This window comes from Methylobacterium durans (assembly GCF_003173715.1).
In the GTDB taxonomy this organism is placed as follows: Bacteria; Pseudomonadota; Alphaproteobacteria; order Rhizobiales; family Beijerinckiaceae; genus Methylobacterium; species Methylobacterium durans.
This window is the reverse complement of the sequence record NZ_CP029550.1, coordinates 3,767,501-3,825,171: the sequence shown is the minus strand read 5'-3', so window position 1 is coordinate 3,825,171 and position 57,671 is coordinate 3,767,501. Positions and strand designations below refer to the sequence as shown.

40 protein-coding genes and 7 pseudogenes (2 of these 47 running past the window's edge) are annotated in these 57,671 nt (G+C 70.1%); 29 read left to right on the top strand and 18 right to left on the bottom strand.

Going from position 1 to position 57,671, the window contains the following annotated elements:
• The 6 genes and pseudogenes from carB to DK389_RS17470 all read left to right on the top strand — a co-directional run.
• A protein-coding gene (gene carB, locus DK389_RS17495; protein ID WP_109891462.1) for a carbamoyl-phosphate synthase large subunit crosses the window boundary here: on the top strand, positions 1-769 show its 3' end. Its footprint begins 2,705 nt before the window's first position; 769 of the gene's 3,474 nt are visible here — the last part of the coding sequence; the start codon falls outside the window, past its left edge; it ends in the stop codon at positions 767-769.
• A 126-nt stretch (positions 770-895) separates the two neighbouring features.
• Positions 896-1,372: a transcription elongation factor GreA gene (greA, locus tag DK389_RS17490; protein WP_191970193.1), complete on the top strand. Its 477-nt coding sequence runs from the start codon at positions 896-898 to the stop codon at positions 1,370-1,372.
• A 46-nt stretch (positions 1,373-1,418) separates the two neighbouring features.
• Positions 1,419-1,919 (top strand): hypothetical protein, encoded by a 501-nt coding sequence (locus tag DK389_RS17485; RefSeq protein ID WP_418292065.1) that lies wholly within the window; start codon positions 1,419-1,421, stop codon positions 1,917-1,919.
• A 100-nt stretch (positions 1,920-2,019) separates the two neighbouring features.
• A complete protein-coding gene (locus DK389_RS17480; RefSeq protein WP_236960140.1) occupies positions 2,020-2,985 on the top strand; it encodes a mitochondrial fission ELM1 family protein in 966 nt (321 codons plus the stop codon).
• 22 nt (positions 2,986-3,007) lie between these two features.
• Positions 3,008-3,984 (top strand): annotated as a pseudogene (trxB, locus tag DK389_RS17475) (thioredoxin-disulfide reductase).
• 432 nt (positions 3,985-4,416) lie between these two features.
• A complete protein-coding gene (locus DK389_RS17470) occupies positions 4,417-5,307 on the top strand; it encodes a LysR family transcriptional regulator (protein ID WP_109891460.1) in 891 nt (296 codons plus the stop codon).
• Positions 5,308-5,317: 10 nt separating this feature from the next.
• On the opposite strand, the gene msrP is transcribed toward DK389_RS17470, so the two are convergent.
• The 4 genes from msrP to DK389_RS17450 all read right to left on the bottom strand — a co-directional run bounded on the left by msrP (position 5,318) and on the right by DK389_RS17450 (position 10,488).
• The gene (msrP, locus tag DK389_RS17465) at positions 5,318-6,262 is read right to left on the bottom strand and encodes a protein-methionine-sulfoxide reductase catalytic subunit MsrP (protein WP_109891458.1); all 945 of its coding nucleotides are present in this window, start codon (positions 6,260-6,262) and stop codon (positions 5,318-5,320) included.
• Positions 6,263-6,386: 124 nt separating this feature from the next.
• Entirely contained in the window at positions 6,387-8,081 is a 1,695-nt protein-coding gene (locus DK389_RS17460; protein WP_109891456.1) for an AMP-binding protein, read from the bottom strand.
• A 64-nt stretch (positions 8,082-8,145) separates the two neighbouring features.
• Entirely contained in the window at positions 8,146-8,865 is a 720-nt protein-coding gene (locus DK389_RS17455; RefSeq protein ID WP_194075087.1) for a hypothetical protein, read from the bottom strand.
• Between the two features lie 123 nt (positions 8,866-8,988).
• Entirely contained in the window at positions 8,989-10,488 is a 1,500-nt protein-coding gene (locus DK389_RS17450) for a leucyl aminopeptidase (protein WP_109891454.1), read from the bottom strand.
• Positions 10,489-10,756: 268 nt separating this feature from the next.
• Here DK389_RS17450 and lptF point away from each other — a divergent pair, with 268 nt between their 5' ends.
• The 5 genes from lptF to rsmA are packed head-to-tail and all read left to right on the top strand — an operon-like array spanning position 10,757 to position 17,702.
• Positions 10,757-11,911 (top strand): LPS export ABC transporter permease LptF, encoded by a 1,155-nt coding sequence (gene lptF / locus DK389_RS17445; RefSeq protein WP_109891452.1) that lies wholly within the window; start codon positions 10,757-10,759, stop codon positions 11,909-11,911.
• A gap of 8 nt (positions 11,912-11,919) precedes the next feature.
• A complete protein-coding gene (gene lptG / locus DK389_RS17440) occupies positions 11,920-13,008 on the top strand; it encodes an LPS export ABC transporter permease LptG (RefSeq protein ID WP_109891450.1) in 1,089 nt (362 codons plus the stop codon).
• Between the two features lie 56 nt (positions 13,009-13,064).
• A complete protein-coding gene (locus DK389_RS17435) occupies positions 13,065-15,665 on the top strand; it encodes an LPS-assembly protein LptD (RefSeq protein WP_109891448.1) in 2,601 nt (866 codons plus the stop codon).
• Positions 15,666-15,714: 49 nt separating this feature from the next.
• A complete protein-coding gene (gene pdxA, locus DK389_RS17430) occupies positions 15,715-16,842 on the top strand; it encodes a 4-hydroxythreonine-4-phosphate dehydrogenase PdxA (RefSeq protein WP_109891446.1) in 1,128 nt (375 codons plus the stop codon).
• Positions 16,839-17,702, top strand: a complete 864-nt coding sequence (gene rsmA, locus DK389_RS17425; protein WP_109891444.1) for a 16S rRNA (adenine(1518)-N(6)/adenine(1519)-N(6))-dimethyltransferase RsmA — start codon at positions 16,839-16,841, stop codon at positions 17,700-17,702. Before pdxA ends, rsmA begins: the two co-directional genes overlap by 4 nt.
• Positions 17,703-17,739: 37 nt before the next feature.
• On the opposite strand, the gene DK389_RS17420 is transcribed toward rsmA, so the two are convergent.
• From DK389_RS17420 to DK389_RS17410, 3 genes and pseudogenes are all read right to left on the bottom strand, one after another.
• On the bottom strand, positions 17,740-18,717 hold the full coding sequence (locus tag DK389_RS17420; RefSeq protein ID WP_109891442.1) for a Tim44 domain-containing protein: 978 nt from the start codon (positions 18,715-18,717) through the stop codon (positions 17,740-17,742).
• 141 nt (positions 18,718-18,858) lie between these two features.
• A pseudogene (locus tag DK389_RS17415) lies at positions 18,859-19,937 on the bottom strand (ATP-binding protein).
• 92 nt (positions 19,938-20,029) lie between these two features.
• Positions 20,030-20,662, bottom strand: coding sequence for a S24 family peptidase (locus tag DK389_RS17410; protein ID WP_109891440.1), 633 nt, complete (start codon positions 20,660-20,662; stop codon positions 20,030-20,032).
• 225 nt (positions 20,663-20,887) lie between these two features.
• Here DK389_RS17410 and DK389_RS17405 point away from each other — a divergent pair, with 225 nt between their 5' ends.
• On the top strand, positions 20,888-21,235 hold the full coding sequence (locus tag DK389_RS17405) for a DUF952 domain-containing protein (protein WP_109891438.1): 348 nt from the start codon (positions 20,888-20,890) through the stop codon (positions 21,233-21,235).
• Positions 21,232-22,308 (top strand): quinone-dependent dihydroorotate dehydrogenase, encoded by a 1,077-nt coding sequence (locus DK389_RS17400; protein WP_109891436.1) that lies wholly within the window; start codon positions 21,232-21,234, stop codon positions 22,306-22,308. The genes DK389_RS17405 and DK389_RS17400 overlap by 4 nt, the downstream gene beginning before the upstream one ends.
• 54 nt (positions 22,309-22,362) lie before the next feature.
• On the opposite strand, the gene DK389_RS17395 is transcribed toward DK389_RS17400, so the two are convergent.
• Positions 22,363-23,247: an HpcH/HpaI aldolase/citrate lyase family protein gene (locus DK389_RS17395; protein WP_109891434.1), complete on the bottom strand. Its 885-nt coding sequence runs from the start codon at positions 23,245-23,247 to the stop codon at positions 22,363-22,365.
• Positions 23,248-23,429: 182 nt separating this feature from the next.
• On the opposite strand from DK389_RS17395, the gene DK389_RS17390 reads away from it, so the two are divergent.
• A complete protein-coding gene (locus DK389_RS17390) occupies positions 23,430-23,819 on the top strand; it encodes a tautomerase family protein (protein ID WP_109891432.1) in 390 nt (129 codons plus the stop codon).
• Between the two features lie 514 nt (positions 23,820-24,333).
• Here the strand turns inward: DK389_RS17390 and DK389_RS17380 are convergent.
• Both DK389_RS17380 and DK389_RS17375 read right to left on the bottom strand, forming a co-directional pair.
• Positions 24,334-25,680 (bottom strand): annotated as a pseudogene (locus tag DK389_RS17380) (MATE family efflux transporter); the annotation flags it as partial.
• Between the two features lie 58 nt (positions 25,681-25,738).
• Positions 25,739-26,092 (bottom strand): DUF6460 domain-containing protein, encoded by a 354-nt coding sequence (locus DK389_RS17375; protein ID WP_109891430.1) that lies wholly within the window; start codon positions 26,090-26,092, stop codon positions 25,739-25,741.
• A 277-nt stretch (positions 26,093-26,369) separates the two neighbouring features.
• Here DK389_RS17375 and DK389_RS17370 point away from each other — a divergent pair, with 277 nt between their 5' ends.
• Genes DK389_RS17370 through pdeM form a run of 3 tightly spaced genes read left to right on the top strand, consistent with a single transcriptional unit; the run spans position 26,370 to position 30,608 of the window.
• Positions 26,370-27,332 (top strand): alpha/beta hydrolase, encoded by a 963-nt coding sequence (locus DK389_RS17370; protein ID WP_109891428.1) that lies wholly within the window; start codon positions 26,370-26,372, stop codon positions 27,330-27,332.
• A complete protein-coding gene (locus tag DK389_RS17365; protein ID WP_109891426.1) occupies positions 27,325-29,859 on the top strand; it encodes a ligase-associated DNA damage response DEXH box helicase in 2,535 nt (844 codons plus the stop codon). Before DK389_RS17370 ends, DK389_RS17365 begins: the two co-directional genes overlap by 8 nt.
• 35 nt (positions 29,860-29,894) lie before the next feature.
• Entirely contained in the window at positions 29,895-30,608 is a 714-nt protein-coding gene (pdeM, locus tag DK389_RS17360) for a ligase-associated DNA damage response endonuclease PdeM (RefSeq protein ID WP_109896500.1), read from the top strand.
• 9 nt (positions 30,609-30,617) lie between these two features.
• Here the strand turns inward: pdeM and DK389_RS17355 are convergent, their stop codons facing one another.
• Together DK389_RS17355 and DK389_RS17350 are read right to left on the bottom strand one after the other, a co-directional pair.
• Positions 30,618-31,055 carry a DUF3429 domain-containing protein gene (locus DK389_RS17355; protein WP_109891424.1) on the bottom strand — a complete coding sequence of 146 codons (438 nt, stop codon included), beginning with the start codon at positions 31,053-31,055 and terminating at the stop codon, positions 30,618-30,620.
• Positions 31,056-31,188: 133 nt separating this feature from the next.
• Positions 31,189-34,524, bottom strand: coding sequence for a hypothetical protein (locus DK389_RS17350; RefSeq protein WP_335645476.1), 3,336 nt, complete (start codon positions 34,522-34,524; stop codon positions 31,189-31,191).
• 281 nt (positions 34,525-34,805) lie between these two features.
• On the opposite strand from DK389_RS17350, the gene DK389_RS17345 reads away from it, so the two are divergent.
• The 4 genes and pseudogenes from DK389_RS17345 to DK389_RS17330 all read left to right on the top strand — a co-directional run bounded on the left by DK389_RS17345 (position 34,806) and on the right by DK389_RS17330 (position 40,944).
• A complete protein-coding gene (locus DK389_RS17345; RefSeq protein ID WP_109891422.1) occupies positions 34,806-36,599 on the top strand; it encodes an acyl-CoA dehydrogenase C-terminal domain-containing protein in 1,794 nt (597 codons plus the stop codon).
• A gap of 125 nt (positions 36,600-36,724) precedes the next feature.
• Positions 36,725-37,932 (top strand): annotated as a pseudogene (locus tag DK389_RS17340) (acetyl-CoA C-acetyltransferase).
• Positions 37,933-38,061: 129 nt separating this feature from the next.
• The gene (locus DK389_RS17335; protein ID WP_109891420.1) at positions 38,062-38,544 is read left to right on the top strand and encodes a DUF2059 domain-containing protein; all 483 of its coding nucleotides are present in this window, start codon (positions 38,062-38,064) and stop codon (positions 38,542-38,544) included.
• 193 nt (positions 38,545-38,737) lie between these two features.
• A pseudogene (locus tag DK389_RS17330) lies at positions 38,738-40,944 on the top strand (3-hydroxyacyl-CoA dehydrogenase NAD-binding domain-containing protein).
• Positions 40,945-41,101: 157 nt separating this feature from the next.
• On the opposite strand, the pseudogene DK389_RS35290 reads toward DK389_RS17330, so the two are convergent.
• A pseudogene (locus DK389_RS35290) lies at positions 41,102-42,018 on the bottom strand (3'-5' exonuclease).
• 83 nt (positions 42,019-42,101) lie between these two features.
• Positions 42,102-44,480, bottom strand: a complete 2,379-nt coding sequence (ligA, locus tag DK389_RS17320; RefSeq protein ID WP_418292064.1) for an NAD-dependent DNA ligase LigA — start codon at positions 44,478-44,480, stop codon at positions 42,102-42,104.
• A 321-nt stretch (positions 44,481-44,801) separates the two neighbouring features.
• Between ligA and DK389_RS17315 the strand changes: the two genes are divergently transcribed.
• From DK389_RS17315 to DK389_RS17300, 3 genes are all read left to right on the top strand, one after another.
• On the top strand, positions 44,802-45,731 hold the full coding sequence (locus tag DK389_RS17315) for a protein-methionine-sulfoxide reductase heme-binding subunit MsrQ (protein WP_109891416.1): 930 nt from the start codon (positions 44,802-44,804) through the stop codon (positions 45,729-45,731).
• Positions 45,732-45,819: 88 nt separating this feature from the next.
• On the top strand, positions 45,820-46,089 hold the full coding sequence (locus tag DK389_RS17310; protein WP_236960993.1) for a hypothetical protein: 270 nt from the start codon (positions 45,820-45,822) through the stop codon (positions 46,087-46,089).
• A gap of 350 nt (positions 46,090-46,439) precedes the next feature.
• On the top strand, positions 46,440-47,453 hold the full coding sequence (locus DK389_RS17300) for an adenosine kinase (protein ID WP_109891410.1): 1,014 nt from the start codon (positions 46,440-46,442) through the stop codon (positions 47,451-47,453).
• A gap of 13 nt (positions 47,454-47,466) precedes the next feature.
• Here the strand turns inward: DK389_RS17300 and DK389_RS17295 are convergent, their stop codons facing one another.
• The 3 genes from DK389_RS17295 to ubiG are packed head-to-tail and all read right to left on the bottom strand — an operon-like array spanning position 47,467 to position 49,869.
• Positions 47,467-48,441 carry an NADPH:quinone oxidoreductase family protein gene (locus DK389_RS17295; protein ID WP_109891408.1) on the bottom strand — a complete coding sequence of 325 codons (975 nt, stop codon included), beginning with the start codon at positions 48,439-48,441 and terminating at the stop codon, positions 47,467-47,469.
• A gap of 60 nt (positions 48,442-48,501) precedes the next feature.
• Entirely contained in the window at positions 48,502-49,074 is a 573-nt protein-coding gene (locus tag DK389_RS17290) for a YbhB/YbcL family Raf kinase inhibitor-like protein (protein WP_109891406.1), read from the bottom strand.
• Positions 49,075-49,122: 48 nt separating this feature from the next.
• Positions 49,123-49,869, bottom strand: a complete 747-nt coding sequence (gene ubiG / locus DK389_RS17285) for a bifunctional 2-polyprenyl-6-hydroxyphenol methylase/3-demethylubiquinol 3-O-methyltransferase UbiG (protein WP_109891404.1) — start codon at positions 49,867-49,869, stop codon at positions 49,123-49,125.
• 171 nt (positions 49,870-50,040) lie between these two features.
• On the opposite strand from ubiG, the gene DK389_RS17280 reads away from it, so the two are divergent.
• From DK389_RS17280 to DK389_RS17260, 5 genes and pseudogenes are all read left to right on the top strand, one after another.
• Complete coding sequence (locus tag DK389_RS17280; protein WP_109891402.1) at positions 50,041-51,276, top strand: aspartate kinase; 1,236 nt, start codon at positions 50,041-50,043, stop codon at positions 51,274-51,276.
• A 74-nt stretch (positions 51,277-51,350) separates the two neighbouring features.
• Positions 51,351-53,615, top strand: a complete 2,265-nt coding sequence (gene ptsP, locus DK389_RS17275) for a phosphoenolpyruvate--protein phosphotransferase (RefSeq protein WP_109891400.1) — start codon at positions 51,351-51,353, stop codon at positions 53,613-53,615.
• A 191-nt stretch (positions 53,616-53,806) separates the two neighbouring features.
• Complete coding sequence (gene prfA / locus DK389_RS17270; RefSeq protein WP_109891398.1) at positions 53,807-54,892, top strand: peptide chain release factor 1; 1,086 nt, start codon at positions 53,807-53,809, stop codon at positions 54,890-54,892.
• An 8-nt stretch (positions 54,893-54,900) separates the two neighbouring features.
• Positions 54,901-55,807: pseudogene (prmC, locus tag DK389_RS17265) on the top strand (peptide chain release factor N(5)-glutamine methyltransferase).
• A gap of 418 nt (positions 55,808-56,225) precedes the next feature.
• The gene (locus tag DK389_RS17260; RefSeq protein WP_109891396.1) at positions 56,226-57,248 is read left to right on the top strand and encodes a DUF4167 domain-containing protein; all 1,023 of its coding nucleotides are present in this window, start codon (positions 56,226-56,228) and stop codon (positions 57,246-57,248) included.
• Between the two features lie 114 nt (positions 57,249-57,362).
• Here DK389_RS17260 and DK389_RS17255 read toward each other — a convergent pair whose 3' ends face one another.
• Positions 57,363-57,671: the 3' portion of a hypothetical protein gene (locus DK389_RS17255; protein WP_335645475.1), read on the bottom strand. It continues 303 nt past the right edge of the window; the window shows 309 of its 612 coding nt (coding positions 304-612); its start codon lies beyond the right edge, outside the window — the gene reads right to left on this strand; its stop codon occupies positions 57,363-57,365.

Sequence of the window (57,671 nt, the reverse complement as noted above, 5' to 3'; positions counted from 1 at the left end):
GCTCGCCCTCAGGGTCGGCGGGCTGATGAACGTGCAGTACGCCATCAAGGACGGCGTCATCTACGTGCTGGAGGTGAACCCGCGCGCCTCCCGCACCGTGCCCTTCGTCGCGAAGGTGATCGGCGAGCCGATCGCCAAGATCGCCGCCCGGGTCATGGCCGGCGAGCGGCTGGCAAACTTCGATCTCCGGCCGAAGACGCTGGGGCACATCGCGGTCAAGGAGGCGGTGTTCCCCTTCGCCCGCTTCCCCGGCGTCGACGTGCTGCTCGGCCCCGAGATGCGCTCGACGGGCGAGGTGATCGGCCTCGACGGCGGCTTCGGCGTTGCCTTCGCCAAGAGCCAGCTCGGCGCGGGTGCCTCGATGCCGACGACCGGCACGGTCTTCGTCTCGGTCCGCGACGCCGACAAGGCGCGGATCCTGCCCGCCGTGCGCACCCTGAAGGATCTCGGCTTCGCGATCCTGGCGACCGGCGGCACCCAGAAGTACCTCGTGGAGAACGGGGTGCCGACGGAGCGCATCAACAAGGTGCTGGAGGGGCGCCCGCACGTGGTCGACGCCATCAAGAACGGCGACATCCACCTCGTCCTGAACACCACCGAGGGAGCAGGTGCGCTGTCCGACTCGCGGTCCCTGCGCCGGGCGGCCCTCTTGCATAAAGTGCCGTACTACACCACTCTAGCCGGCGCGATGGCGGCGGCCGAGGGGATCAAGGCCTACCTCGAAGGCGATCTTCAGGTCCGCGCCTTGCAGGAATACTTCGCGGCCTGAACAGTCGAAGTCGCGGGTGCGTTCGCACCGGCGGGTTCGTGCGGTTCGGGATTTGAGCTCATCTGGCCCGGAGGGAGCATATTGGCTCCCGGCCGGGCTTCTTCATTGTGGCGCGAGACGATGACGATGGACAAGGTTCCGATCACGGTGCGTGGCTTCGCGGCTCTCGAGGAGGAGCTGAAGCATCGCCAGCAGGTCGAGCGGCAGCGGATCATCCAGGCGATCGCGGAGGCGCGGGCGTTGGGCGACCTCTCGGAGAACGCCGAGTACCACGCCGCCAAGGAAGCCCAGTCCCACAACGAGGGCCGCGTGCTGGAGCTCGAGAGCATGATCTCGCGCGCCGAGATCATCGACGTCACGAAGCTCTCCGGCAACAAGATCAAGTTCGGCGCCACGGTGAAGCTCGTCGACGAGGACACCGAGGAGGAGAAGACCTACCAGATCGTCGGCGAGCCGGAGGCGGACGTCCGCTCAGGCCGCGTCTCGATCACCTCGCCGATCGCCCGCGCACTGATCGGCAAGGGCGTCGGCGACACCGTCGAAGTGACGACGCCGGGCGGCGGCAAGTCCTACGAGGTCGTCGGCGTCCAGTACGGCGCCTGAGACGGTGCCCCGTCCCCGCGCAATCCTCGGTGGCCGGCTGCTCCGGATCGCCTGGCCCGCTTTGCTGGCCGCCCTCGCGCTCGTCGCAGGGGCCGCCGCGGCCGACGATTTCCCCCGCCTCAACGGCGAGCGCTTCGCCGACATCCGCGTCGACGTGCGCCCCCTGATCGCGCAAGGGAACGGCCCTCAGGCGGAGGCTCTGCGCGCCGACCTGACGCTGGCCCTCCGGCGCGCCTTCGCGGGGCGCCTCGGCGGGCGCGGTCCGATCCTCGTCGTGCTGGTCCGGGGGCTCTCCCTGCCGCCCTACGCGGGCGCCCAGGGCGGCGGGCGCGGCGGCCTCGGCGGCGGCAACCAGACCGATTACCTCGACGGCGAGGCGCTCCTCGTCGGGCGCGGCGGCGAGGTTCTGGGCCGCCATCCGCAACTCACGGCGACGCCGTCGAGCTACGGCGGCGCGTGGTACGATCCCCTGTCGGAGCGGCGCCGGGTGACCGCGGTCGCCAACATCTACGCCGAATGGCTGCGCCGCCAACTTCCCGCCGACTGACGTGACCGACGTGATCGATCGGAACCCTCCGCCACGCGGCGGGACGCCCACGCCCGCCCCGTCCGCCGCATCGTCGCAATCCTCGCCGAGGCTCCCGAACGTGCGGGCCTGGATCGTCACGGACGGGAAGGCCGGCGACGAGAACCAGTGCATCGGCATCGCCGAGACGCTCGGGCTCGATTACGAGATCCGGCGCGTGCCGTCCCGCGGCCCGTTCGGCTGGACGGCCCCCTGGGGGCCGATCGACCCCCGCCAGGGCCCGGGGCGTGCCCGCGGCGCGCTTGCCGGCCCCTTCCCCGACCTGCTGATCGCCTCCGGCCGCCGCTCGGTGCCGTATCTGCGCGCGGTGCGCCGGGCCACGCAGGGGCGAACCTTCACCGCCTTCCTCAAGGACCCCCGCACCGGCCACGACAGCGCCGATTTCATCTGGGTGCCGGATTACGACGATCTGAGGGGGCCGAACGTCTTCACGACGCTCACCGCCCCGCACCTCGTCACCGCAGCGCGCCTCGCCGCCGCCCAGGCGCGGCCAGACCCGCGCCTCGCCGCCCTCGACGGGCCGCGGATCGCGGTGCTGATCGGCGGCGACAGCCGTCATCTCAGCTACCGGCAGGCGGACATGAAGCGGCTTCTGACCGACCTCCGCAAGCTCGCGGATGGCGGCCGGCGCCTCATGGTCACCGTCTCCCGGCGCACGCCGCCGGCTTTGCGCGATGCGCTGCGCGTTCTCGTCGGCGAGACGGGCGGCTTCTTCTGGGACGGGACCGGCGAGAACCCCTATGTCAGCCTGCTGGCGCTCGCCGAGGCCGTCGTCGTCACTTCCGACTCGGCCAACATGGTCAGCGAGGCGGTGAGCACCGGCGTTCCGGTCCTGCTGTTCGACCTGCCGCGTACCTATATCCGGCACCGGCGGATGTTCGCCGGGCTCGCCATGGCCGGGGCGCTCAAGCCCTTCATCGGTCATTTGGAGCCGCTGTCGTACAAGCCGATCGACGCGACGCCGGTGATCGCGCAGGCGCTGGCCGGCGCCTACGCCGCGCACCGGGACAGGCTCGCCAGCGGCTGACGGCCTCAGGAGACGAAGACTTATGGCTCACACCCACGCCAAGCTCGTGATCATCGGCTCGGGTCCGGCCGGCTACACGGCCGCGATCTACGCCGCCCGCGCCATGGTCGAGCCGCTGCTCATCTCCGGCTTCCAGCCCGGCGGGCAGCTGATGATCACCACCGACGTCGAGAACTACCCGGGCTTCGCCGAGGCGATCCAGGGCCCCTGGCTGATGGAGCAGATGCGCCTCCAGGCCGAGCACGTCGGCACCAAGATCGTCTCGGAATACATCACGCAGGTCGATCTGAAGACGCGGCCGTTCCGGCTGGAGGCCGATTCCGGCGAGACCTATTCCTGCGACGCGCTCATCATCGCCACCGGCGCCCAGGCGAAGTGGCTCGGCATCCCCTCCGAGGCGAAGTTCCAGGGCGGCGGCGTCTCGGCCTGCGCCACCTGCGACGGATTCTTCTTCCGCGGCAAGGAGGTGGTGGTCGTCGGCGGCGGCAACACCGCGGTCGAGGAGGCGCTCTACCTCGCGAACCTCGCCAAGAAGGTCACGGTCGTGCACCGGCGGGACGGATTCCGCGCCGAGCGCATCCTGCAGGAGCGCCTGTTCAAGCACCCGAACGTCGAGGTGGCCTGGAACAGCGAGATCGAGGAGATCTGCGGCACGCTGAGCCCCGCCCCGAACGTCACGCATGTGCGCCTCAGGGACACCCGCACCGGCGCCATCACCGAGCGGCCGACCGACGGCGTCTTCGTCGCCATCGGCCACACGCCGGCGACCGCGATCTTCGAGGGGCAGCTCCCCATGCGTCACGGGGGTATCTCACGGTGAAGCCGGGGACCGCCGAGACCGAGATCCCGGGCGTCTTCGCGGCGGGCGACGTGACGGACGACGTCTACCGGCAGGCGATCACCGCGGCCGGGATGGGCTGCATGGCCGCGCTCGAGGCCGAGAAGTTCCTGGCGAATCTTGAGGTGGGCGAGAGCCCGCAGCAGGCTGCCGCCGAGTAGCCCGACGCGTCGCGCGCAGGATCGTGCCGTTCTCGGCGGGAGATGGCGGCCGAGAGGTTCGCGGGTCCACGGGGCTGAGCCTCGCGCGGGCGAGACCAACCCGACCGTCCCGACCCGGGGTGAGACTGCGTGGCCTTGCCGCCGAGGAACGATTTCGCGCCAGGCGACACCGTTTCCTCGAGCCGTCAACAAAATCTTCGCAAATGGACTTGCGTTATGGTGCAACCAAATCGCAAGAGGGAAGTCCTATCCTGACGATGTCGGCGTCCGCCGCCATCGTCTCGTCCCGCATCGACGGCCGGCGCATCATCGATGGACCGCCGCGACTGCTTGGGCAGAAGGGGCGGCGCGCAACGGTGTAGCCCGCGCCAGCGGACGGACTCACGGGACGGCAGCGTCCCGGGTGCCCGACCGCCTTCGGGGAGTTCGACGGTGGACTGGGACAAGATCCGGATCTTCCTCAACGTGGCGGAAGCCGGCAGCTTCACGCGGGCGGGCGACGACATCGGCCTCAGCCAATCCGCGGTGAGCCGCCAGATCAGCGCGCTGGAGCGCGAGCTGCGCGCGCCCCTGTTCCACCGCCATGCCCGCGGCCTGATCCTGACCGAGCAGGGCGACCTGCTGTTTCGCGCCGCGCGGGACATGAAGCTGCGCCTGGAGAACACCAAGGCCCGCCTCGTCGAGACGAGCGAGCGGCCGACCGGCGACCTCAAGGTCACGACGACGGTCGGCCTCGGCACGTCCTGGCTCGCGCAGCGCGTCTCCGAGTTCCTCGACCTCTACCCGGATGTCCGCGTCGAGCTGATCCTCACCAACGAGGAGCTCGACCTCGCCATGCGCGAGGCCGACGTGGCGATCCGGATGCGGCGTCCCGCCCAGCCCGACCTGATCCAGCGCCGGCTCTTCACGGTCCACTACCACGCCTTCGCGAGCCAGGATTACATCAAGCGCTTCGGCGAGCCGAAGACGATCGACGATCTCGACGAGCACCGCCTCGTCTCGTTCGGCGGCAACGAGCCGTCCTACCTCCTGGCAGCCCACTGGCTCGCCAGCATCGGCCGCGAGGGGCGCGAGCGCCGGCCGGTCCATTTCACGGTCAACAATATCGCCGCCCTGCAGGTGGCGATGGAGACCGGCGTCGGGATCGGCATCCTGCCGGATTACGCGGTCGACGGCACCACGAACCTCGTTCAGGTGCTGGGCGAAAGCGACATGCCGAGCCTGGAGAGCTACCTCGTCTACGCCGAGGAGATGCGCTCGGTCGCCCGCGTCCAGGCCTTCCGCGACTTCCTAGTCACGAAGGCTCAGCGCTGGACCTATTGAGGGCGCGTCTTCAGACGAACAGCCGCTCCTTCTCAAGCCCCTTATAGAGGTCGGCGACCTGCTCGCCGTAGCCGTTGTAGATCAAGGTCGGCACGCGCTGGTCGGTGCCGAGCACGCGCTCGCTCGCCTGGCTCCAGCGGGGATGCGGCACGGCCGGGTTCACGTTCGCCCAGAAGCCGTACTCGGAGGCCTGCAGCCCCTCCCAGAAGGTCTTCGGACGCTCGGCCACGAACGACACCTTCACGAGGGACTTGGCCGACTTGAAGCCGTACTTCCACGGCACCGCGAGCCGGATCGGAGCTCCGAACTGGTTCGGCAACGGCTTGCCGTAGATGCCGGTGACCATGAAGGCGAGGTCGTTGTTCGCCTCGGCCATGGTCAGCCCCTCGACGTAGGGCCACGGGTAGAAGAACTGCCGCTGGCCGGGCGCCATGGCCTTGTCGAGGAACGTCTGGAACTGGACGTACTTCGCGCCCGAAGCAGGCTTGGCAAGCGCCACGAGCTTCGCGAGCGGGAAGCCGGTCCACGGCACAGCCATCGACCACGCCTCGACGCAGCGGTGCCGGTAGAGCCGCTCCTCCAGCCCGACCTTGCGGATCAGGTCATCCACGCCGATCTCGAAGGGCTTCTCGACGAGGCCGTCGATCTTGATCGTCCACGGCTTCGTCTTCAGGGCATTCGCGGCCGGCAGCACGGTCTTCGAGGTGCCGAACTCGTAGAAGTTGTTGTAGTCGCCGCTGTAGCGCTCGGGGGTCACGGCCCGGTCGAGGGTGAAGCCCTCGTTGCGGCGGGCCGGATAGAGCGCGTCCTCGGCCGACGCGGCATCCCAGCCGATGGCCGAGCCGGCCACGAGCCCGGCCGCGCCGCCGAGGAGCGCGCGGCGGCTGAGGAACACGCCCTCCGGTGTTGCCATGTGCTCCGGCATCTCCCAGCCGCGACGACGCTTGATGTGCATGGCGTTTCCCTGAAATTCGACGCCCCGTCCGGGACGCACTGCCGCTGCGTCCCGGTACTTCGTCAACGGCGGCCGAAAGGTTTCAGGCCCGCGACAGAATGGCCCCTGCGTCCGCGCGGCAGGCTCAGGCCGCGCCGGGAGGCACGTCCCGCAGCGCGCGGCGCAGCACCTTGCCGACATTCGTCTTCGGCAGAGCCTCGTGGAACACGACGCTGCGCGGCACCTTGTAGGGTGTCAGCTGGGTGCGCGCATGGGCGCGGATCACGTCCTGGGTGGCGCTCTTGTCGCGCAGCACCACGTGGGCGACGACCATCTCACCCGATTCCGCCGACGGCGCGCCGACGACCGCGCATTCAAGCACGGCGGGATGACTCGCCAGCACGTCCTCGACCTCGTTCGGGTAGACGTTGAACCCCGAGACGATGATCATGTCCTTCATCCGGTCGACGATCCGGATCTGGCCGTCCGCCAGCATCACGCCCACGTCGCCGGTCCGGAAGAACCCGTCGGCGGTGGTGGCCTTGGCGGTCTCGTCCGGCCGCTTCCAGTAGCCCTTCATCACCTGGGGGCCGCGCACGCAGATCTCGCCCGGCTCGCCGAGCGGCGCGGGCATCCCGTCCTCGCCGCGGATCGACACCTCCGTCGAGGGCAGCGGAAAGCCGATCGTACCGGACCACTCGGAGAGGCGGTGCGGATTCACGCAGACGACCGGCGACGTCTCGGAGAGGCCGTATCCCTCCACGATCGCCTGCCCCGTCGCCTGTTTCCAGCGGCTCGCGACGGCCTTCTGCACGGCCATGCCGCCCGCCACCACGTAATCGACGTGGGAGAAGTCGACCGTACCGATCTTCGGATGGTTGTTGAGCAGGTTGAACAGCGTGTTCACGCCTGAGAAATGCGTGAAATGGCTCTTGGCCAGCGTCTTGATGAAGCCGTCGGCGTCGCGCGGGTTCGGGATCAGCAGGCAGTTTCCGCCGAGCCGCATGAAGAAGAAGAAGCAGCAGGTCAGCGCGAAGATGTGGTAGAGCGGCAGTGCCGTCACCATGGTGCGCCGCTCGGCCGTGTCGCAGGCGCCGAACCAGAGCTGGCACTGCTCCACATTGGCCATGATGTTGCGGTGGGTCAGCATCGCGGCCTTGGCGAGGCCGGTGGTGCCGCCCGTGTATTGGAGGAAGGCGATGTCCTCCGGCGCGATCTCGACCCGCTGCCGCCGCAGGCTCCGGCCCGCCTTCACGGCGGCCTCGAAGCGGGTCGTCGTCGCGGGCGGGAGCACGTAGGGCTTCACCGCCTTCTTGACGTGGCGCGAGGCGAGGTCGAGGACCTTGCCCTTGAGGCCGAGCCCGTCGCCGGGACCGGCCACGACGATCCGCTCCAGGCTGAGGTCCGGCAGGGCCTCGGCGACGGTGTGGCCGAAATTCTCCAGGACGATCAGCACCCGCGCGCCGGAATCGTTGAGCTGCGCGATCAGCTCGCGGGGCGTGTAGAGCGGGTTGACGTTCACGGCCGTGCAGCCGGAGATGAGAACGGCGAACAGGGCCACCGGATAGGCGGCGACGTTCGGCATCATGATCGCGACGCGGTCGCCCCTGCCAAGCCCCTGACCCTGCAACCATGCCGCGAGTGCCTCGGACCGGGCTCCGAGCTCGGCATAGGTGATCGATGTGCCGAAACTGATGATCGCCGCCCTGTCGCCGTACTGCCGGACGCTGTTCTCGAACAGGTCGGCGAGTGTGCCGAGCCGGTCGAGATCGATCTCGGCCGGCACGCCGGGCGGATAGGCGGCCAGCCAGGGCCGCTCGGCACGGATGTCTTGGATCACGGCGATCCTCCCTCTTGTCTCGGCGGCTCGTGGCTGCCGTGGGTTTGCCCCATTGCCCACCGGATTAGCGGGATCGTGCCGGGTTGATCAAGAGATTTCGGGAATAAGTATGTGACCGAAGCGCCGTGATCACGCTGTGTGGAAAGAGGCCGGTGACCAGCAATCCGGCCAGAATTCCGAACTGCGGTATGCTGAGCGGCCGCCGTGGCCAGAAGCCGACTCCGGCCTCGCGGGCAAGGCCAAGCACGGCAAATCCGACCCACAGGGCGAGGAAGCGCAGGAGCACGCTGGCGACGTTCGAGCGGATGGCCCGCCACCAGCCCTCGCGGGGGCGTTGGCCGCGGTTCGTGACGAGGACCGCGAGGCCGAGCGCCGTGCCGAACATGGCGGCGGCGGCGGCACTGCCGAGGGCGTAGGCGAGCCAGAACGGCAGCTGATTGAGGAAGCCGATGCCGCCGGTCGCGAAGCCCGCACGCAGCACGAGCCCTCCGAACGTCGGGTGCAGGCTCGCGGCGAGGACGAGGGCGAGGCCGAAGACGCAGCCGACGACGCGGCGCGGGACCGAGGCCGGACCCGGCCCGAGGGCGACCGCGAGGATCCGCGCCGCAGCGTAGACGATCGCGAAGGCGAAGAGCGGGTACTGGTCGAGGAAGAAGCCGTAGAAGCGGGCCTGCAGGGCGGGCGGCAGGGCGGTTCCCTGGTCGAATCCCGTCGCCGCGACGAGCGCGGCGGCGAGGAGCGCCGCAACGAGCGGCGCGAAGGCGACGAGGAGGTCGGGCCTCATGGCAGGGCACGCGGCCGTCGAGGGCACCGACGGAACGCGAGCCGAATGCCACGGAGGCGGCGGGCAGAGAACCGCTGAGCCATTCCGCCTCCTCTGCGCGCGCTCCCGAGACGATGCTGGCGCCTACTTCGCCTCGTAGTGATCGCGTACCAGCCGGTCGAGGAGGCGCACCCCCCAGCCGGCGCCCCAGCTCCGGTTGATCTCGGTCGCGTTCGAGGACATGCCGACGCCCGCGATGTCGAGATGCGCCCAGGGAACGTCGTTGACGTAGCGCTTGATGAAGGAGGCCGCCGTCGCCGCACCGCCGTGGCGGCCGCCGGTGTTCTTCATGTCGGCGAATTTCGAGTCGATCGCCTTGTCGAAGGAGGGCGCAAGCGGCATCCGCCAGACCTTCTCGCCCGTCGCCTCGCCGGCCGCCGTGATCCGCGCCGCCAGCTCGTCGTCGTTGGAGAACAGGCCCGCGATGTCCTGACCGAGCGCCACGATGATCGCGCCCGTCAGCGTCGCGAGATCGATCATGAACTTCGGCTTGTAGGCGCTCTGGACGTGCCAGATCACATCGGCCAGCACGAGGCGGCCCTCCGCATCCGTGTTGATGACCTCGATGGTCTGGCCGGACATGGAGGTGACGATGTCGGAGGGGCGGTAGGAGCCGCCGTCCGGCATGTTCTCGACGATGCCGATGGCGCCGACCACATTCACCTTCGCCTTGCGGCTCGCGAGCGCGTGCAGCGTGCCGACGACGGCAGCGGCGCCGCCCATGTCGCCCTTCATGTCCTCCATGCCGCCGGCCGACTTGATCGAGACGCCGCCCGAATCGAACACGACGCCCTTGCCGATCAGCGCCACCGGCGCCTCGGAACGATCGGCCGCCCCGTTCCAGCGCATCACCACGATCCTGGGCTCGCGCACCGAGCCCTGGGCCACGGCGAGGAGCGCGCCCATGCCGAGCTCGCGCATCCGGGCAGGCTCCAGAACCTCCACCTCGACGCCGAGCTTGGTGAGTTCCGAGGCGCGGCGGGCGAACTCCTCCGGGTAGAGGACGTTCGGCGGCTCGTTGATGAGGTCGCGGGCGATCAGGACACCCTCGGCCACCGCGTCGGACGCCTTCGCGGCCTGGGCTGCGGCCTCGTGCTCGGGCAATAGCAGGTGGAGCGTGGTGCCGCCGTTCTCGTCGGCGTCGGGCTTCTTCTTGGTTTTGTAGCGATCGAAGCTGTAGCTACGCAGGCGCGCGCCGAGGGCGAAGTCGGCAGCGTTCTCCGCGCTGACGGCGGAGCCGTTCGCGCCGAGCACCACGCGCGCGGTACGGCCCGAGAGTTTGCCGGCGGTGAAGCCGCCGAGGACCGGCCAATCGGTCTTGGCGCGGTCCTTCTCGGAGCCGAGGCCGATCACCAGGAGGCGGTCCGCCTCGATCCCGGCCGGAGCCGGCAGGACTAGGGCTGAGAGCGAGCGGCCCTTGAACTTCTCGGCCGCGGCGGCCCGGGCGACGAGATCGGCCCCGCCGTTGCCGAGCACGTCGCGCGCCGCGCCGCTCAAAGAGAGGTCGTCGCCGACGAACACCACCAGATCGCCGCGACCGGCGGAACCGAGCGGGCCGAAGGTGATGGTGATAGCGTCCGCCATGTCGTTGCTTTCCGTCAGCCGATGATGTCTCTGAGCGCGGGCCGAGCCGCGCGCTTCGCGTGCCTGCCGTCTGCCTGTGTAGCTGCTGAAACGCAGAACGCAACGCGAGCCGGGCGCGCCGCTCCCGGACGCGGCGACACGCCCTCAAACGGCCCCTTTTGGGGCGCCTTGAGCGGGATCGGACGGCGCGGGGGCGGACCGGACGGCGCGATCACGGTCGCGCGAGCGTGACGGGGCGGGCGACCCCATCGGGACCCCAGACGACCCAATGACGCAGATCGAGCGCTATATATTCAGGATCGCGCTCTCCGCCTTCCTCGCCTGCCTCGTCGGGCTGACGGGCACGATCTGGGTGACGCAGGCCCTGCGCGAGCTCGACCTGATCACGGCCAAGGGCCAGACGCTCCTCATCTTCCTGCTCGTCACCGGCCTGTCGCTGCCGACGTTGATCGCCGTGATCTCGCCGATGGCCCTGTTCATCGCGGTGATCTACGCGCTGAACAAGCTGAACGGCGATTCCGAGCTGATCGTGATGTCGGCCGCCGGCATGAAGCCCCGCGCCATCCTGCGCCCCTTCCTGACGCTCGCCTTCGCGATCTCGTTCCTCACCGCCTTCCTGACGATCCAGGTGATGCCCTCAAGCTTCCAGGAATTGCGGGACGTGGTGACGCGGGTGCGCGGCGACCTGATCGCGAACGTGGTCAAGGAGGGCCAGTTCACGAGCCTCGAGAACGGCATCACCTTCCATTTCCGCGAGCGTGGGCAGGGGGGTGCGCTGCTCGGCCTGTTCATCCAGGACAAGCGCGAGGCCGGCAAGACGAAGGTCTACCTCGCCGAGCGCGGCCTCGCGATCGATGTCGACGGGCAGAGCTATCTGGCGCTGGAGAAGGGCAGCGTCCATCAGCAGATGAAGGATTCGCGGGATTCGTCGATCCTGACCTTCGAGCGCTACACAATCGACCTCGCCGCCTTCGCGCCGCCCGATGCCGAGATCGTCTACAAGCCGCGCGAGCGCTCGACGACGCAGCTCCTCTTCCCGGACCGGTCCGAGCGCTACTACCTCGCGCAGAAGGGCCGCTTCCGCGCCGAGCTGCACGACCGCCTCTCCGCCTGGCTCTACCCGATCGCCCTCACCTTCATCGCCTTCGCGGCGCTCGGCGACCCGCGCACCACCCGGCAGGGCCGCGGCCTGTCGGTCGCCGGCGCGATCGTCGCCGTCACGGTCCTGCGCATCGCGGGCTTCGCGGCGACGAGCGCGGCCGCCCGCAGCGCCGGAGCCGTGGTGGCGATCTACGCCGTGCCGCTCGTCGCGATCGGCCTGTCGGCGCTCGTCATCTTCCACGGGCCGGCCGTGCGTGCGGCGGGCACCCGCCTCGGCGCCGCCATCCGGCGTCCGCGCGCGCCGCGGCTCGCGGCGAGCTAGGGACGCCCATGCTGATCGGCGCGACCCTCGGACGCTACTTCGCCCTGCGCTTCATGCGCACGGTGCTCGGCGTCTTCATTACCGTCTTTGCCCTCGTCTACACACTCGACTTCGTCGAACTCCTGCGGCGCGCCGGCGATTCCGAGGGTGCCACGGCCGGGCTGATGGCGCAGCTCTCGCTCTTCCGGACGCCCGCCGTCGCCGAGGGCGTGCTGCCCTTTGCGGTTCTGTTCGGCTCCATGGCGACCCTGCTGCAGCTCTCGCGCAAGCTCGAACTCGTGGTAGCCCGCGCCGCCGGCATCTCGGCCTGGCAGTTCCTGCAACCCGGCATCTTCGTGGCGCTCGCGATCGGCGCCTTCACGGTCGGGGTCTACAACCCGGTCTCGGCGATGCTGAAGCAGCGCTCGACCGAGATCGAGGCCAAGATCTTCGCACGCTCCACGAAGGCCAGCTCCGGCAAGGACCTCTGGATCCGCCAGAAGAGCCTCGACGGGCAGGCCATTCTGCGGGCCGAGACGGCCATCGAGGGCACGACGACGCTCGCCGGCGTCTCGGTCTTCACCTTCGACGAGGCCGGTTCCTTCGTCTCGCAGATCGAGGCCGCGCGGGCGCGCCTGCATGACGGCTACTGGGAGTTGAGCGAGGCGCGGATACTCGCGCCAGGCGTGCCGCCCGAGTCGTTCGGCACCTACCTGATCGCCTCCCCCCTCGATCCGGGACAGGTTCGGCAGCGGTTCACCCCTCCGGATTCTGTGCCTTTCTGGCAACTTTCCGAGACCATCGCGCGCACGGAGCGGGCCGGGTTGGATGCGACCCGGTACCGTCTCCAGTATGATGTGCTCCTGGCCAGGCCGATGCTCTTCGTCGCCATGGTCCTCGTGGCAGCAACCGTTTCCTTACGGTTCTTCCGCTTTGGTGGTGTCGGCAAGCTCGTGCTCGGGGGCGTCGCGGCGGGCTTTGCCCTCTACGTCGCCCGGCAGGTCATGGAGGGGCTCGGCGCCTCGGGGATCGTGGGGGCACCTGTGGCGGCGTGGTTCCCGGCCGTGATAGGAAGTCTTCTCGGTACGCTCACGCTTCTGTACCAGGAGGACGGCTGAGGCTCCGGTCTCGGACGGGTGGCGAGGGACGACCGTGGCAGGAGTTGGGACGCGCGTTGCGTAGGGTCGCCGACATCGCGAAGGCCGCCGGCTTGCTGGCGCTGCTGACGGCCGCCGCTCCTTTGGCGACGGCAACGGAGGCGGCTGCCCAGAAGGCGCAGGCGGCCAGGGGGGCGCCGCCCCGGGGCTTGCAGGGCAAGCCGGGCGACAAGCTCCTCGTGGAGGCCGACGAGCTGATCTACGACAATGACCGGGGCACGGTGACGGCCCGCGGCAACGCCGAGCTGCATTACGGGCCCCGCACGCTCCAGGCCGACAGCGTCCGTTACGACCGCAACGCGAGCCGCGTCTTCGCCGAGGGCAATGTCCGGCTCACCGACCGGGACGGCGCCGTCGTGACCGGCGACCGCATGGAACTGACGGACGATTTCAAGAACGGCTTCATCGATTCGCTGCGCGTGCAGCAGACCGTCGAGCAGCGCGGAGAGGTGGTGCGCACGCGCTTCTCGGCCCCGCGCGCGGAGCGGATCGCGGGCGAGCAGACGAGCTTCGAGTACGGCACCTACACCGCCTGCGAGCCGTGCAAGGACAATCCGGAGAAGCCGCCGCTCTGGCAGGTGCGCGCGGCCAAGATCATCCACAACAACGAGACCCACACGGTCTATTTCGAGGATTCGCGCCTGGAGCTCGCCGGCATCCCGGTGGCCTACCTGCCTTATTTCGAGGCGCCCGACCCGACAGTGAAGCGCAAGACCGGCTTCCTGACGCCGCGCTTCCTCACCTCGACGGCGATCGGCACCGGCGTCGCGACGCCGTTCTTCATGAACCTCGCGCCGAATTACGACCTCACGGTCACGCCGGCCTTCCTGAGCCGCCAGGGCGTGCTGGGCCAAGCGGAGTTCCGCCACCGGCTGGAAACCGGCGCCTACAGCGCACGGGTCAGCGGCATCTTCCAGACGACGCCGAGCGCCTTCCTGCCCGGCCCCCTCGGCGCGGGCGATCGCGACTTCCGCGGCTCCGTCGAGAGCAAGGGCCGCTTCTACATCAACGATCGCTGGACCACGGGCTGGGACGTCGTCGGCGTCACCGACAAGTGGTTCCTCGACAATTACCGCATCCGGAATCAGGCTCTCGTCTCCGACTATTTCCGTGAAGCGGTCTCGACGGCCTACCTAACCGGCCAGGGCGACCGCTCGTGGTTCGAGGCGCGCGGCTACTACTTCAAGGTCCTGTCGAGCTTCGACTGGCAGAAGGAGCAGCCCGTCGTCGCCCCGGTGATCGACTACGAGAAGCGGATCAACGGGCCGGATCCGGTCGGCGGCGAGCTGCGCTTCGAGGGCAACATCACGAGCCTGACCCGCGAGGCGACCGACTTCCAGGGCCTGCCACGCTCGAACGCCTTCTTGTTCAGCCCGAGCGTCAACGGCATCAACTACCCGCTCTACGACACCTGCAGCACCTTCACCCGCTCGACCTGTCTGATCCGGGGCTTGGCCGGCACGAACACCCGTGCCTCGGCGCAGGTCTCCTGGCGGCGCAGCTTCATCGACCCGCTCGGCCAGGTCATCACGCCCTTCGCGTATCTGCGCACCGACGCCTTCTTCGTGAACCCGAGCCTGTCGGGCTTCCAGAACGCCTTGGTGCCGACGATCGCCAAAATCGGCGAGGGCTCCTCGGGCCGCGTGATGCCGGCCGTCGGCGTCGATTACCGCTATCCTTTCGTCGGCGATTTCGGCCGGCTCGGCGTCCATACCCTGGAGCCCATCGCCCAGGTGATCGCGCGGCCGAGCGAGACCCGCATCGGCCGCCTGCCGAACGAGGACGCGCAGAGCCTCGTCTTCGACGACACCTCCCTTTTCGAATGGGACAAGTTCTCGGGCTACGACCGTGTCGAGGGCGGCCTGCGCGCCAATCTCGGCGGGCAGTACTCGGTGGTCACGCCGGCCGGCTGGTATGCGAACGTGCTGTTCGGCGAGTCCGTGCAGATCGCGGGCGTGAACTCCTTCCGGCGCGGCGACATCGCGAATGTCGGCCTCGAATCGGGCCTCGAGAACCGCCGCTCGGACTTCGTCGGCCGGTTCCAGCTCTCGCCGAACCAGCACATCAGCCTGATCACCCGCGCCCGCTTCGACCAGGCGGATTTCGGCGTGAACCGCTTCGAGAGCGGCATCACGGCGCGGTTCTCGCCCTTCCTGCCGCTCTCGGTCTCGGCCTTCTACTCTTATTACCAAGCCCAGCCGCTGCTCGGCTTCAACAACCGCCGCGAGGGCATCACCGCCTCGGCGACGTACCACATCACGCCGAACTGGTTCCTGACCGGATCGGCGCTCCTCGACCTGACGCACTATCTCGACGCGCGGGATTCCTACAACGACGCCCTGCGCACCTACCTCGCCAACCCGATCGGCGCGGTGCCGCTGCCGCCGAGCAGCAACCGCTTCTACCTGTCGGGCATGAGCCTCGGCGGCGGCTATCAGGACGAGTGCACCACGGTCTCGCTCAATTACATCATCTCGCCGATCGCCACGGCACTGGGCGTCCGCGAGCGCAACCAGACGGTGCTGCTGCGCGTCGAGTTGAAGACGCTCGGCGAGGCCGATCTCCGCCAGAACGTCGGCACCCCGATATCGGCCGACGGCATCGCGGCCGTGCGCTGAGCGTTGAGTCCACGCGGCGGCCCAGGCGGGCCGACCAATTCATGACGGCATGATTCTCGACCGCCCTCCCCTCGCGCTCACCCTCGGCGATCCCGCCGGGATCGGCCCGGAACTCGCCCTCGCCGCGTGGCGGGCGCGGAGCGTCAATCCCGGCGTGCCGCCCTTCTTCGTCGTCGGCGATCCCGCCTTCCTCGAACGCACCGCCTACCGGCTCGGCGAGACGATCCCGATCGCCGAGATCGATCCCGAGACGGCGGCGGAGGTCTTCCCCCGCGCCCTGCCGGTCGTGCCGCTGCCGAGCGGGGCCGCGATTGCCGCGGAGCCAGCCAAGCCCGATCCGGCCCATGCCGGCGCGACGCTCGAATCCATCACCGCCGCGGTCGGCTTCGTGCAGGCGGGCCGCGCCTCGGCCGTCGTCACGAACCCGATCGCCAAGTATGTCCTCACCCAGGTCGGCTTCGCCCATCCCGGACACACCGAGTTCCTCGCGGCCCTCTCGGCGGCGCCCGGCGCCGAGCCGCCGCTGCCCGTCATGATGATCTGGAGCGAGGGGCTCTCGGTCGTGCCGGTCACGATCCACGTGGCGTTGCGTCGGGTGCCGGAACTGCTCACCGCCGAACTCGTCATGCGTACCGCTCGGATCGTCGCGGCGGATCTCACGGCACGCTTCGGCATGGCGCGTCCTCGTCTCGTCCTCGCGGGCCTCAACCCGCATGCGGGCGAGGCCGGCACGATGGGAACGGAGGACCGCGACGTGCTGGCCCCCGCGGTCGAGCGCCTGCGCGCGGAAGGGTTGGACATCCGGGGGCCGCTGCCGGCCGACACGATGTTCCATCACCGCGCCCGCGCCACCTACGACGTCGCGCTGGCACCCACCCACGACCAAGCCCTGATCCCGATCAAGACGATCGCCTTCGACGAGGGCGTCAACGTCACCCTCGGCCTGCCCTTCATCCGGACATCGCCGGACCACGGCACGGCCTTCGACATCGCCGGCCAGGGCGTGGCGCGGCCCGACAGCCTGATCGCGGCCCTGCGGCTCGCAGACCGCCTCGCCCGCAACGTCGCGGCAAACCGGCCTGCTCCGCCCAGCGCGGACGTGATCCCGATGAGCGCCTACGCCGACCGGCCGCGCCCGGCCCGTCCGACCCATTTCGAGCCGACCGACGAGCTATGACGACCTCCGACGGGTTGCCGCCCCTGCGCGAGGTCGTAGGCCGGCACGGCCTGGAACCGAAGAAGGCGCTCGGCCAGAACTTTCTCTACGACCTGAACCTGACTGGTCGCATCGCGCGGGCGGCGGGACCGCTCGACGGCGTGACCGTCGTCGAGGTCGGTCCCGGTCCCGGCGGGTTGACCCGGGCTCTGCTGGCGGCAGGCGCCGCCCGCGTCGTCGCGATCGAGCGGGATCCGCGCGCCCTGCCGGCGCTGGCCGAGATCGCGGCGCATTACCCGGGCCGGCTGGAGGTGGTCGACGCCGACGCGCTTGCCTTCGATCCGCGCCCGCTCCTCGGGGATGGCCCGGCCCGGATCGTGGCCAACCTTCCCTACAATGTCGGCACCGCGCTGCTGACCGGATGGCTCGAGGGCGAGGCGTGGCCGCCCTGGTGGGATTCGGCGACGCTGATGTTCCAGCGCGAGGTCGCCGAGAGGATCGTGGCCGACGAGGGCGCGCGGGCCGATTACGGACGCCTCGGCGTTCTCTGCGGCTGGCGGACGCAAGCCGACATCCTGTTCGACGTGGCGCCCTCCGCCTTCGTGCCGCCGCCGAAGGTGACGTCGAGCGTGGTGCGCCTCGTGCCGCGCGCGGCGCCCCTGCCCTGCCGCGCAGGTGCCCTCGAGGCGGTGACGCGAGCGGCGTTCGGGCAGCGCCGCAAGATGCTGCGCCAGAGCCTGAAATCGCTGACGCCGGAGCCGGCCGTCATCCTCGCCGCCGCCGCCATTCCGGAGACGGCGCGGGCCGAGGAGGTGCCGGTGGCGGGCTTCGTCGCGCTCGCCAACGCCTGGGAGGCGCAAAAAAAGGCCGGCGCCGCGTGAGCGGCGCCGGCCATCGGGAGTAATCGTCTCGACGCCGTCAGGCGGTCTGCTGGATCGCCGAGAGCGTCCAGGGACGGCCCGTGCCGCGCACGAAGGTCCAGACCTCGGTGGCTTCGGCCGGCTCGTTCTCGACGACGCGGTTCGTGTTCCGGTCGAGCTTCACGTCCTTCAGCGCATAGCGCATCGCGACCGTGGCGTACTCGGCCTGACCCTCGCCCCAGGCTTCCGCGAGGTCGCCCTGCAGAAGCTTGACGTCCGAGATCCGGTTGACGATGCCGCGGGCGGCGTTCGCGCGCAGCTCCTCCTCGAAGTAGCCCGCCATCTCCGGCGTCGCGATGTTGCGCAGCGTCACCATGTCCTCGCGGGAATAAGCGTCCTGCACGTCACCCAGGATCCGCTCGAAGACCTGGTAGTCCTGCGGGCCGATCTGGACCGGGCGCTGCTGCGGGGGACGCTGCGCGCCGCCGCCCATCATGCCGCCGAGACCGCCGGCCGCCATGCCGCCGGGACCGGGCTGGCCGCGGGGGTCGGGGCCGTTGTCGAGGCCCTGCCGGGCGTAGGGCGCGCCCGCTCCGGCCGGCTGCTGGCGACGGCGGAAGAACCGCACCGCCAGCACGATCAGGCCGACGATGAGGCCGACCTGCAGCAGGAGGCCGAGGAACGAGGCGATGCCGCCGAGGCCGCCGAAGAAGCCGCCGCCGATAAGCGCGCCGAGAAGGCCCGCCCCGAGAAGCCCCGCGAAGAAGCCACCGCCGAAGCGACGACCCTGGTTCGGAGCCTGCATGCCGGGATTGGACATGCCCGGACCCGGCTGGGTCTGCGAGCGCTGGATCGGCGCGGCCGTGCCGGGCGCCGTGGTGGTCGCGGACGGTGCGTTGAAGGTGCGGCTTCCGCGCGAGCCGACGGAGCCGCCGCCGCCCGGACGGGCCTCGACGACCGGCGCCGCGACCGTCAGCGCTGCTGCGAGCGCGAGGAGGGCCGCGGTGCGCTTGCGGCGCGTGGTGGAGGTGAGCATCGATACGCCTCTGCGAGAGAAAACGTGGTGGCGTGAGCGCCACCGACAATATGGTGACGGCTGGGCGGAAGTTTTAGTCCGCTTCCGCGCGGGATTTCGCGTGCGATCCGCAATCGATCGGCGGCGTGATGAAGGCTTCCTTCACGCGGCGGCCGGGAAGATCAGCCGAACGCTGGTGCCGTCCCCTGACGGCTGTCGATCGCGACGGTGCCGTTCTGGCGCTTCATGAGCCCGTGGACGATGGCGAGACCCGCCCCGCGCCCCGCCTCGCGGCTCGTCGCGAAGGGCGCGAGCGCCCGGGCCAGCATCTCGGGCGACATGCCCGTGCCGGTGTCGCTGATCGCGATACCGACCGCGCCATCGGCCGGGCGCTGGATCGTGCGGTCGCCCACCGGCACGGGAAATGTCGCGATCGTGATCGTGCCGCCCCGCGGCATCGCCTCGCAGGCATTGGCCACGATATGGGCCAGCGCGAGTTCGAGCTGCGTCGGGTTGCTCAGCGCCCGCGGCAGATCCGGCGTCGTCTCGACGGCGAGCGCGATGCTCGACGGCAGGGACGGGCGCAGGCGCTCGGCGATCTCGGCGACGACCGCATCGAGATCGACGGCGCGAACCTCGGGCGCGATCCGGCGGGAGAAGGCGAGAAGCTGGCGCGTCAGCACGGCGGCCCGCTCCGCCGCGTCCGTCGAGCGGGTCACGGCCCGCTGGATGAAGGGTTCCGGCCGGTCCGAGAGACGGCGCTTCAGCCCGTCGATGTAACCGATCAGGATCTGCAGGAAGTTGTTGAACTCGTGTGCGACACTGTTCGTCAGGAGGCCGAGCGCCTCGCGCTGACGGGAGAGCGCGAGCGCGCCCTCCAGCTCATGACGCCGCGTCACATCGACCACCTGGCCGAGCCCGTAGGGAGAGTCGGCGACGGGCGCCAGCGTCAGGCTCGCCCAGAAGCTTGTCCCGTCGCCGGCCGTGGCGAGGAATTCTGCGGCACTCCCGTCCACCCCCGGCACCGCGCCGGGCCAGAGGGTCGCGATGCCACGCCCGCACACCTCATCGGCGCCCCGGCGGCTCAGGGCGAGGAAAGCGGGATTTGCGTAGACGAGAGGCTCGCCGTCCCGGCGCGGGTCCGTGAGAAATGCAGGGATTGCAGCGGCGTCGAGGAGCGCCATCCAGGCCGGGTCGATCCCGGCCGCGCCGCTCAATCCGTCCGTTACGGGCTCTGGCATCGCGCTGTCGGCCTCGAAGGGCCAGGAGCCCACATGACACCATCAGGGATAGCGAGAACGGCGCGACCGGTCGAGGGAGGGGCGAGGCGTCCCTACTGGCGCACCCACATCACCCGGGCCATCCAGGCGACGTCGCCGACATTCACGAGCCGATCCTCATGGTCCGGATTGAGCGAGGCGAGCTCGATCGTGCGCGCCGTGCGGCGCCGCATCTCTTTCGCCAGCACCTCGCCCGTGCCGAGCCGCACCACCACCCGGTCGCCCTTGCGCAGGCCCGCCGTCGGCGAGACGATGAGAACGTCGCCGTCCCGGTAGAGCGGAGCCATCGAATCGCCCTGCACCTCCAGGGCGAAGGCGCGCTCCTCCCCGAGATCGGGAAACTCGATCTCCTCCCAGCCCGGGCCACCGGTCGGCATCCCCTCGTCGTTGAAGAGGCGGCCCGCGCCGGCCTGCGTCATGCCGATGAGGGGAATCATCGCCCGCGGGGGTCCCTCGCGGGGCTCGATCAAGCGCAGGAATTCGTCGAGGCTCGCGCCGGTGGCGACGAGAACCTTCGAGATCGATTCCGTCGAAGGCCAGCGCTTGCGGCCGTCCGGGCCGATCCGCTTCGAGCGGTTGAAGCTCGTCGCGTCGAGGCCGGCCCGCCGGGCGAGGCCGGAGGCGGAAAAGCCGTGACGCTCGGCCAAGCGATCGATCGCAGTCCAGATCTGCTCGTGGGACAGCATCTCGGGCTCAAGGCTGGGTCGACCGCTAAGACGCACGGCCTAGTTGTAGGAAAGTAGAACTACGGAGCCGAAAAGGCAATTGAGCTTACGAATGTTTCGGGGCTGCGGCGCGGTAGCTCGCAGACAATGTCATGGACCGCACCGCCGTCGCTGCGGCCGACGGTTGCGCCGGATGCCGCCCCGGCCTTAACGACGGGCTGTCCTATGCGCAGGCCGGAAACCAAGATGCCGCTCATCTACAAGATCTGTCCCGAGAGCCTCTGGCGGGAGGCCGAGCGAACGGGCCGATTCAGCGGCGCTCCCGTCGATCATGCGGATGGGTTCATCCACTTCTCGACGGCCGGCCAAGTGGCCGCGACCGCATCGCGCCACTTCGCCGGCCAAGACGATCTGCTCCTCATCGCCATCGAGGCCGACGACCTCGGCGAGGCCCTGCGCTACGAGCCCTCGCGCGGCGGAGAGCTGTTCCCGCATCTCTACGCGGAATTGCCGCTCTCGGCGGTGCGCGCGGTCCACCCGATCCTGCTCGGGGCCGACGGTGATTACGTCTTTCCGGGCGAGGTGCGCGCATGATCGGCGCCCTCTTCCCCCTCGTCCGCCCGATCCTGCACGGTCTCGACGCCGAGAGCGCGCACAATCTGACCTTACGGGCGCTGAGCCTGATGCCGCCGCGGCGGCCGGCTCCGGACGACCCACGCCTGACAATCGATGCGATCGGGCGCCGCTTCCCGAACCCGGTCGGGCTCGCGGCCGGCTTCGACAAGGGCGCCGAGGTGCCCGACGCGATGCTCGGCCTCGGGTTCGGCTTCGTCGAGGTCGGCGGCGTAGTGCCGCGGGCCCAACCCGGCAACCCGACGCCGAGAGTCTTCCGCCTGGCCCGTGACGGTGCCGTCATCAATCGGTTCGGGCTCAACAGCGAGGGCCTGGCGGTCGTCGCGCGGCGGCTCGAAGCGCGCCGGAGCCGGCCCGGCCTCGTCGGGGTCAATATCGGCGCGAACAAGGATTCGACCGACCGGCTCGCCGACTATGTCGCCTGCACGCGGGCGCTCGCACCCCTCGTCGCCTTCATCACCGTCAACGTGTCCTCGCCGAACACGCCGGGCCTGCGCGACCTGCAGGGCGAAGCCTTCCTCGACGAGCTCCTGGCGCGCGTGGTCGAGGCTCGCGACGCGGTCCATCCCGACACTGCGCTCCTCCTCAAGATCGCTCCCGACATCGATCTCGCCAGCCTCGACGCGATCTGCGCGACGGCGCTTCGCCGGGGGGTGCAGGGACTCGTCGTCTCGAACACCACGGTGGCGCGACCCGCGAGCCTCGCCGAGTCGGAGCTCGCCCGGGAGACCGGCGGTCTCTCCGGCCGCCCGCTCTTCGGTCCGGCCACGCGCCTCCTCGCTGAGACCTATCTGCGCGTCGAACGCCGGGTGCCCCTCGTCGGCGTCGGCGGGATCGACTCGGCCGAGGCCGCATGGACCAAGATCCGGGCGGGAGCGACCCTGCTGCAGCTCTACTCCGCCCTCGTCTACGCGGGCCCGGGCCTCGTGTCAGAGATCAAGACCGGCCTCGTCGCACGCCTGAAGGCGGAGGGACTGACCGGCCTGTCCGCCGTCGTAGGACGGGACGCGGCCGAATTGGCGCGGTCCGCGTGAACCGGCATCGGCGTCGTCCCTGCTCGGGCAGGGGCGATGCCGTCTTGGAGCCGTTCAGTGCCCCTTGGCGGCGATCGCCTCGGACCAGACCACGGCGCGCTTGGCCATGCCGATATGCTGCCGCTCGTACATGCGTCCCTCGACCTTGATGGCGCCGCGCTTGGCGTTCTCGGGAAGGTCGAACGCCTCGATCACGAGGCGGGCGCGGCGCACCTCTTCCTCGGTCGGGGCGAAGGAGGTGTTGGCGGGCTCAAGCTGGTTCGGGTGGATCAGCGTCTTGCCGTCGAAGCCGAGGTCGCGGGACTGGCGGCACTCGACGCGGCAGCCCTCGACGTCGCCGATGTCGTTCCAGACGCCGTCGAGGATGGTCAGCCCCTCCGCACGGGCGGCAGCCAGCGTGAACATGATCCAGGGCAGCATCGGCACGCGCCCGGGCACGAGTTGCGCCCAGGTGTCCTTGGCGAGATCGTTGGTGCCGAGCACGAAGCAGGTGAGCCGGGTGCGCGGGTCGCGGCGGGCGGCGGCGATCTTCTGAATGTTGAGGATCGCGGCCGGCGTCTCGATCATCGCCCAGATCTTGATCTCCGGCGGCGCGTCGAGAGCCTCCAGATGGTCTGCGATGCTCTCCAGCACCGCCGGCGACGAGACCTTCGGCATCAGGATCGCGTCGGGGCACGCCTCGATGGCGGCGCGCAGGTCCGCGTCGCCCCAGGGCGTCTGCGGCGCGTTCACCCGGATGATGATCTCGCGGTCGCCGTATGCGCCGCTGCGCGCCGCTGCGCAGACCTGCTCGCGGGCGAGTTCCTTCTCCTCGGGCCCGACCGCGTCCTCCAGGTCGAGGATCAGCGAATCGGCGGGCAGCGTCTTGGCCTTCTCGAGCGCGCGCGGATTCGATCCCGGCATGTAGAGCACGCTGCGGCGCAGGCGAAGATCGGACATGAGCTGCTTCCTCGTGGTTTGCGGCAACCGTTTAGAGCAAGGCGTCGGCCGTGCCACGAGGCGCCCAAGAAAAATCCGCGATAAACGGCGAAGTTTGATACCGCGCCACCGTGCCAGTGCGGCAGAACCCTTCGGCGACTGCTACGGAAGCCGCTTCATCCAAGCCATCCACGAGAGATCCCATGCCCCTTCTTCGCTTCGACCTGATCGAGGGCCGCTCCGAGACCGAGTTGAAGACGCTCCTCGACGCTGCCCACGAGGCGATGCTCGAAGCATTCCGCGTGCCGCCCGGGGACCGCTACCAGATCGTCAACGAGCACAAGCCGTCGCGGATGGTGATCGAGGACACCGGGCTCGGCATACCGCGGACCCGCGACGTCGTTGTCGTGCAGATGATCACCCGGCCCCGCTCGCAGGAGATGAAGCAGGCTTTCTACCGCCTCCTGACCGAGAAGCTCGAAGCCCGCTGCGGCATCGCTCCGGCCGACGTCATGGTCTCGTGCGTGGTCAATTCCGACGAGGATTGGAGCTTCGGCCACGGGCGCGCTCAGTTCCTCACCGGAGAGCTCTGAACGGACAGAGAGCCTCGTCCGGCAGCTGCGGGGACATCCGCCGCGCCCCCGTTTGGTCATGTTCGGCTGCGAAAGCGGCGCCGTACCGGAAGGGGGAGGACACGCCATGAAGGCAGTCTGTTTCAGCCTGATGCTCGTCGCGGCAGCGGCGGCGCCGCAGTTGGCGCTCGCTGGCAGCAGCACGACGATCGGCGTCGGTTCGGGCGCGGTGGCCGGCGCCATCGTCGGCGGGCCGATCGGGGCGGTGGCGGGCGCCGTCATCGGCGGGGTGGTCGGCTCGTCGAGCGAGCGCGCCGGCGGGCGCCGCTACCGTCGCGTCCGTGCCTATCGTCGCTCCCGCGCCGAGGCGGCTCCCGTTCGCCGCTACGTCCAGCGCGGTGCCGAACCGGCGGCATCCTCGGCTTCTCAGCCGAGCCTGACGCCGCGTGCACCGACGCAGACCGGCTCCGTGTCCGGCTCGGGCTGGAAGGACCCGCGCTGAGCCCGGGCGAGGCTCAGCCCCGGGCGATTCCCGGGCCGGTGCCGACGCACGGCCGGCTTCGAGCGCGAAGGTCTTCCGCAACAGCCTCGGATAGGCGAGCGCCTGGCCGATGCCGCGAGCGGCCAGGAAGGCCAGGAAGGCGATCCAGAGGCCGGTATTGCCGAGCCCGACCCAGACCAGCAGCGCCAGCACCAGCGTGTAGGCGAGGACGGCGGCGAGCATCAGGTCGCGCATGGCCCGCGTCCAGGTCGCGCCGATGTAGATCCCGTCGTAGGCAAAGGGTGTCGCCGCGACGAGCGGTCCGAGCGCGGCGAGCGGCAGGTAGTGGCGCGCCACCGCGCGCACCTCCGCGTTCGTCGTCACCGAGGCGATGAACAGATCACCCCCGAGATTGGCGATCAGGCTCACGGCCACACCGAATCCGAGGCACCAGAGCATGCTGAGGCGCGCGGCCCGCCCGAACGCGTCGACCGAGCGCGCACCGATCGCCTGACCGCACAGGGTCTCCGCCGCGGTGGCGAAGCCGTCGAGGAAGAAGCCGCCGATCAGGAAGAGATTCCACAGGACCGCGTTGGCGGCGAGCGTCACGTCGCCCATCCGCGCCCCGAGCGCCGAGAACAGGGCGATGCCCGCGACGAGCGCGAGCGTCCGGATCAGGACGTCGAGGTTGACGCTCAGCATCCGCCGGAGGGCAGCTGGATCGCGCACGGACGCGAGCGGCACTCGGAAGGGATGGGTGCCGAGCCGGGCGAGGATCGCGAGGCCGAGAACGAGGCCGAACGCCTCGGCGAGCAGCGTGGCCCCGGCCGCGCCGGCGAGGTTCCAGCCGAAGACGAGAACGAAGAGCAGGGTCAACGCGATGTTGGCGCAGTTGATCGCGACCTGCAGCAGCAGCCCGAGATCGGTGCGCCCGCGCCCGAGCACCGCGCCGAGCACCGCGTAATTCGCGAGCGTGAAGGGCGCGGCGAAGATGCGGACGTGGAAGTAGGTGGCGAGCCCCTCCGCCACGGCCGGGCTCGCGCCGCTCACCGCAATGGCGCCCGCGCCGAGCGGCACCTGAAGGACGACGATGGCGAGGCCGGCGATCGCCCCCGCCGCCAGAGCGCGGGCGAGCGTCCGGTCGACTTCCGATCCGTCGCGGGCGCCGACCGCCTGCGCGGTGAGGCCGGCGGTCGCCATGCGCAGCGACCCGAAGGACCAGAAGATCGCGTCGAAGATCACGGCCCCGAGCGCCATAGCGCCGAGCAGCGCCGCGTCGCCGAGGCGCCCGATCACGGCCGCCCCGACGAAGCCGAGCATCGGCGTCGTGACGTTCGCCAGCGTCATCGGCAGGGCGAGGGCGAGGACGCGCCGCCCGGTCACGGGCACCGGGGCGTGCATGGCGTGAGGTCCGACTTCGAGGATGAGAGCGCCGCCTCCACGAGGGAGGCGGACGGCGCTACTTCGAGACTGCGAACAGGCGCGAGATGAACCACAAGGGCACGACCACGACCGCTCCCGCGACGATCCAGCCGCCGAAATCGTGGAACGCCTCGAGGCCGAGATCGACCAGCGCGCGCACCGTGTCGTAGGCGTGCCAGAACAGGCGCGCCGGCGTCAGGCCGAGCATTGCCATGAAGGCGCCGACGAGGATCGACAGGAACAGCAGGCGCAGGAAGACCGCGGCCGGCGAACCACCCAGGAAGCGGCGCAGCGTTGACGATCGCTGCCCGCCGTAGCCGTGCGGCGGCGCCTGGTACGGCGAGCCCTGGTACTGAGAACCCTGGCGGCGCGGGTCGTGCTCGACGATCATGCGTGTTCCTCGGCGAATTCGCCTCTTCCAACCGCCCGAACCCGGCGGAAGCGTGACGGATGCGTCACACCTTCCGCGAAACCCGCCGCGGCCTGGAGCGTTAGGCGGTTTCGCGCCCTACCCCGAGATGGCAATGCGGCGCCGGCCCGCCAAGATCACACGGACCGCCCGCCTTCGAGCCTTGCGCAATCAGCCGCGTGTGCCGAAGCGGGATGGACCGTCCAAGCTTGTGCGCAACCGTGTTACCCTCGAACTCCACCGACGAGACGAAGGCCCTATGATCGACCACGCCCTCTTCGACCCGGCGACGATCGATCCCGAAACGAAGCGGCTCAACGCCGAGATCGTCGCCGCGCACGCCGCGCAGGAGGATCCCTGGGACCTGCCGATTGCGGAGGTGCGCGCGCGCCGCCGTCGCGGCACCCAGGCCTCGCCTGCGATGCCGCGCAGCGCCCGGGCCGAGACGTTGACGATCGAGGGGCCGGGCGGTCCCCTGTCCCTGCGGGTGATCCGTCCCCGCCTGCGGCCCGGACAAACGGCCCGCGGTGCCTACCTCCACATCCATCGGGGTGGCTGGGTGTGGGGCTCGGCCGACGAGCAGGACCCCTGGCTGGAGCGAATCGCCGACAATTGCGGCTTCGTCTGCCTCTCGGTGGAGTACCGGCTCGCGCCGGAGCACCCCTACCCCGCGGCGCTGGAAGATTGCGAGGCCGCGGCCCTCTGGCTCGCCGGTCCCGGCAAGACGGAGCTCGGCGTGCAGGCGCTGACGATCGGAGGCGAGTCGGTCGGCGCGCACCTCGCCGTGATGGTGCTGCTGCGCCTGCGCGACCGGCACAAGATGCCCCGTGCCTTCCGGGGCGCCAACCTCAATGCGGGCTTCTACGACCTCGGGCTGACGCCGAGTGTGCGCAATTGGGGCGAGGAGCGGCTCGTGGTGAACACGCGCGACCTCACCCGCTTCGCCGACGATTACGTGCGCGCGGGGGTCGACCGGCGCCGGCCGGACGTCTCGCCCCTCTACGCCGACCTCAAGGGCTTGCCGCCGGCCCTGTTCACGATCGGTACCGCCGATCCGCTCATCGACGACACCCTCTACATGTCGGCCCGCTGGGCGGTGGCCGGCAATGGCGGCCATACCGCGGTCTATCCCGGCGGCTGCCACGTCTTCGTGCGCTATCCCGGCGAGATGAGCGAGCGGGCGCTCGAGCTGATCGACCGCTTCCTCACTGCCCTTGCCTGAAGGCCCTTACCTGCCGCCCGTCTTCGCGGATTGGTTCGCGCGGCGCGGCTGGCGGCCGCGGCCTCACCAGCTCGACCTCCTGCGCCTCGCCGGCGGAGGCCGCTCAGCGCTCCTCGTCGCCCCGACCGGCGCGGGCAAGACACTCGCCGGCTTCCTGCCGAGCCTCGTCGCGCTCTCGCAGCGGCCGCCGTCCAAGATGGGCGGCGGCCTGCACACGCTCTACGTGTCGCCATTAAAGGCGCTCGCCGTCGACATCGCCCGCAATCTCGACGCGCCGATCGCCGAGATGGGCCTGTCCGTCCGGGTCGAGACCCGCACCGGCGACACCCCCGCTCACAAGCGGACGCGGCAGATCGAGCGGCCGCCGGACATCCTGCTCACGACGCCCGAGCAGCTCTCGCTCCTGATCGCGCACCGGGAAGCGGCGGAGCTGTTCGGCTCGCTCCGCTGCGTGATCCTCGACGAGCTGCACGCCCTCGTCACCTCGAAGCGCGGGGATCTGCTCTCGCTGGCGCTCGCCCGCCTCCACCGCCTCAGCCACGGCCTGACGGCGGTCGGCCTGTCGGCGACGGTGCGCGAGCCCGACGAGCTGCGGAAGTACCTCGTCCCGCAAACAGCGCTCCCGGCGCCTTCCGGCGAGGGGGATCGCGCGCCGAGCAGCGGTCCGATGGCCGACCTCGTCGTCGTCGCGGGTGGCGCCAAGCCCGACCTGCGCATGCTGGAAATCGACCTGCGGCTACCGCTCGCCGGCCACACCGCCTACCAGTCGATGCCCGCGATCTACGACCTGATCCGGGCGCACCGCACGGTGCTGGTCTTCGTCAACACGCGTCTCCAGGCCGAGTACACGTTCCAGGAACTCTGGCGGCTCAACGACGACGTGCTGCCGATCGCGCTCCACCACGGGTCCCTCGACGCGCAGCAGCGCCGCCGCGTCGAGGCGGCGATGGCGGCCGGGCAATTGCGGGCGATCGTCTGCACCGCCACCCTCGATCTCGGCATCGACTGGGGCGACGTCGATCTCGTCGTCAATATCGGCGCGCCGAAGGGCGCGAGCCGGATCATGCAGCGGATCGGTCGGGCGAACCACCGCATGGACGAGCCCTCCAAGGCCTATCTGGTGCCGGCGAACCGGTTCGAGATCCTCGAGTGCCAGGCGGCCCTCGATGCCGTCGAGGAGGCCGCGCAGGACACGCCCGACGCGCGGATCGGCGCGCCGGACGTGCTCGCCCAGCACGTCCTCGGCATGGCCTGCGCCGACGCCTTCGATCCGGTCGCGCTCTATGACGAGGTGACGACGGCCGCGCCCTACGCAGGCCTGACCTGGGAGGATTTCGAGCAGGTCGTCGACTACGTGGCCACCGGCGGCTACGCGCTCCGGGCCTACGAGCGCTTCGCCAAGATCCTGCGCGGGCCGGACGGGCGCTGGCGGGTGCGCGACGCGCGCGTCGCCCAGCAATACCGGATGAATGTCGGCACCATCATCGAGGCGACGACGGTGAAGGTCCGCCTCGCCCGCGCGCTGCGCGGAAAGCCCGGCACGGTTCTGCCGAGGACCGGCCGGGTGCTGGGCGAGATCGAGGAGGATTTCGCAGAGACGCTCACCGTCGGCGACACCTTCCTGTTCGCCGGCGAGGTGCTGCGCTTCGAGGGCCTCACCGAGGATGAGGCGCTGGTGACGAAGGCGGGCCCCGGCACCGACCCGGCGATCCCCTCCTACGCGGGCGCTAAGTTCCCGCTCTCCACCTTCCTCGCCGCGCGGGTGCGCGCCCTCATCGCCGATCCGTTCGAGTGGGACCGCCTGCCGCGGCAGGTCTCGGATTACCTCCTGCAGCAGCGCCGCCGCTCCCTGCTGCCGGGACCGCGCGACCTCCTCGTCGAGACCTTCCCCCGCGGCGGCCGGCACTACGTCACGGCCTTCCCGTTCGAGGGCCGTCTCGCCCACCAGACACTCGGCATGCTGCTGACGCGGCGCCTGGAGCGGGCGCGGTTGAGGCCTCTCGGCTTCGCGGCCAACGATTACGGCATCGCCATCTGGACGACGCGCGACGTCGGCGAGCGGATCGGGTTCGAGCCGGATTTCCTGGAGGCGCTGTTCGCCGAGGACATGCTCGGCGACGATCTGGAGGCGTGGCTCGACGAATCCGCAATGATGAAGCGCACCTTCCGACAATGCGCCGTGATCGCCGGGCTGATCGAGCGACGCTTTCCCGGCCAGAAGAAGACGGGCCGCCAGGTCACGATCTCGACCGACCTCATCTACGACGTGCTGCGCAAGCACCAGCCCGACCACCTCCTCCTGCGTGCAGCCCGCCAGGATGCGGCAACCGGACTCCTCGACGTGAGGCGCCTCGGCATGATGCTAAGGCGCATCCAGGGGCGAATCATCCACAAGGCGCTCGACCGCGTCTCGCCCCTCTCCGTCTCCGTCATGCTTGAGATCGGGCGCGAACGGGTCTACGGCGAGGGGGCCGACGAGATTCTGGCTGAGGCCGAGGCACAGCTTCTCGAAGAGGCGCTGGCGTGAGCGATGACGCCCTCATCACGCGTGAGGATGCGATCTTGGCGCTCGGCCAGAGACTTGAGAAGACCACCAAGGCCCCCGGCCTGACGCTGGCCGGCGAGAGCCTGACCCTCGACCTGTGCGGCGGCCTCTGGCTGGAGGCCCACCGCACCCTCGTCGTCTCCGATCTCCATCTGGAGAAGGGCTCGTCCTACGCCGCGCGATCCGGCCAATTCCTGCCGCCCTACGACACCCGCGAGACCCTGGCCTGCCTGCACGAGGCGATCGCCCGTTTCGACCCGCACCGCGTGGTGGCGCTGGGCGACTCCTTCCACGATGCGCGCGGGCCCGAGCGGATGGAGCCCGGAGACCGGGCCATGATCGCGGCCTTGCAGGAGGGCCGGGATTGGGTCTGGATCGCCGGCAATCACGACGCGGCAGTCAACGAGGGTGTCGGCGGACGCTACGCCGAGACGCTGAGCCTCGGCGGCCTCACGCTCCGCCACGAGCCGACGCCGGACGCCGCCGAGGGCGAGATCGCGGGGCATCTCCATCCCTGCGGCAAGGTCGCGATGCGCGGGCGCGCCGTGCGCCGCCGCTGCTTTGTCACGGACGGTCACCGCCTGATCATGCCGGCCTTCGGCGCGTATACCGGCGGGCTGAACGTGCGCGACCGCGCCTTCGAGCCGCTCTTTCCCGGCGGCTTCACCGCACACCTCCTCGGCGACGGCCGCGTCTTCGCGATCGGCCGCACGATGCTCGCGCGAGACTGAGACTCGAGCTCAGGCCGCGATCAGGAGCGCGGCGCCTGCCACCCCGGACAGCACCAGCCGCAGGCGGCCGAGCCATGTCGGCACCAAGCCGCGCCGGGGCAGATCCTGGTCGATGAGCCCCCAGGCCAGGACAAGTCCGCCGAGCATGCGCAGATCCCAGGGAGCCGGCGCGGCCAGCGCCGCCCAGGCCAGGAGGGAGGGCACGATGGCCACGAGGTAATCGGCGTTGCCGGCATTGCGCGCGGCCGCGGCGCCCCAGCGGATGCCGCCGAGGAACGAGGCGATGACGGCGCCGTAGGCGGACAGGATCGTGCGCGGCGACAGGCCGATGGTGCCGAGCCCCCCGTCCGTGCCGCTCACGGCGAGCGCCGCAAAGCCGAGGAACGGGATCAGCCCGGCGACGCCGAGGATGACGGCCCCGAGGGGAACCGGTGTCACGCGCGCCATCCGCACTCCCGGTTGAAAGGCGCCGACCCCGCGGGATCGGCACGTCCGAACGATTATACGGCTCTCATGCCACGCGGTTCCCGCGCTGCGGCAATATGGCCAAGCTTCGCCGGCGTGCCGTCGTTTCGTCGGCTCAGATCCGGTTCTTGGCCGGCTGGAAGCCGCCAGCGAGGGCAGGCGGCGGCGGGGCGCCGAGCAGCGTCATCGCGCCCGGGGCGTCCTTGGGTTGCGGCGGCTCGTTGACGAGCGGCTCGGCCTTGCGGGGCTTGAAGCCGGCGGCGATGCTGCGCGCATTGGCAAGATCGCTCGGCGGGAGCTTGGCGCCGACATCGTCGCGCTTCTTGGCGGCATCCTCGTCCCCCTGCGCGGCTGCGGCGGAGAACCACGCGTAGGATTGGACGAGATCCTGCGTGACGCCCATGCCGCGGGCGTAGAGGACGGCGAGATTGTACTGGCTGTCGCGCACGCCGAACTCGGCCGCCCGCCGGAACCAGGAGGAGGCGGTGGCGTAGTCCGGCCGCCCGGAGGGACCGGGATTTTCGGCGTAGAGCACGGCGAGGTTGTGCATCGAGCGGGCGTGCCCCTGTTCGGCCGCACGGCCGTACCAGAGCTTCGCCTGGCCGAGGTCGCGCACCACGCCCGAGCCCTTCTCGTAATGGCCGGCGACCTTGTATTGCGCCGGGGCGTAGCCGCTCGCGGCGAGCTTCTCGTAGAGCTTGGCCGCGAGGGCAAGATCACGTGGCATCCCGCGGCCGTCCGCCTCGCGCGCGGCGAGTTCGTAGATCGCGGCCCCATCACCCTCCAGGGCCGCCTGGCGGAGCTTGGCGAGGCCGGTCGGGACGCTCGCGAGCTCCCCCGCGAAACCGCCCATACCGGCGATCTGCGGTGCGGCCGACTTCGCCGGCGGCGTCGCGCGAGGCGCCTCGGCGGCGGGGCCACCGATCGCCTGAGTGGTCTGCGGGTCGGCGGTGACCGGCGGCCGCGCAGCCTCCGCGGGCGCCGCGGCCTGGGGCGACGGTTGACCCTGCAAGTCGGCTGGCGGCGCGGCGTCGCGCGGAGCGGCCTCCACCACCTGCGGTGCGGCGACCGGCGCTGGCGCCGGGTCCTCGTGAAGCCCGAGCGCCTGCAGCGCACCGAGCACGAGGACGATCGCGGCGAGGCCGAGCAGCAGGGGCCGGCGGCGCCGGTCGATCTCGGCCTTCAGCCGCGAGGTGCGGCTCGCCGGCCGAGGCGCCGCGAGGGAGGCGCGGAGGGCGGAGCGCTCTCCCCTGACGTCGGTCGCAAGGCTCGCCTCGGAGGCGACCTCGGCCTGCGCGGCCTGGGCGGCGCGGCGGGCTGCCGCGATGAAGCTGGTCTTGATGTCGGCCGAGGCCTCGCCGGGCTCGGCAGCCTCCGCGGACCGCTCGCGCGACGGACGGCCGGCGCCGGGCTCCAGAAGCTCGTCGGCAATGCGGCCGGGCTCGGCGGACGGCGACGGAGCACCGACCGGAACACGGGGCAGTTCCGGCCGCTTGGCCGCGCGCATCCGCGGCGCCGGCATGCTGGTCGAGGAGAGGAGCCGCTCGTCGATCGGCTCCTCGACGGCCTGTGCTGCCCGCGGCGCGGCGCGCAGGACTGTCGCGTCGCCGTCGAGCAGGCTGAGACGCGTGACGAGCCTGTCGAGGGCGGTCTGGACGCCCTCAAGGGTCGATTGCAGGCGGTGATCCGACGCCTCGTGCCGGATCACGAGATCGGCGAAGGCGGCACGCAGGCCGCCCAGTTCCGCCGCGTCCGCGCCGTGGGTGCGCCCGACCACCTCCGCGACGGCGTTCCGCGCGGCGAGTTCCGCCGCGGCCTCGATCGGCGACTCCTCCCGGAGGGCCGAGACCTGATGCAGCAGCTCGCTCATGGTCCGCTCGAGGCTCGCGAGCGTCGGATCCGCGCCGCGGGCATCGATCCGGTTCGTGAGCGCGAGCACCTGACGCTCCAGCGCGTCGAGCCCCTCGCCGCCATCCTTCGCGCCGACGCGGTCGACCTTCTCGGCGAGGTTTCGCAACTGACCCTGGATCGAGGCGAGCTCCGCGCTCGGGGGTGCCGGCTTTCGCAGGCTCTCGCCGATATCCTCGAGCCGGTCGATGAGATCGCCGACGGGACTCGCGCTCACGCGCTCCATCCGGTCGGCGAGCGCGTCGATGCGCCCGAGGATCGCCCGCGATTCGGCGGGGGCGGAGCGCGAGGCGCTGTCGTGGAGGGCGTCGAGCTTCTCCGCCATCGCTTGGATCTGGCCCGCGAGGTCGCCGGCATTCGGCGCCTTGAGGCCGGAGCGGATCTCCTCAAGCAGGGGACGCAGCTTCGCCATCTCGGAATGGTCGACGCCGTAGCCGTGCTGCAATTGCGCGATCTGGGCGCTGATCGCCTGAACGCCCTGCGCGAGGCTCTGGATGCGCTCGGGTCCCGCGAGCGAGGCGATCAGTCGGCGGATCTCGTCGAGCTCGCCGAAGAGGTTCGCGAGCGCGTCGCGGTCGGCGAAGCCCGGAGCCCCACCGGTGAGCGCGCTGTCGACGCGGGCGGCGAGGCGTTCGACGTCGCTCGCGACCCGAGCGTGCACGTTGTCGGCCACGTCGTCGGCGAGGCGCTCGACCTGCACGCGGATCAGCTCGATCGGCCCGGCGATGGCGGCGAGGTCGGCGGGCTCCTGCGTCCGCTGCACACCGTCTGCCAGCGACAGCATCGCCTGCTCCAGCGCGCCGACGTCGCGCCCGGTCGCGAGTCCGCCGATCGATTCGCGCAGGCGGCTGGTCTCGCGCTGCAGCTCGCTGATCGCCGGGGACGGCGTGCGCGACGGGTCGAGCCGGCTCTCCAGATCCCGCTGCATCGTGCCGACGGTGCCGGGATCGCCGCTCGCGGCGTCGAGCTCGCGCTGGCGCTGACGGATCTCGCTGACGGCGTCGCGCTTCTCGGCGACGGCCGGGCGGCCGCGGCGTCCGAGGGGACGCGGCGCGGCGAGCTGCTCGCCGAGCTCGTTCATGCGGCGCTCGATGTCGCCGAGCCGCTCGGCGACCTTCTGGACGGGCTCCGTGCCCGCCCCGACGACTTCCGCGATGCGGGTCTCGATCTCGGCAATGCGGTGCCCGGCCGCGTCGCGGGACGCCTTGCGGTCCTCGGCCATCGTGCGATCGATCGCGTCGAGGCGGGTCATCAGGGCGTCGAGCGTCTCGGAGAATCGCTGGCTGACATCCGGTGCAGCCGCCGGGATCTCGGCCGCCGGAGGCGTCCGTGCCGGCAGATCGGTTTCCGTCGCGGGTGAGTTCGCTTCGGCCTTGGTCTCCGCGGCGGACCGGCGCCGGCGCGCGGGCTTCTTCTCCGCGGGCAGGACCGACGCCATCCAGGTCTCGAGCGGCACGCCCGCGCGGCGGGCGACCTCCCGGGCCGCCTCGATCACGTCCGGATCGAAGCCCTCGAAGCTCGGGGAGGCGTTGCGTGTCATCATCGGACCTGGGGTCGGCGACTTCCGGTGCCGGCCGCCGCCTCGCCCGCAGATTCGCGCAGGTTCAGCAGACCGAGCCGTTGGCCCGAACAATTAACTTTCTTGGTAAACACCCCGTTAAGCAGGGTCTCGTTTCGGACAATAGGACCCAGCGGTCCGCCGCCGACCCCTCTTGCCCTCCGGTGCCGAGATAGTTTACATATGAACTATCAAGAGAGTCGCGCTGCCGAGAAGCGCGGCCGTGCTATCGAGGGCGACCGAACGCCCCTGACGGAGGATACGAGATGCCGAGCTATCGCGCCCCGGTCGAGGACGTGCTGTTCCTGCTCAACGACGTGCTCGGCATCCACAGGCACGACAATCTACCCGGCTTCGCGGACGCCTCCCCCGACGTGGTCGAGGCCGTGCTCTCGGAAGGCGGTAAGCTCGCCGAGGAAATGCTGGCCCCGGTGAACCTTCCCGGCGACCAAGAGGGTTGCACCCGCAACGCCGATGGTTCGGTCGCCACGCCGAAGGGCTTCAAGGCCGCCTACGATGCCTATGCCGCCGGCGGCTGGATGGGTCTCTCGGTGCCCGAGGAATTCGGCGGCCAGGGCCTGCCCCAGATTCTGAACACCGCGATCCAGGAATTCGCCTCGTCCGCGAACCTCGCCCTCGCGATGTATCCGGGCCTGACCCAGGGCGCGATCGCGGCGCTCCTCGTGCACGGCTCCGAGGAGCAGAAGAAGACCTACCTGCCGAAGATGGTCGAGGGGGCCTGGACCGGCACCATGAACCTCACCGAGCCCCATTGCGGCACGGATCTCGGCCTTCTCAAGACCAAAGCGGCCCCGAACGGCGACGGCTCCTACAGCCTGACCGGCACCAAGATCTTCATCTCGGCCGGCGAGCACGACATGTCCGAGAACATCGTGCATCTCGTCATCGCCCGCATCGAGGGCGCGCCGGCCGGCACCAAGGGCATCTCGCTCTTCGTGGTGCCGAAGTTCCTCGTGAACGCGGACGGGTCGGTTGGCGAGCGCAACGGCGTGTCCTGCGGCTCGATCGAGCACAAGATGGGCATACACGGCAATTCGACCTGCGTCATGAACTACGACGGCGCTAAGGGCTGGCTCGTCGGCGAGGCCAATCGCGGGCTCAACGCTATGTTCGTGATGATGAACGAGGCACGGCTCGCCGTCGGCGTGCAGGGGCTTGGCCAGTCCGAGGTCGCCTACCAGAACGCGGTCGCCTACGCGAAGGACCGGCTTCAAGGGCGTGCGCTCACCGGCGCGAAGGCCCCCGAGAAGGCGGCCGACCCGATCATCGTGCACCCCGACGTGCGCCGCACTCTGATGCAGATCCGCGCCTTCAACGAGGCGGCCCGCGCGCTCGTGCTCTGGACGGCGCTGCAATCCGACATCGTCCACCGCTCGCAGGATGCAAAGGAGCGGCAAGCGGCCGACGACCACATGGGCCTGATGACCCCGGTGGTGAAGGGTGTGCTCACCGATAGGGGCTTCGAGAACGCGGTCGCGGCCCAGCAGCTGTTCGGCGGGCACGGCTACATCGAGGAATGGGGCATGTCGCAATTTGTGCGCGATGCCCGCATCGCGATGATCTACGAGGGCGCCAACGGCATCCAGGCAATGGATCTGATCGGCCGCAAGCTGCCCAAGGACGGCGGCCGCGCCATGATGACCTTCCTCGGCGAGGTTCAAACCTTCATCAAGGACCACAACGAGGACGAGGCGCTGAAGGCCTTCACCGGTCCGCTGCAGGCGGCGCTCAACGACCTGCAGGGCGCGACCATGTGGTTCATGCAGAACGCGATGGCGAAGCCCGACAACGCAGGCGCGGGCGCCACCGACTACATGCACCTCCTCGGCCTCGTCGCGATGGGCTACATGTGGGCACGCATCGCCAAGGCGGCGGCGGCGAGGAAGCGGCAGGGGACCGGCTCGGCCGAGCGGATGGACTCCAAGCTCGTCACCGGCCGATTCTACATGGAGCGGATGCTGCCGGAGACGGCCGTGCGCCTCGCCCGCATCAAGGTCGGCGCCGACACCACGATGGCGCTGCCCGTCGAGGCGTTCTGAGAATGCCGGCTTGATGCAGGATTGAGTGCGGGTCCCCTCTCCCGTTCGGGAGAGGGACAGGGTGCGGCCTCTCCGGATACGGCCAACCCCTCACGACCCGGCGGTCGGACAACGAGGAAACCCACATGCCCGAGGCCTACATCTACGATCACGTCCGCACCCCCGCGGGCGCGGCAAGCCGGACGGTTCGCTGCACGAGGTCACGGCGCTGCGGCTCGCGGAGACCGCGCTTCGGGCGATCCAGGCGCGCAATGCCCTCGATACGCGGCGCGTCGACGACGTGGTGCTCGGCTGCGTCGATCCGGTCGGCGAGGCGGGCGGCGACATCGCCCGCGCGGCGGCCCTGGTGGCCGATTACGGCACCCATGTCCCCGGCGTTCAGATCAACCGCTTCTGCGCTTCGGGCCTCGACGCGATCAATTTCGCGGCCGCCCAGGTCATGGCCGGTCAACACGACATGACGGTCGGCGGCGGCGTCGAATCGATGAGCCGCGTCGGGCTCGGTGCCTCCGGGGGCGCCTGGCCGGTCGATCCGCACATCGCCATCAAGTCCTACTTCATGCCCCAGGGCGTCTCGGCCGACCTGATCGCGACGAAGTACGGATTCAGCCGTGACGATTGCGACGGCTACGCAGTCGAGTCGCAGAAGCGTTCCGCGAAGTCCTGGGGCGAGGGCCTGTTCCGCAATTCCGTGGTGCCCGTGAAGGACGTGAACGGCATCACGCTGCTCGACCGCGACGAGCACATGCGGCCGGGCACCGACATGCAGTCCCTCGGCCAGCTCAAGGCCTCCTTCGTGCAGATGGGCCAAATGGGCGGCTTCGACGCGGTCGCGACAGACGCGCATCCGGACGTCGAGGTCGTGGACCACGTCCACCACGCCGGCAATTCGTCGGGCATCGTCGATGGCGCCGCGGCGGTGCTGATCGGCTCGAAGGAGGCCGGGGACGGCGCCGGGCTGAAGCCCCGCGCGCGGATCCGGGCCTTCGCCAACATCGGCTCCGACCCGGCCCTGATGCTGACCGGCCCCGTCGACGTGACGCGCAAGGTCCTGAAGCGCGCCGGCATGAACCTGTCCGACATCGATCTGTTCGAGATCAACGAGGCCTTCGCCTCCGTGGTGCTCCGCTTCCAGCAGGCCTTCGACCTCGACCCGGCCAAGGTGAACGTGAACGGCGGCGCCATCGCGATGGGCCACCCGCTCGGCGCCACCGGGGCGATGATTCTCGGCACGGTGCTCGACGAATTGGAGCGCACCGGCAAGGAACGCGCTCTCGTGACGCTCTGTATCGGCGCTGGCATGGGCACGGCGACCATCATCGAGCGGGTGTGAAAAACGCAGCGCCGGGGGTGCGGCACCGACGCCGCGCCTCCCAAACCCTTGCGCGGGCTGATAGAGGGCGCGCGGCCGTAGCGGCGAACGGTGCGGCCTCACGACACCAGCCACGGGAGAAACGCCACGATGATGCGACTGCTCGCCACCCTCTGCCTGACGACGGCCCTTACCCTGCCGCTCGCCGCCCGCGCCGACGAGGCCGCGGACAAGCTCGCCGAGGCCAAGATTCTTGTTCAGAAGACCGTGATCAAGAACTTGGAGAACGGGTTCAACGTCGCCCTGGAAAAAACCGTCGCGCCGATGAAGGACGAGAAGGCCGACGCGATCCGCAAGGAGATCCGCGCCGAGTTCGAGAACCAGCGCGGGATCATGACCGAGGGTCTTGCCAAGGAATACGCCGACAAGTTCTCGCTCGCCGAGCTGAAGCGCATCAACGAGATCTACGACGACAAGACCTACCAGAAGTTCCAGACGATCAACGCCGACCCGTCCTCGACGGTGACTACGATCTCGCAGAATGCGGTGACGAAGCTCATCAACATGCTGACGGTCGCTGCAGCCGGCGAGAACGGCGGCGGCCCGGCCGGAATGCCGATGCCGGCGAAGTAAGGCGACGCGCCTCGGGACGGACGGCCGGTTCGGCCGATGCCGCCCTGACGCGAGGCGGCCGGAGCCCAACGGCTCCGGCCCCGCCCGAAGGACCGGCACCGAGACTCAAATCCCTGTGCCCCGTCCCGAGCGGGACGGCCCGAACGATCCGGTCAGGCGAGCCGCCTCGCCGATGCCAACCCGAGGATCAGCGATGAATCTCACGAATTTCCGCTTCGAGACCGACGCCGACGCCGACGGCATCGCGCTGGCCACCTGGGACATGCCCGGCCGCTCGATGAACGTCATCACCCCAGAGGTGATGGACGAGCTCGCGCAGATCGTCGACGCGGTCGCGGGTGACGCGTCGATCAAGGGCTGCGTCATCACCTCGGGCAAGGACAATTTTTCGGGCGGCGCCGACCTGACCATGCTGCAGGGCCTCGGCCGCGAGTACGAGCGCCTGAAGGCCGAGCAGGGCGAGGAGGCCGCGATGCGCGCCTTCTTCGAAGAATCCCGCCGGCTCAGCCTGCTCTATCGGAAGCTCGAAACCTGCGGGAAGCCGTTCGCGGCGGCCATCGCCGGCGTCTGCCTCGGCGGCGCCTTCGAGCTGGCGCTGGCCTGCCACCACCGGGTTCTCTCCGACGATGACAGGACCCGCGTCGGCCTGCCCGAGATCAAGGTCGGGCTCTTCCCCGGCGCCGGCGGCACGCAGCGCGTGGGCCGCCTGATGCAGACGGGCGATGCCCTGCAGATGCTGTTCAAGGGCGAGCAGATTCGCCCGCTGATGGCCCGCAACATGGGCCTCGCCCACGCGGTCGCCCCGAAGGACGAGATCGTCGCCAAGGCGAAGGAGTGGATCAAAGCCGGCGGCTCGGCGGTCGCGCCCTGGGACGTGCCCAAGTTCAAGGCGCCCTCGGGCAAGGTCTACTCGCCCGCCGGCATGATGATCTGGCCGCCGGCCAACGCGATCTACCGCCGCGAGACGCACGACAATTACCCGGCCGCCAAGGCGATCCTGACCGCCGTCTACGAGGGCCTTCAGCTGCCGATGGACCTCGCCCTCAAGGTCGAGAGCCGGCACTTCGCCAACATCCTCCGGACCAAGGAGGCGGCTGCGATGATCCGCACCCTGTTCATCTCGATGGGCGAGTTGAACAAGGGTGCGCGCCGGCCGAAGGACGTGGCGCCGAGCGCCATCAAGCGGGTGGGCGTCGTGGGCGCGGGCTTCATGGGTGCTGGCGTCGCCTATGTCTCGGCCAATGCCGGCATGGAGGTCGTGCTGGTCGACCAGTCGATCGAGGCCGCCGAGAAGGGCAAGGCCTACGCTCACACGCTCGTGACGAACCAGATCAACAAGGGCCGCGCCAAGAGTGCGGACCGCGAAGCGCTGCTGGCCCGCATCCATGCCACCGCCGATTACGCGGACCTGAAGGCGTGCGACCTCGTGATCGAGGCCGTGTTCGAGGATCCGAAGGTGAAGGCCGAGGTGATCGGCAAGGTCGAGGCCGTGATCGGCCCTGACGTGATCTTCGCCTCGAACACGTCAACCCTGCCGATCACGGGATTGGCCAAGGCTTCGCAGCGGCCAGACCAGTTCGTCGGCATCCACTTCTTCTCGCCGGTCGAGAAGATGATGCTCGTGGAGATCATCCGGGGGGCACCACGGGCGACCGGGCGGTGGCGACCGCGCTCGACTACGTGCGGGCGATCAAGAAGACGCCGATCGTCGTAAACGATTCCCGCGGCTTCTTCGCCAATCGCTGCGTGCTCGCCTACGTCCTCGAAGGCCACAAGATGCTGCTCGAGGGCGTGCCGCCTGCCATGATCGAGGCAGCCGGGCGCATGGCGGGCATGCCGGTCGGCCCGCTCTCACTGAACGATGAAGTGGCGCTCGACCTCGGCCTCAAGATCGCGCGGGCCACCGAGGCGCAGCTCGGGCCGGATGCGGTCGATTCCGGCCAGATGAAGCTCCTCACCGCTCTCGTCGAGACTCACGGCCGTCTCGGCCGCAAGAACAAGAAGGGGTTCTACGACTATCCCGAGGGCGCGCCGAAGCGTCTCTGGCCGGGCCTCCAGGATCTGCAGCCGGCCCGCCTCGACCCGGACTCGGTCGACGTGCAGGAGCTGAAGCACCGCCTCCTCGTGGTGCAGGCGCTGGAGGCGGCCCGCACCGTCGGCGAGGGCGTGGTGACGGACCCGCGCGAGGCGGATGTGGGCTCGATCCTCGGATTCGGCTTCGCGCCGTTCACCGGTGGCACGCTGTCCTACATCGACTTCATGGGCACGAGAGCCTTCGTAGATCTCGCCCGCGGCCTGGAGGCCAAGCACGGCCCCCGCTTCGGCGTGCCGGACAACCTCCTGCGCATGGCCGAGACCGGTGGCACCTTCTATGGCGAGGCGGCCCGGCAGGCGGCGTGAGGGAGCGACCTCGCAACTTGCGAGGTCTGAGTTTGCGTGAGCCGACCGTTTGGCGGATGCGACCTTTCCGGACCGGTCGCATCCGTGATCCCGACCCTCTCCCGAACGGGAGAGGGTCGCGCCGTCCGTGCGACCACCGTTCGCTGCTCGCCCAGCCTCAGGCCGCCTGTACGCGCCCGACCCGTTTAGGCTCGATTCGGTGGCCTGTCGGGGCCCCCTCGATCAGGAGGCGCAGGCGCTCGACGTCGGCGACATTCGCCGAGATCAGGTCCGTCACGTCCCCGTCCACCATCGCGTCGACGTGCCGGCAGCGGCGCCGGTTGCGGCCGGCCATGCAGGAACAGCGCAGGTAGAAGCCGAACGGGCGCTCCTCGAGCTCCACCTCATAGCGGTTGCCGGTGCTGCCGCGGATCATGAAGCGGATCGCGTCCGGAGCCTTCTGCGCGCGCCGCGCCGCGAAGAGAGCGCGGCCGGCAACGCCATCGCGCGCCGGCTGTGCCGCGCGCGGCCGGTCGGGCCCGGGCGCGAGCCGGGTCACCTGCAGCGGCAGCACGCGCGTCAGGCCGGCGACATCCCCTGCCCCGTCTGGCGCACGGCCGCGAGCGCGATCTCGGCGCAGGCGAAGGCGTCCTCGCCCGCATCGTGGTGCTCGAAGCGGATGCCCAGGCGCGCCGCCACCTTACCCAAGCCGCATCCTGCCGGATCCGGAAAAACCTGCCGGGCGATCTGCAGCGTGCAGAGATAGGAGAAAGCCGGGACCGGCAGGCCGTGAGCGGCAAGGGAAGCGCGCAGCACGCCCATGTCGAAGGGCGCGTTGTGGGCGAGGATCAGGCCGCGCTCGAGATCGGGCAGGAATTCCGCCATCACGTCCGGAAAGGCGGGCTTGTCCCGCACGTCGGCAGGCAAAATACCGTGGACGCGGATGTTGCCGGGCGAGAAGCGCAGCTCCGGCGGCCGGATCAGCCGCGATGCGCGCCGCACCACGCGGCCCTGCTCGATCCAGGCGAGACCGACCGCGCAGGCGCTGTCGCGCCGCTCGTTCGCCGTCTCGAAGTCGATCGCCAGGCAGATCATGCAACCGACGATAGGGTGTCGGGGACTCGCCGCGCAACCGGGAAGGCATCGACGCGGCAGATCGACGTAGTGGCGTCGCTGCCTCAGGCGCTCTCCACCATCGCCAGCCACTCGTCCTCGGAGACGACGCGCACCTTGTGCTTCTCGGCATCCTTCAGCTTCGAGCCGGCACCGGGACCCGCCACGACGAGGTCAGTCTTGGCCGAGACGGAGCCCGCGACCTTGGCGCCGAGGCGCTCGGCCGTGGCCTTGGCCTCGTTGCGGGTCATCCGCTCCAACGACCCCGTGAAAACCACCGTCTTACCCGCGAAGAGCGCCGAGGCGCCCGCCGCCTGCATCGGCTCGACCGCGACCTCCGCGAGGAGCGCCCGCACCGCCGCGTCGTTGTGAGGCTCGGAGAAGAACTGGATCAGCGAATCGGTCGCCACCGGCCCGATCTCGCCGTCGTCGGCAAAGAGGTGGTACGCCTCCCCCGGCTGCTGCGCGGCGGCTCGCGCGAGCGCCGCCTCCGCCGACTCCAGGCTCCCATAATGGGCCGTCAGGCTCTCGTGCTGGGTGGCCGTGAGGCGAGCCCGCACTCCCTCCGCGCTGTCGGCGGCTTCCACTTGGAGGAGCCGATCGCGGGTGGTCGGGCCGATCCGCGGGACCGTCGAGATTTCGATCCAGTCTGGCCCCGCCTGCGCGTCGGCGGCGGCGCGCAAGGCCGCCAGCAGGGCCGGCATGTCGGCGAAGCGCTTGGCGAGCGCCTTCGCCGTCGATTCCCCGATCTGGGGGATGCCGAGGGCGAACAGGAACCGGTTCATGGGCAGGTTTCGACGGGCCTCGACCGCCGCGACGAGGTTCTTGATCGCCCTGTCCTCGTCCTCGCCCTTTTTCTTCGCGACCTTCTTCGGCGCCTCGCCGGCCGCTCGGCGCTCCGCCGAGAGCGCCGCGCGCCGGGCCACGATGGCGGCCTTCAGACGCTCGAAATCGAGGCGGAACAGGTCCGCCGGCTGGCGCACGACGCCCGCCTCGAACAGCACCTCGATATAGGTCTCGCCGAAACCCTCGATGTCGAAGGCGTTGCGCGAGACGAAGTGCTTCAGTCGCTCGACACTCTGGGCCGGGCAGATCAGGCCGCCGGTGCAGCGGCGCACCGCGTCGAGCTTGCCCGTGCGGGGGTTCGTCTCGCGCACCGCCCGGCTTCCGCAGGCGGGGCAGGCGGTCGGGAAGGCGTAGGGTGTCGAATCCGCGGGCCGCTTCTCGATGACGACATCCATCACCTTCGGGATGACGTCGCCCGCGCGCTGCACCACGACCGTGTCGCCGACACGGATGTCGCGTCCGTCGCGGATCGGCTCGCCGTCACCCCCGACGCCCTGCACGTAGCCCTCGTTGTGGAGCGTCGCGTTCGACACCACGACGCCGCCGACCGTGACGGGGCGGAGCTTGGCGAGCGGGTTCAGCGAGCCCGTGCGCCCGACATTGATCTCGATCCCATCGACCACCGTGAAGGCTGTCTCGGCCGCGAACTTGTGCGCGAGCGCCCAGCGGGGCGCCCGCGAGACGAAGCCGAGCCGTCGCTGCAATCCGAGGTCGTTCACCTTGTAGACGACGCCGTCGATGTCGTAGCCGAGGTCGGGCCGCGCCTCCTCGATCGCCCGGTAATGCGCGAGCATCTCCGCCGCGCCGTCGCAGAGCGCGGTCCGCGGGTTGACGGGCAATCCCCAGGCGCGAAACCGCTCGATGACCCCGCCCTGCGTGCCCTCGAAGGACGGCAGGACCTCGCCCCAGGCATAAGCGAAGAACCGCAGCGGCCGCGAGGCTGTGATCCCCGGATCGAGCTGGCGCAGCGAGCCTGCGGCGGCGTTGCGCGGATTGGCGAAGAGCGGCTTGCCCGCTACCTCCTGGCGGGCATTGATGGCGGCGAAGTCCGCGTGGCTGAGATAGACCTCACCGCGAACCTCGCAGATCTCCGGAACGTCCGCGCCGCTCAGCGTCTCCGGAATGTCCTGGACGGTGCGCGCGTTCGCCGTGACGTTCTCGCCGACTTCGCCGTCGCCGCGGGTCGCCGCCGTGACGAGGCGGCCGCGCTCGTAGCGCAGAGAGAGCGACAGGCCGTCGATCTTCGGCTCGGCGGTAAAGGCGAGCGGCTCACCCTCCGGCCGGTTCAGGAAGCGCCGGACGCGGGCGACGAATTCCTCGACCTCCTCGTCGGCGAAGGCGTTGCCCAGCGACAGCATCGGCACCGCGTGCCGCACCTTCGCGAATTTCTCCGAGGGTTTCGCGCCGACCGACGCGCTGGCGGCGCCGGTGCCGGCGAGATCGGGAAAGCGCGCCTCGATCGTCTCCAGTTGGCGGCGGAGAGCGTCGTACGCGGCATCCGTGATGATCGGAGCGTCGGCACCGTGATAGGCCTCGTCGGCCTCCGCGATCTCGGCGGAGAGGGCTTCGTGGCGGGCTCTCGCCTCCGCCTCGGTCATCGCCTCGATCGCATCGGCACCGAGGATCCTGTCCTGTGAGGCGTGTCGAGCGGCCATGGAGCGCAGTGCGTATCCGTTGTCGATGGCGTGTGGGGGGCGAAACCTAGCCCAATGGCGCGGCGGAGGCGACGCGGTCCGGAGGAGAATATCGGGGACGGATTTGGGTCCCCTGTAACCGCGGCGGCCCCGCGGCGAATGGCCCAGCACGGGAACTCCCCCGTGCCATCGTGCGTCCGCGTTCGCGTGAGACATCGGCACCGAGACTTCGCCTCGCGCTCGCGCCGTCACCCTGCCAAGCCGGATCCCCGAATCCATCTGTCGATGCCTGCACACTCGCTCCCCTCAGCGCTGCCCCGGCCCTGGCGCGACCGCGCCGGCCGCCTCTCCTGGCTGAAGCTCGCCGTCTTCGTGTCCGCGCTCGTGCCCGGGATCTACCTTGCCGCCGCCTACGCGCTGGATGCCCTCGGCGCGAAGCCGATCACGGCGCTCCTGCACGGCACCGGCGAGTGGTGCATCCGCTTCCTACTGCTCTCGCTCGCTGTGACGCCGCTGCGCCGGATCGCCAACTGGCCGAAGCTGATCAACCTGCGGCGGATGCTGGGGCTGACCGCCCTCGCCTATGCGTTGATCCACCTCGCTCTCTACGTCGTCGATCAGAACTTCATCCTGACGAAGGTCGTGTCGGAGATCGCGCTCCGGTTCTACCTGACGATCGGGTTCGTGGCGCTGATCGGCCTAATCGCGCTGGGAATCACCTCGACGGACGCGATGATCCGCCGGATGGGACAGGGCTGGAACCGGCTCCACCGGATCGTCTACGGGATCACGGCGCTCGGTCTGTTCCACTACTTCCTGCAATCGAAGATCGACGTCTCGGATCCGGTTTTCTGGACCGGCCTGTTCCTGCTGCTGATGGGCTGGCGCCTGATGCAGCGGTTCCAGCTCCCGACGCGCCCCGTGCCGCTCATCGGCCTCGCTTTCGTCTCGGCGCTCGCCACCGCCCTCCTCGAGGCGGCGTGGTACGGGCTGAAGAGCGGCGTGCCGGCGAGCATGGTGCTAGGCGCCAACCTCGACTTCTCCTACGTGATCCGCCCCGCCTGGTGGGTGCTGGCCGCGGGGCTCGCCCTACCCCTCGTCAACCTCGTTCGGGGTCACCCTCGACCGGGTCCACCCGAGGGCGTCCGGCACACGCGCCATCGCGCGTCGTGCCAGCTGAGTGATCCGCGCCGCTTGCCGCGCGGGATGGGATAGCCGACAAGCTCACGGTCGCCGCGGCCAGCGAGGACCATGACGGATGCGCGCAGTTCTCGGTAGCCTCCTGGTCCTGCTCGCCCTGACAATGGGCGCCCGGGCCGCCTGCACGCGACCCGAGCCCCCGCCTCCGGAATCGAAGCCGGCCAAGCCGCCGCTGCCGGAGAAGCCCGCGTGCCTCGACGCCAAGGGCGGCTGTCCCGGCTGGGAGGCCTACAGCTACAATGACGCGGTGAAGGCCTACAACGCGCAGGCGCAAGCGTTCCGGCCGCTCGCCGAGGTCTACGTCCAGAAGCTCAACGCCTACGTCAAGGCGAGCGCGGATTACGCCCAGTGCGAGGTGAAGACACTGCAATAGGCGTCGGCCGCCCGCGCGTCCTGCGTCGCATTTTCAGGTCGCGCTACGCCGTCGAACCTGCGCGCCTCCCCGCAGCCGAGGATGTCCCTGGACGAGTTCCTCGCGTGGTCGGCGGATCGGCCACGTCGTTACGAACTGATCGGTGGCGAGATGCACGCGAAGTTCCCGCAGCGGGCTCGGCACGCGCGTACAAGGTTTCGGGTGCAGATCGCTCTCAGTGATGCACTGAGCGCCCTGGGCCTGCCCCGCAGACGTCTGAGCCTCGACGTTCCCCGCTCGCGGCTTGACCCTTGCCTGCACGGGTGCGACAGCGCGCCCACGCTTCCCGACCGCCTGCGCAGGATGCCCGCATGACCGAATCCCTCGATCTCCTCGTCCTCGGCAACGCCATCGTCGACGTCATTGCGCGCACGGACGACGCGTTCCTGTCCGAGCAGGGCGTGCACAAGGGCGCCATGCAGCTCATCGACGAGGCGAGGGCGGAGGACCTGTTCTCGGTCATGGGCCCGGCCACCATCGTCTCCGGCGGGTCGGGTGCGAACACCGCGGTCGGCGCAGCGCTGCTCGGCGCGAAGACCGGCTTCGTCGGCAAGGTCCGCGACGACGAGCTCGGCGGCCTGTTCGCGCATGATCTCAAGGCGACCGGCGTCCGGTTCAGGGTCCCGGCCGCCACGGACGGGCCCGCCACCGCCCGCTGCTTCGTCTTGGTGACGCCCGACGGCGAGCGCACGATGAACACCTACCTCGGCGCCTGCCAGGGCCTCTCGCCGGCCGACGTCGACGAGGCGCTGGTGGCGAGCGCGCGCGTCACATACCTCGAAGGCTACCTCTGGGATCCGCCGGCGGCGAAGGACGCGTTCCGCAAGGCCGTCAAGATCGCCCACAATGCCGGCCACGCCGTGGCGCTGACGCTCTCCGACGCCTTCTGCGTCGGGCGCTACCGCGAGGAATTTCTCGGCCTGATCCGCGACGGCAGCATCGACATCCTGTTCGCCAACATCGGCGAGCTGAAGAGCCTCTACGAGACCGAGGACGCCGAGGCGGCGATCCGGGCGCTGCGCGACGAGCGCGACAATCACGGGCGGCACCTTCTCGGCCTCGTCACCCGCTCGGAGGAAGGCTCGGTCGTCGTGAAGGGTGGCGAGATCCGCAGCGTCGGCGTCGCGCCGGTGCGCGAAGTGGTCGATTCGACGGGCGCGGGCGACCTTTTCGCGGCAGGCTTCCTCGCCGGTCATGCCCGCGGCCTCGATTACGTGACGAGCGCCCGCCTCGGGGCGCTGGCCGCCGCGGAGGTGATCCAGCACATCGGCGCGCGTCCGCAATCCGATCTGGTCGCGCTCGCCAGCGAGCGGGGCCTGCTCTGACGGCGGCCGGGCTTCAGGGCCGCAGCAGGACCTTGCCCACCGCCTCTCGCCGCTTGAGGATACCGAGCGCCTCCGCGTAATCCTCAAGCGGATAGACACCGTGCACCTTCGCGGTGAGGCGACCTTCGGCGACCCAGTCGAGAAGCTGGCGCTGGTTTGCCTGATGCGCCTCAGGCTCGCGCTCGACGAAGACGCCCCAATGCACGCCGAGCACGTCGATGCCCTTCAGGAGCACGAGGTTGAGCGGCAGGCGCGGGATCTCCCCGGCCGCGAAGCCGACGACGAGAAAGCGGCCCTTCCAGGCGAGCGCCCGCAGGGCCGGCTCCGCGTAGGCGTCGCCGACCGCGTCGTAGACCACGTCGACGCCCTCTCCCCCCGTCAGCGCCTTGAGGTCGTCGCGCAGGGTCTCCGGCTTGTAGACCAGCGTCTCGTGCGCCCCGTGCGCGCGGGCGACTGCGAGCTTCTCGTCGGACGAGGCACAGGCGATCACCCGAGCGCCGAGCACCGCGCCGAGCTCGACCGCGGCGAGGCCCACCCCGCCCGAGGCGCCGAGTACCGCGAGCGTCTCGCCCGGCCGGAGATTCGCCCGGTCCCGCAACGCGTGAAGCGAGGTGCCGTAGGTGATGGTGAGCCCCGCCGCCTGCGCGTCGGAGACCCCCTGCGGCACGCGGGTGAGATGGCGCACGGCGACGGCGACGCGCTCGCGGGCCGTGCCGAACTTGACGTGAACGATCACCCGGTCGCCGACCGAGAAGCCCGCGACGTCCGGGCCTAGGGCCTCGACGACGCCGCAGGCCTCTCCGCTGGGCGAGAACGGCAGGTCCGGCTTCACCTGATAGCGGCCGGCGATGATCAGCGTGTCGAAGAAATTGAGCGCGGCGGCCGTCACCCGCACCAGAGCCTCGCCCGGCCCGGGTTCGGGATCCGGCAGCGTCTCGATCACGAGATCCTCGGGCCCCCCGAGGCGTGTGCACAGCAAGGCTTTCATCGCGCGTCTCCGCCGGTCCGGCCGTGCTTGCCGGAATCGGGGGCGCGCAGCAAGCGGACCTCAGCCTCGCGCGTAGGTCCCGGTCAATTGTCCCTTGGCGAGGACGTGGCCCCGCATGGCGTCGAGGAGCGCGGTGCGCCCCGGTGACGCTTCGAGATCGAGGGTGCGGTCGAGCGCGTAGACCTGGAAGACATAGCGGTGCGGCCCGTGCCCGTTCGGCGGATCGGGCGGCAGGTACTGGTCCTTCAGGAAGCTGTTCCGGCCGAGGTTGAGATGCGCTCCGGGGCCGCCGGGGCTCGCGATCCCCCCCTCGGGCAGCGCATCGTCCGCGCCCGCGAGGTTCCAGACGATGAGGTGGACGAGGGGATTCGGTGTCGGGCTGTCCGCGTCCTCGGCGAGGATTGCGACGCTGTGCGCGCCGTGGGGCACCCCCGTCCAGGCGAGCGGCGGCGAGACCTTGGTCCCGTCCGCCGTGAAGCGGGCGGGCATCGCCGCCCCATCCGCGAAGGCTTTGCTGGTGACGCTGATCGAGGCCGGCACGTCGCCGAACGCCGCGTGGTAGGCCGTCTTCTCCAGGCCGGCCTTGAGGCCGGAGAGGGCCTCGCCGACCGCGTGCGGAATCTTCTCGAGCATCGACGCCTCCTCTGCCTGCCGGCGTCAACGAGGGGCGACGCCTGGGGTTCAGGCCGGCCGCTCGGCCGCGATCATGTAGTTGACCCCCGTATCCCGGCTCGCCCGCCAGGTGTCGCCGAGCGGGTTGTAGACGACGCCGGTCGTGTCGGTGACGACGAGGCCGCCCGCCTCGACGGCCCGGCTCAGCTCGGCCGGCGTGACGAACTTCTCCCAATCGTGCGTGCCCTTCGGCAGCCAGCGCAGGACGTATTCCGCCCCGACGATGGCGAGCGCGAAGGAACGCATGGTCCGGTTGATCGTGGCGGCGAACATCAGGCCGCCGGGCTTCACGCCCTCGGCCGCCTTCCGCACGAAGACCGGCATGTCGACGACGTGCTCGACCACCTCCATGGCGAGCACGATGTCGAAGCGCTCGCCGGAATCCACCACCGCCTCGATCGTCTCAGATCGATAGTCGACGGGCACGCCCTCGCTCTCCGCATGCGCCCGGGCGACCCGGATATTCGCGGCGGCCGGATCGAGGCCGCTCACGCGGGCGCCGAGGCGGGCCAGCGGCTCCGAGAGGACTCCGCCGCCGCAGCCGACATCGACGATGCTCAGGCCGTCAAGGGCGAAGGGTGCGCCCGGATCGCGCCCGAAATGGCGGCATGCGGCGTCGCGGATATAGGCGAGGCGGACCGGGTTGAACCGGTGCAGCACGCGCATCGGCCCGCGCTCGTCCCACCACGTGGCCGCGAGGGCGTCGAAGCGCGCGACCTCGTCGCGATCGATGGAGGAGGCTTGGGAAACGGGCATCGGCTCCGCGGGACATCGGCGCCCGGAAACCGGGCTTCTGATTGACAGGTGGGTGCACCCCTTGTACCCGCCGAAGCCCGGCCCGGTACAGCCGCAAAGCGGCCCGGGCACTCGGACGTGCGCCGCCTGGCGCTCCCGGACAGGCCCGAAAAGAATCGACGCGGACGCGACATGCCCCGTTTGGTGATGAAATTCGGCGGCACCTCCGTCGCCACCGTCGACCGGATCCGCAACGTGGCGCGCCACGTCGCCCGCGAGGTCGCCGCCGGCTACGACGTGGCCGTCGTGGTCTCGGCCATGTCCGGCAAGACCAACGAGCTCGTCGGCTGGGTGAAGGATGCCAACACCCTCTACGATGAAGCGGAATACGACACCGTCGTCGCCTCGGGCGAGCAGGTGACGTCCGGCCTTCTGGCCGTCGCGCTCCGCAAGGACGGCATCAAGGCGCGCTCCTGGCAAGGCTGGCAAATCCCGATCGAGACCTCGGAGGCTCACGGATCGGCCCGCATCGCCAGGATCGACGGGGCCAACCTCGATGCCGGCTTCAAGCGCGGCGAGGTCGCGGTGATCTCCGGCTTCCAGGGCATCCACCCGGAGACCGGCCGCATCACCACGCTCGGACGCGGCGGCTCGGATACCAGCGCGGTCGCGGTGGCGGCCGCCATCGGCGCGGAGCGCTGCGACATCTACACCGACGTCGACGGCGTCTACACCACCGACCCCCGGATCGTGCCGAAGGCCAAGCGCATGGAACGCGTGACCTTCGAGGAAATGCTGGAGATGGCCTCACTCGGCGCCAAGGTGCTGCAGGTCCGCTCCGTGGAACTCGCCATGGTGCATCGCGTGCCGACCACGGTGCGGTCGAGCTTCGACCCGCCGGACGCCGCCCGCCCCGGCACCCTCATCTGCGACGAGGACGACATCGTGGAACAGCAGATCATCACCGGCATCGCCTTCGCGAAGGACGAGGCGCAGATCACGCTCCGGGCGGTCAAGGACAGCCCCGGCGTCGCCGCCGCCATCTTCGGCCCGCTGGCGGACGCCAACATCAACGTCGACATGATCATCCAGACCGTGTCGGGCGACCAGTCGACGACGGACATGACCTTCACGGTGCCGGAGGCCGATTACGAGCGCACCCGCACCATCCTCGACAGCCAGCGCGACACGATCGGCTACGGCCAGATCGAGGGCGCGACCGACGTGGTGAAGGTCTCGGCCATCGGCGTCGGCATGCGCAGCCACGCGGGCGTCGCCGCCAAGGCGTTCCGGGCGCTCGCCCAGAAGGGCATCAACATCCGCGCCATCACCACATCTGAGATTAAGTTCTCGGTCCTCATCGACGCGGCCTATACGGAGCTTGCCGTTCGCACGCTCCACTCGCTATACGGCCTCGATCAGGCCTGAACCTCCGCGCTGGTGCGGCTGGCGCCCGAGTGGCGTCAAGGTTGCACCGGCCGCCAGGTTGGATTGACGAGACGATGCCCGCTGCGCCTGGAGGCCCGCGCCTGCTGCTGCGCCGCCTCCGCGAAGCGATGGCGGAGCCGGTCAGCGCTCAGGCACGCCTCGACCGCATCGTCGTCCTCATCGCCGCCAACGTCGTGGCCGAGGTCTGCTCGGTCTACGTCCTGCGCGACGACAACATCCTCGAACTCTTCGCCACCGAGGGCCTCAACCGCGAGGCCGTGCACCTCACCCGCCTCCGCGCGGACGAGGGCCTCGTCGGCCTGATCGCGCGCACGGCCGAGCCGCTCTCGCTGTCGGACGCGCAGTCGCATCCCGCCTTCTCGTACCGGCCGGAGACGGGGGAAGAGGCCTACCACGCCTTCCTCGGCGTACCGCTGCTGCGGGCCGGGAACACCCTCGGCGTGCTGGTGGTCCAGAACAAGACCTACCGGGTCTATTCCGAGGAGGAGATCGAGGCTCTCCAGACCACCGCGATGGTGCTGGCGGAGATGATCGCCTCGGGCGAATTGCAGAGCCTCGCGCCGGGCACCGGCCCGGCCGCCCGCCGCCCCGTGAGCCAGCGCGGCGTCGCCCTCGCCGAGGGGATCGGCCTCGGCCACGTGGTGCTGCACGAGCCTCGCATCATCGTGAAGACGCTGATCGCCGAGAATGTCGAGCGCGAGGTCGAGCGGCTGGATGCGGCGATCGGCGAGGTCCGCTCGGCCATCGACGACCTCGTGGAGCGCGGCGACTCGATCGGCACGGGCGAATCCCGGGAGGTACTGGAGACCGTGCGCATGTTCGCGCACGACAAGGGCTGGCTGCGCCGGATGCGCGAGGCGGTCCTCTCGGGCCTGACGGCGGAAGCCGCGGTCGAGCGCGTCCAGTCCGACAACCGGGCGCGGATGCTGCGACAGAGCGATCCGTACCTGCGCGACCGACTGCACGACCTCGACGATCTCGCCAACCGCCTGCTGCGTCAGCTCATCGGCGCGCAATCGGCCGAGGGCGCGGATCTGCTTCCCGAGAACGCGATTCTCGTCGCCCGCTCGATGGGACCTGCCGCGCTCCTCGACTACGACCGCACGCGCCTGCGCGGCGTCGTCTTGGAAGAAGGCGGCCCGACGAGCCACATCGCCATCGTGGCCCGCGCGCTGGGCATCCCGGCCGTCGGCGAGGTCGCGAACGCGACCGCTCTCTGCGATTCCGCGGACGCCATCATCGTTGACGGGGTGGGGGGCGAGATCCATGTCCGCCCGAGCCCGGAGATCGAGGCGTCCTATGCCGAGATGGTGCGCCTGCGCGCCCGGCGGCAGGAGCAGTACCGGGCGTTGCGCGACGTTCCCGCCGTCACCCGCGACGGCGTGCGCATCGGCCTTCACCTCAACGCGGGCCTCCTCGTCGACTTGGCGCACCTGCAGGAGACCGGCGCCGAGGGCATCGGCCTGTTCCGCACCGAATTGCAGTTCATGGTGGCCGAGCGGATGCCTTCCGCGGTCGAGCAGCAGAATCTCTACGAGGCGGTGTTCGCCGCGACCGGCGACAAGCCGGTGACGATCCGGACTCTCGACATCGGCGGCGACAAGATCCTTCCCTACATGCCGAAGCTGGAGGAGGAGAACCCGGCGCTCGGCTGGCGCGCCATCCGCATCGGCCTCGACCGGCCGGCCCTCCTGCGCGTGCAGTTGCGCGCGCTCCTGAAAGCCTCGGGCGGGCGCCCCCTCAAGATCATGTTCCCGATGGTCGCGACGGTGGACGAGTTCGTCCGCGCCAAGGCGATCGTCGACCGCGAGAAGGCGCATCTGCGCCGCCACGGGCATCCCCTGCCGAGCGATTGCCGCCTCGGCGCGATGATCGAGGTGCCCTCGCTTCTGTTCCAGCTCGACGCGCTGACCAGCCACGCGGACTTCCTCTCGGTCGGCTCGAACGACCTGATGCAATTTCTCTTCGCCGTGGACCGAGAGAACCGGCGCGTCGCCGACCGGTTCGATCCGTTGAGCGCGCCCGCCCTCAGGGCCTTCCGCCTCATCGCCGAACGGGCCAACGCCGCGGGCTGCCCCGTCACCGTCTGCGGCGAGATCGGCGGACGGCCCCTCGAGGCCATGGCGCTAATCGGCCTCGGTTTCCGCGACCTCTCGATGTCGCCGGCCGCCATCGGCCCCGTGAAGGCAATGGTGCTCAGCATGGATGCCGCCGCCGTCGGCGCGATGATCGATGCGGAACTCACCCGCAGCGGTGACGGCGAGAGCCTGCGGCCGGCGCTGGCGGCCTTCGCCAAGGCACACGGCGTGCCTATCTAGAGGCACCCCGCGGATCTCCCGCTCCGGCGCCACGGCCCGGAGGCAGCGCGGGGAGTTCCGCGGGGATACTTCCCCCCGCGCATCGTCGGTTCGCATCCGCGTCGCCTCGGCGCCGACCGATTTCAGGGCACGCCGTGCACGATGCGGTTGCCGTCAGTTGTCCCATTGCAGGCGAGAGTATCATCCGGGCGATGACCCCATTTCCTCCCGAGCGCCTCGACGCGATCCTGGCTCGTCACGACATCGCCACCGCCACGCTCAGCGCGGGCTCGGCCGACGCCGACACCTTCGTGCAGCTCTCCCGCGAGCTCGCCGAGCTCGACCCCGTCGTCGCGGCGATCCGCGTCTACCGGGCGGCCGACGCGAACCTGAGGGGCGTCGAGGCGCTGATCGAGGAGCCCGGCAGCGATCCCGAGATGCGGGCGCTCGCGGCGGATGAGAAGCCGGAGGCCGAGGGCGCGCTGGAGGCCGCTCACCGGGCCTTGCAGCTCATGCTGCTGCCGAAGGACTCGGCCGACGAGAAGAGCGCCATCCTGGAGGTGCGCGCCGGGACCGGCGGCGACGAGGCTGCCCTCTTCGCGGGCGACCTCTTCCGCATGTACGCGAAATATGCCGAGTCCAAGGGCTGGAAGGTCGAGGTGATCTCGGAGAGTGAGGGCACCGTCGGCGGCTACCGCGAGATCGTGGCCGAGGTGAAGGGACGCGGCGTCTTCGCCCGCCTCAAGTTCGAGAGCGGAGCCCATCGCGTCCAGCGCGTTCCCGAGACCGAGACGCAGGGACGCATCCACACCTCGGCCGCCACCGTCGCGGTTCTGCCCGAGGCCGAGGACGTCGACATCGTGGTCAACGAATCCGACCTGAAGATCGACACGATGCGGGCCCAGGGCGCCGGCGGACAGCACGTGAACAAGACCGAATCGGCGATCCGCATCACCCACGTCCCGAGCGGCATCGTGGTCTTCGTCCAGGAGGAGCGCTCGCAGCACAAGAACCGCGCCCGGGCGATGGCGCTGCTCCGTGCCAGGTTGTTCGACGCCGAGCGGACTGCCAAGGACGCGGCTCGCGCTGCCGACCGCAAGGCGCAGGTCGGCTCGGGCGATCGGTCGGAACGCATCCGCACCTACAACTTCCCGCAGGCCCGTGTGACGGATCACCGCATCAACCTCACCCTCTATAAGCTCAACGAAGTGCTCGACGGCACCGCCCTCGACGAGCTGGTCGACGCCCTCGTCACGGAACATCAGGCCGAGCTGCTCGCGGCCGAGGGCATGGCCTGAGACGGCCGGTGGACCGGCTCCATCTCGCGCCGGACCTGTCGCGGCGGGCCGCTCTTCGGCTCACCGAGAAGGCACTCCTTCTCGCCGGCATCGAGGCCGCGGGCAGCGACGCGCGCTTCCTCGTTCTCGACGTGCTCGGGCTGTCGACGCTGCAACTTGCCACGGAAGGCGGCGAGCCGATCGGCGCGGACGGTGCGGCCCGCCTTGATGCTGCCCTGGTACGGCGCCTGTCCGGCGAGCCGGTCGCGCGCATCCTGGGCGCCTGGGAATTCTGGGGGCTGCCGTTCCGGCTCTCTCCGCGAGACGCTGGTGCCGCGCCCCGACACCGAGACGCTCGTCGAGGCCGGGCTGACGTCCCTCCCCGACCGCTCCGCTCCCTGGCGGATCCTCGATCTCGGCACGGGCTCCGGCTGCCTCCTCGTGGCGCTTCTGACCGAGCGACCGAGCGCGCAAGGTGTCGGCCTCGACCGGTCGCCGGGCGCCCTGCGGACGGCTCGGGAGAATGCCGGGCTGAACGGCGTCGGCGCGCGCGCCGCCTTCGTGGGCGGAGATTGGTGCGCGAGCCTGCGCGGTCGCTTTGACCTGATCGTCTCGAACCCGCCCTACATCGCGAGTGGGATAATCCCCCACCTCTCCCCTGAGGTGCGCCTGCACGATCCCGCGGCCGCCCTCGATGGCGGCGCGGACGGCCTCGACGCCTATCGTCGCATCCTCATGGATGTCACGGATGGCAACCTGCTGCGTGCAGGCGGAGCGCTCTGCTTCGAGGTCGGCCACGATCAGGCGGAGGCCGTCCGCACCCTCGGAAGGGCCTCAGGTCTTGAAGACGCCGCAATCCGATACGATCTCGCAGGACATGGACGGGTCGTGGTCTTGCGCCGCCTCCCGGAAAGCGATCCGCGGCGAAAATCCTAGGCCCATCATCGCTTTCGCATGAAAAAAAGCTTGTTGTGCCCGGATCGAGCCGTTACTGTCCGGGGTGTAGATCGCGAACGGTCCGTTAAGTCGGGCAGCGGTAAGGTTGGCGACGATCCCTCCCGCCGAGCTGTTCCAGATCTCCCCACCATCGAGCAGGCGCGTTTCAAGTGTCGCGGCGCGGCTCGGTGGCATTCGAACCTGACAATCGAACGGCGTCTCGGACGCAAGCGTAGGCCCCGATTGGACGGGACGGACGGCCAGCACGGCAAGCGAATCACGGATCATCTGCGACGGGTCGCGCCCGTCGACGGACCGGTTCGGACCGGATTTTGCTGCAGACAGCCGGATCAACAGACACGCTTTTCGCACGAACGAGGGTCAATCGAGACCGATGAGACCAAACCAGAATAGACGGATGCGTGGCCGCAACCGCCCGAAGGGCCCCAATCCCCTGACGCGGTCGTACGAATCCAATGGTCCCGACGTGAAGATCCGCGGCACGGCCCAGCACATCGCGGACAAGTACGCCCAACTCGCGCGTGACGCGCTCGCGGCCGGTGATCCGGTCGCGGCCGAGAACTACTTCCAGCACGGCGAGCACTATTTCCGGATCATCTCCGGCGCCCAGGAGCAGAATCGCCCGGCGGCCGGTCTCGGCTACGCCCGTCAGCCCTACGACGACGAGATCGAGGACGGCGACGACGACGGCATGCAGCAGGGCCACGGCGGCCAGGGCCAGAACGGCCAGGGCTACGCCCAGTACGGCGACGATTACGGTGATCCCGGCCAGCAGCCTCAGCCCTACGAGATGCGCCAGGAGAACGGGCAGGATCTGCGCCAGCAGGACAACCGCCAGAACCGCAACGATCGCCGCGAGCGCTTCCAGAACCGTGGTGACCGCCAGCGCTTCGACAATCCCCGCTTCGACAACCAGCGGCAGGACAACCGGCAAGAGGGCCGGCAAGACAATCGTCAGGAGCATCGCCAGGATTACGGCCGCTCCGAGCAGCCACGGCAGGATTACGGCCGGCAGGAGCAGCCCCGCGAGAACCGCTTTGAGAACGGCCGCGGTGAGTATCAGCGGCCGGAGCCGGTCCGCCCGGATTCGCCGCGCCAGGACTTCCAGCGTCCAAGCGAGGGCCCGTCGCGTCGCGAGCGGCGCCGGGACGAGAGTGCACGCAGCGCCCCCGAGGAGCAGAGCGCGCTTCCGGCCTTCTTGGTAAATCCGACCCGCGCGCCTGCCCCGGCCGAGCCCACCCCTGAGGCGCCGGCGAACGGTGGCCTGCCGCATGCGGCGGAATCCGTGCCCGAGGCTGCCGAGGAGGCGCCCCGCGCGGCTGCCAAGCCGCGCCGCCGTCGCCGGACGCGCTTCGAGGGAGCGGAAGGCGCCGAGGGCGGTGCCGAGACGGCCGCTCCCGCCGAGTCTTCGGCCGAGTGAGCGGAGCCGGCGCGATCGGACGCCGGACGGTAGATCGTCGCGAGAGCCGCCTTCGATCCGGAGGCGGCTCTCGTCGTTTTCAGGACCTGCTGCGCCCGCGGGACAGCGATCGGGTCAGATACGCAACGCCCGGTGCCAATCCGGATAGGCCTGCACGCGATGGACGAGGCGTCGGCCGGGCTCGGTCTCTCCGAACGGCGCGAGATCCCAATCCCAAACCCTGTCCGAAGGCGGCAATTTGAGGCCATGCAGGAGATCGAGGCGATCGGTCTCGCACCCCGCCCGGCCGAGCTCGCGTTCCACGACATCCGTGACGAGGCAGACCCGGGCCTGCGTTCGGGTCAACGCGTCGACATGCGCGGCCACGATGCTCCGTGCGAGGTCGGGCGGCCCCGGCCGTCCTCGGCTGTCGTACCAGTCGAG

Excerpts from the sequence above, each read along its gene's own strand:
- msrP (WP_109891458.1), bottom strand. The coding sequence starts at position 6,262 with ATGCACATCAAGCGTCGTCGCGGCTGGGAGATGCCGGAGCACATGGCA.
- rsmA (WP_109891444.1), top strand. The coding sequence starts at position 16,839 with ATGACGACCTCCGACGGGTTGCCGCCCCTGCGCGAGGTCGTAGGCCGG.
- DK389_RS17395 (WP_109891434.1), bottom strand. The coding sequence starts at position 23,247 with ATGTCCGATCTTCGCCTGCGCCGCAGCGTGCTCTACATGCCGGGATCG.
- ligA (WP_418292064.1), bottom strand. The coding sequence starts at position 44,480 with ATGACCGAGGCGGAGGCGAGAGCCCGCCACGAAGCCCTCTCCGCCGAG.
- lptF (WP_109891452.1), top strand. The coding sequence starts at position 10,757 with ATGACGCAGATCGAGCGCTATATATTCAGGATCGCGCTCTCCGCCTTC.
- DK389_RS17450 (WP_109891454.1), bottom strand. The coding sequence starts at position 10,488 with ATGGCGGACGCTATCACCATCACCTTCGGCCCGCTCGGTTCCGCCGGT.
- greA (WP_191970193.1), top strand. The coding sequence starts at position 896 with ATGGACAAGGTTCCGATCACGGTGCGTGGCTTCGCGGCTCTCGAGGAG.
- DK389_RS17300 (WP_109891410.1), top strand. The coding sequence starts at position 46,440 with ATGACCGAATCCCTCGATCTCCTCGTCCTCGGCAACGCCATCGTCGAC.
- DK389_RS17260 (WP_109891396.1), top strand. The coding sequence starts at position 56,226 with ATGCGTGGCCGCAACCGCCCGAAGGGCCCCAATCCCCTGACGCGGTCG.
- lptG (WP_109891450.1), top strand. The coding sequence starts at position 11,920 with ATGCTGATCGGCGCGACCCTCGGACGCTACTTCGCCCTGCGCTTCATG.
- pdxA (WP_109891446.1), top strand. The coding sequence starts at position 15,715 with ATGATTCTCGACCGCCCTCCCCTCGCGCTCACCCTCGGCGATCCCGCC.
- DK389_RS17295 (WP_109891408.1), bottom strand. The coding sequence starts at position 48,441 with ATGAAAGCCTTGCTGTGCACACGCCTCGGGGGGCCCGAGGATCTCGTG.
- DK389_RS17335 (WP_109891420.1), top strand. The coding sequence starts at position 38,062 with ATGATGCGACTGCTCGCCACCCTCTGCCTGACGACGGCCCTTACCCTG.
- DK389_RS17290 (WP_109891406.1), bottom strand. The coding sequence starts at position 49,074 with ATGCTCGAGAAGATTCCGCACGCGGTCGGCGAGGCCCTCTCCGGCCTC.
- DK389_RS17315 (WP_109891416.1), top strand. The coding sequence starts at position 44,802 with ATGCCTGCACACTCGCTCCCCTCAGCGCTGCCCCGGCCCTGGCGCGAC.
- DK389_RS17375 (WP_109891430.1), bottom strand. The coding sequence starts at position 26,092 with ATGATCGTCGAGCACGACCCGCGCCGCCAGGGTTCTCAGTACCAGGGC.
- DK389_RS17405 (WP_109891438.1), top strand. The coding sequence starts at position 20,888 with ATGCCGCTCATCTACAAGATCTGTCCCGAGAGCCTCTGGCGGGAGGCC.
- DK389_RS17455 (WP_194075087.1), bottom strand. The coding sequence starts at position 8,865 with ATGAGGCCCGACCTCCTCGTCGCCTTCGCGCCGCTCGTTGCGGCGCTC.
- DK389_RS17400 (WP_109891436.1), top strand. The coding sequence starts at position 21,232 with ATGATCGGCGCCCTCTTCCCCCTCGTCCGCCCGATCCTGCACGGTCTC.
- DK389_RS17280 (WP_109891402.1), top strand. The coding sequence starts at position 50,041 with ATGCCCCGTTTGGTGATGAAATTCGGCGGCACCTCCGTCGCCACCGTC.
- DK389_RS17350 (WP_335645476.1), bottom strand. The coding sequence starts at position 34,524 with ATGATGACACGCAACGCCTCCCCGAGCTTCGAGGGCTTCGATCCGGAC.
- DK389_RS17310 (WP_236960993.1), top strand. The coding sequence starts at position 45,820 with ATGGGCGCCCGGGCCGCCTGCACGCGACCCGAGCCCCCGCCTCCGGAA.
- DK389_RS17410 (WP_109891440.1), bottom strand. The coding sequence starts at position 20,662 with ATGCTGTCCCACGAGCAGATCTGGACTGCGATCGATCGCTTGGCCGAG.
- prfA (WP_109891398.1), top strand. The coding sequence starts at position 53,807 with ATGACCCCATTTCCTCCCGAGCGCCTCGACGCGATCCTGGCTCGTCAC.
- ptsP (WP_109891400.1), top strand. The coding sequence starts at position 51,351 with ATGCCCGCTGCGCCTGGAGGCCCGCGCCTGCTGCTGCGCCGCCTCCGC.
- DK389_RS17355 (WP_109891424.1), bottom strand. The coding sequence starts at position 31,055 with ATGGCGCGCGTGACACCGGTTCCCCTCGGGGCCGTCATCCTCGGCGTC.
- DK389_RS17420 (WP_109891442.1), bottom strand. The coding sequence starts at position 18,717 with ATGCTCACCTCCACCACGCGCCGCAAGCGCACCGCGGCCCTCCTCGCG.
- DK389_RS17390 (WP_109891432.1), top strand. The coding sequence starts at position 23,430 with ATGCCCCTTCTTCGCTTCGACCTGATCGAGGGCCGCTCCGAGACCGAG.
- DK389_RS17370 (WP_109891428.1), top strand. The coding sequence starts at position 26,370 with ATGATCGACCACGCCCTCTTCGACCCGGCGACGATCGATCCCGAAACG.
- ubiG (WP_109891404.1), bottom strand. The coding sequence starts at position 49,869 with ATGCCCGTTTCCCAAGCCTCCTCCATCGATCGCGACGAGGTCGCGCGC.
- DK389_RS17345 (WP_109891422.1), top strand. The coding sequence starts at position 34,806 with ATGCCGAGCTATCGCGCCCCGGTCGAGGACGTGCTGTTCCTGCTCAAC.